This window comes from Pseudoduganella ginsengisoli, assembly GCF_009720865.1.
GTDB lineage: Bacteria > Pseudomonadota > Gammaproteobacteria > Burkholderiales > Burkholderiaceae_D > Rugamonas > Rugamonas ginsengisoli.
In genome coordinates, this window is record NZ_WNLA01000034.1 from 1 (window position 1) to 49,576 (window position 49,576).

The 49,576-nt window shown below is 58.8% G+C and carries 41 protein-coding genes and 1 rRNA gene; 30 read left to right on the plus strand and 12 right to left on the minus strand.

Going from position 1 to position 49,576, the window contains the following annotated elements; genetic code table 11:
- Positions 1 to 7: 7 nt before the first annotated feature.
- Positions 8 to 120 (plus strand): 5S ribosomal RNA (gene rrf, locus GM668_RS28180).
- A gap of 92 nt (positions 121 to 212) precedes the next feature.
- Here rrf and GM668_RS28185 read toward each other — a convergent pair.
- The 4 genes from GM668_RS28185 to GM668_RS28200 form a co-directional block, all read right to left on the minus strand.
- The gene (locus GM668_RS28185; protein ID WP_155442309.1) at positions 213 to 1,001 is read right to left on the minus strand and encodes a substrate-binding periplasmic protein; all 789 of its coding nucleotides are present in this window, start codon (positions 999 to 1,001) and stop codon (positions 213 to 215) included.
- Positions 1,002 to 1,156: 155 nt separating this feature from the next.
- A complete protein-coding gene (locus GM668_RS28190; protein WP_155442310.1) occupies positions 1,157 to 1,372 on the minus strand; it encodes a hypothetical protein in 216 nt (71 codons plus the stop codon).
- Between the two features lie 99 nt (positions 1,373 to 1,471).
- Positions 1,472 to 1,822, minus strand: coding sequence for a DUF1840 domain-containing protein (locus GM668_RS28195; RefSeq protein WP_155442311.1), 351 nt, complete (start codon positions 1,820 to 1,822; stop codon positions 1,472 to 1,474).
- A 74-nt stretch (positions 1,823 to 1,896) separates the two neighbouring features.
- The gene (locus GM668_RS28200; RefSeq protein ID WP_229500033.1) at positions 1,897 to 2,418 is read right to left on the minus strand and encodes a hypothetical protein; all 522 of its coding nucleotides are present in this window, start codon (positions 2,416 to 2,418) and stop codon (positions 1,897 to 1,899) included.
- 203 nt (positions 2,419 to 2,621) lie between these two features.
- Here GM668_RS28200 and GM668_RS28205 point away from each other — a divergent pair, with 203 nt between their 5' ends.
- From GM668_RS28205 to GM668_RS28215, 3 genes are all read left to right on the plus strand, one after another.
- Positions 2,622 to 6,797, plus strand: a complete 4,176-nt coding sequence (locus GM668_RS28205) for an RHS repeat-associated core domain-containing protein (RefSeq protein ID WP_155442312.1) — start codon at positions 2,622 to 2,624, stop codon at positions 6,795 to 6,797.
- Positions 6,794 to 7,117 carry a hypothetical protein gene (locus tag GM668_RS28210; protein WP_155442313.1) on the plus strand — a complete coding sequence of 108 codons (324 nt, stop codon included), beginning with the start codon at positions 6,794 to 6,796 and terminating at the stop codon, positions 7,115 to 7,117. Before GM668_RS28205 ends, GM668_RS28210 begins: the two co-directional genes overlap by 4 nt.
- 157 nt (positions 7,118 to 7,274) lie before the next feature.
- Positions 7,275 to 7,817, plus strand: coding sequence for a DUF2058 domain-containing protein (locus GM668_RS28215; protein WP_155442314.1), 543 nt, complete (start codon positions 7,275 to 7,277; stop codon positions 7,815 to 7,817).
- Here GM668_RS28215 and GM668_RS28220 read toward each other — a convergent pair.
- Positions 7,807 to 9,333 (minus strand): YifB family Mg chelatase-like AAA ATPase, encoded by a 1,527-nt coding sequence (locus GM668_RS28220; RefSeq protein ID WP_155442315.1) that lies wholly within the window; start codon positions 9,331 to 9,333, stop codon positions 7,807 to 7,809. The genes GM668_RS28215 and GM668_RS28220 overlap by 11 nt on opposite strands.
- A gap of 77 nt (positions 9,334 to 9,410) precedes the next feature.
- Entirely contained in the window at positions 9,411 to 10,385 is a 975-nt protein-coding gene (locus GM668_RS28225; RefSeq protein WP_155442316.1) for a CE1 family esterase, read from the minus strand.
- A 234-nt stretch (positions 10,386 to 10,619) separates the two neighbouring features.
- Between GM668_RS28225 and GM668_RS28230 the strand changes: the two genes are divergently transcribed.
- Genes GM668_RS28230 through GM668_RS28265 form a run of 8 tightly spaced genes read left to right on the plus strand, consistent with a single transcriptional unit; the run spans position 10,620 to position 20,104 of the window.
- Complete coding sequence (locus tag GM668_RS28230) at positions 10,620 to 11,813, plus strand: hypothetical protein (RefSeq protein ID WP_155442317.1); 1,194 nt, start codon at positions 10,620 to 10,622, stop codon at positions 11,811 to 11,813.
- A 37-nt stretch (positions 11,814 to 11,850) separates the two neighbouring features.
- Positions 11,851 to 14,172, plus strand: coding sequence for a CHAT domain-containing protein (locus GM668_RS28235; protein WP_155442318.1), 2,322 nt, complete (start codon positions 11,851 to 11,853; stop codon positions 14,170 to 14,172).
- On the plus strand, positions 14,172 to 14,939 hold the full coding sequence (locus tag GM668_RS28240; protein ID WP_155442319.1) for an ABC transporter permease: 768 nt from the start codon (positions 14,172 to 14,174) through the stop codon (positions 14,937 to 14,939). Before GM668_RS28235 ends, GM668_RS28240 begins: the two co-directional genes overlap by 1 nt.
- Complete coding sequence (locus GM668_RS28245; RefSeq protein ID WP_155442320.1) at positions 14,939 to 15,529, plus strand: hypothetical protein; 591 nt, start codon at positions 14,939 to 14,941, stop codon at positions 15,527 to 15,529. The genes GM668_RS28240 and GM668_RS28245 overlap by 1 nt, the downstream gene beginning before the upstream one ends.
- The gene (locus tag GM668_RS28250; protein ID WP_155442321.1) at positions 15,526 to 16,524 is read left to right on the plus strand and encodes an MlaD family protein; all 999 of its coding nucleotides are present in this window, start codon (positions 15,526 to 15,528) and stop codon (positions 16,522 to 16,524) included. Before GM668_RS28245 ends, GM668_RS28250 begins: the two co-directional genes overlap by 4 nt.
- Positions 16,521 to 17,357 carry a tetratricopeptide repeat protein gene (locus tag GM668_RS28255; RefSeq protein ID WP_155442322.1) on the plus strand — a complete coding sequence of 279 codons (837 nt, stop codon included), beginning with the start codon at positions 16,521 to 16,523 and terminating at the stop codon, positions 17,355 to 17,357. The genes GM668_RS28250 and GM668_RS28255 overlap by 4 nt, the downstream gene beginning before the upstream one ends.
- 16 nt (positions 17,358 to 17,373) lie before the next feature.
- Positions 17,374 to 18,246 carry a hypothetical protein gene (locus GM668_RS28260; RefSeq protein ID WP_155442323.1) on the plus strand — a complete coding sequence of 291 codons (873 nt, stop codon included), beginning with the start codon at positions 17,374 to 17,376 and terminating at the stop codon, positions 18,244 to 18,246.
- Between the two features lie 16 nt (positions 18,247 to 18,262).
- Positions 18,263 to 20,104, plus strand: coding sequence for an adenylate/guanylate cyclase domain-containing protein (locus GM668_RS28265; RefSeq protein WP_155442324.1), 1,842 nt, complete (start codon positions 18,263 to 18,265; stop codon positions 20,102 to 20,104).
- A gap of 4 nt (positions 20,105 to 20,108) precedes the next feature.
- Here the strand turns inward: GM668_RS28265 and GM668_RS28270 are convergent, their stop codons facing one another.
- Positions 20,109 to 20,357: an accessory factor UbiK family protein gene (locus GM668_RS28270; RefSeq protein ID WP_155442325.1), complete on the minus strand. Its 249-nt coding sequence runs from the start codon at positions 20,355 to 20,357 to the stop codon at positions 20,109 to 20,111.
- A 256-nt stretch (positions 20,358 to 20,613) separates the two neighbouring features.
- On the opposite strand from GM668_RS28270, the gene GM668_RS28275 reads away from it, so the two are divergent.
- From GM668_RS28275 to GM668_RS28335, 13 genes are all read left to right on the plus strand, one after another.
- The gene (locus tag GM668_RS28275; RefSeq protein WP_155442326.1) at positions 20,614 to 21,360 is read left to right on the plus strand and encodes a TorF family putative porin; all 747 of its coding nucleotides are present in this window, start codon (positions 20,614 to 20,616) and stop codon (positions 21,358 to 21,360) included.
- A gap of 14 nt (positions 21,361 to 21,374) precedes the next feature.
- Positions 21,375 to 21,713: a P-II family nitrogen regulator gene (locus GM668_RS28280; RefSeq protein ID WP_155442327.1), complete on the plus strand. Its 339-nt coding sequence runs from the start codon at positions 21,375 to 21,377 to the stop codon at positions 21,711 to 21,713.
- Between the two features lie 25 nt (positions 21,714 to 21,738).
- Positions 21,739 to 23,310, plus strand: a complete 1,572-nt coding sequence (locus tag GM668_RS28285) for an ammonium transporter (protein ID WP_155442328.1) — start codon at positions 21,739 to 21,741, stop codon at positions 23,308 to 23,310.
- A gap of 160 nt (positions 23,311 to 23,470) precedes the next feature.
- Positions 23,471 to 24,772, plus strand: a complete 1,302-nt coding sequence (gshA, locus tag GM668_RS28290; protein WP_155442329.1) for a glutamate--cysteine ligase — start codon at positions 23,471 to 23,473, stop codon at positions 24,770 to 24,772.
- 124 nt (positions 24,773 to 24,896) lie between these two features.
- On the plus strand, positions 24,897 to 25,850 hold the full coding sequence (gene gshB / locus GM668_RS28295; RefSeq protein ID WP_155442330.1) for a glutathione synthase: 954 nt from the start codon (positions 24,897 to 24,899) through the stop codon (positions 25,848 to 25,850).
- A gap of 2 nt (positions 25,851 to 25,852) precedes the next feature.
- A complete protein-coding gene (locus GM668_RS28300) occupies positions 25,853 to 26,254 on the plus strand; it encodes a PTS sugar transporter subunit IIA (RefSeq protein WP_155442331.1) in 402 nt (133 codons plus the stop codon).
- 59 nt (positions 26,255 to 26,313) lie between these two features.
- Positions 26,314 to 26,583, plus strand: a complete 270-nt coding sequence (locus tag GM668_RS28305; RefSeq protein WP_155442332.1) for an HPr family phosphocarrier protein — start codon at positions 26,314 to 26,316, stop codon at positions 26,581 to 26,583.
- A gap of 38 nt (positions 26,584 to 26,621) precedes the next feature.
- The gene (gene ptsP, locus GM668_RS28310) at positions 26,622 to 28,367 is read left to right on the plus strand and encodes a phosphoenolpyruvate--protein phosphotransferase (RefSeq protein ID WP_155442333.1); all 1,746 of its coding nucleotides are present in this window, start codon (positions 26,622 to 26,624) and stop codon (positions 28,365 to 28,367) included.
- 72 nt (positions 28,368 to 28,439) lie between these two features.
- On the plus strand, positions 28,440 to 29,582 hold the full coding sequence (gene metX / locus GM668_RS28315) for a homoserine O-succinyltransferase MetX (protein WP_155442334.1): 1,143 nt from the start codon (positions 28,440 to 28,442) through the stop codon (positions 29,580 to 29,582).
- A gap of 6 nt (positions 29,583 to 29,588) precedes the next feature.
- The gene (metW, locus tag GM668_RS28320) at positions 29,589 to 30,200 is read left to right on the plus strand and encodes a methionine biosynthesis protein MetW (protein WP_155442346.1); all 612 of its coding nucleotides are present in this window, start codon (positions 29,589 to 29,591) and stop codon (positions 30,198 to 30,200) included.
- Positions 30,200 to 31,432 carry an AmpG family muropeptide MFS transporter gene (locus GM668_RS28325; protein ID WP_155442335.1) on the plus strand — a complete coding sequence of 411 codons (1,233 nt, stop codon included), beginning with the start codon at positions 30,200 to 30,202 and terminating at the stop codon, positions 31,430 to 31,432. Before metW ends, GM668_RS28325 begins: the two co-directional genes overlap by 1 nt.
- Complete coding sequence (locus tag GM668_RS28330) at positions 31,429 to 32,322, plus strand: M48 family metallopeptidase (protein ID WP_155442336.1); 894 nt, start codon at positions 31,429 to 31,431, stop codon at positions 32,320 to 32,322. Before GM668_RS28325 ends, GM668_RS28330 begins: the two co-directional genes overlap by 4 nt.
- Position 32,323: 1 nt before the next feature.
- Complete coding sequence (locus GM668_RS28335; RefSeq protein WP_155442337.1) at positions 32,324 to 33,235, plus strand: pseudouridine synthase; 912 nt, start codon at positions 32,324 to 32,326, stop codon at positions 33,233 to 33,235.
- Here the strand turns inward: GM668_RS28335 and GM668_RS28340 are convergent, their stop codons facing one another.
- The gene (locus GM668_RS28340; protein WP_155442338.1) at positions 33,236 to 40,582 is read right to left on the minus strand and encodes an Ig-like domain-containing protein; all 7,347 of its coding nucleotides are present in this window, start codon (positions 40,580 to 40,582) and stop codon (positions 33,236 to 33,238) included.
- Positions 40,583 to 40,722: 140 nt separating this feature from the next.
- Positions 40,723 to 41,505, minus strand: coding sequence for an exodeoxyribonuclease III (locus GM668_RS28345; RefSeq protein ID WP_155442339.1), 783 nt, complete (start codon positions 41,503 to 41,505; stop codon positions 40,723 to 40,725).
- A gap of 78 nt (positions 41,506 to 41,583) precedes the next feature.
- Between GM668_RS28345 and pyrE the strand changes: the two genes are divergently transcribed.
- The 3 genes from pyrE to GM668_RS28360 all read left to right on the plus strand — a co-directional run bounded on the left by pyrE (position 41,584) and on the right by GM668_RS28360 (position 43,590).
- The gene (pyrE, locus tag GM668_RS28350) at positions 41,584 to 42,249 is read left to right on the plus strand and encodes an orotate phosphoribosyltransferase (protein ID WP_170305893.1); all 666 of its coding nucleotides are present in this window, start codon (positions 41,584 to 41,586) and stop codon (positions 42,247 to 42,249) included.
- A 100-nt stretch (positions 42,250 to 42,349) separates the two neighbouring features.
- The gene (locus GM668_RS28355) at positions 42,350 to 42,724 is read left to right on the plus strand and encodes a hypothetical protein (protein WP_155442340.1); all 375 of its coding nucleotides are present in this window, start codon (positions 42,350 to 42,352) and stop codon (positions 42,722 to 42,724) included.
- On the plus strand, positions 42,721 to 43,590 hold the full coding sequence (locus GM668_RS28360) for an alpha/beta fold hydrolase (protein ID WP_229500035.1): 870 nt from the start codon (positions 42,721 to 42,723) through the stop codon (positions 43,588 to 43,590). Before GM668_RS28355 ends, GM668_RS28360 begins: the two co-directional genes overlap by 4 nt.
- Positions 43,591 to 43,812: 222 nt before the next feature.
- Here the strand turns inward: GM668_RS28360 and gatB are convergent, their stop codons facing one another.
- From gatB to gatC, 3 genes are read right to left on the minus strand one after another with little or no spacing between them, the layout of a single operon-like run.
- Positions 43,813 to 45,276 (minus strand): Asp-tRNA(Asn)/Glu-tRNA(Gln) amidotransferase subunit GatB, encoded by a 1,464-nt coding sequence (gene gatB / locus GM668_RS28365; RefSeq protein WP_155442341.1) that lies wholly within the window; start codon positions 45,274 to 45,276, stop codon positions 43,813 to 43,815.
- 24 nt (positions 45,277 to 45,300) lie between these two features.
- Complete coding sequence (gene gatA, locus GM668_RS28370) at positions 45,301 to 46,770, minus strand: Asp-tRNA(Asn)/Glu-tRNA(Gln) amidotransferase subunit GatA (RefSeq protein WP_155442342.1); 1,470 nt, start codon at positions 46,768 to 46,770, stop codon at positions 45,301 to 45,303.
- Positions 46,771 to 46,813: 43 nt separating this feature from the next.
- Positions 46,814 to 47,113, minus strand: coding sequence for an Asp-tRNA(Asn)/Glu-tRNA(Gln) amidotransferase subunit GatC (gene gatC / locus GM668_RS28375; RefSeq protein WP_155442343.1), 300 nt, complete (start codon positions 47,111 to 47,113; stop codon positions 46,814 to 46,816).
- A 267-nt stretch (positions 47,114 to 47,380) separates the two neighbouring features.
- On the opposite strand from gatC, the gene GM668_RS28380 reads away from it, so the two are divergent.
- Both GM668_RS28380 and mreC read left to right on the plus strand, forming a co-directional pair.
- Complete coding sequence (locus GM668_RS28380; RefSeq protein ID WP_050409489.1) at positions 47,381 to 48,424, plus strand: rod shape-determining protein; 1,044 nt, start codon at positions 47,381 to 47,383, stop codon at positions 48,422 to 48,424.
- Positions 48,425 to 48,575: 151 nt separating this feature from the next.
- On the plus strand, positions 48,576 to 49,576 hold a 1,001-nt coding region (mreC, locus tag GM668_RS28385), incomplete at its 3' end, for a rod shape-determining protein MreC (RefSeq protein WP_155442344.1).

Consider the following 49,576-nt stretch of genomic DNA (forward strand, 5'->3'; position numbering starts at 1 on the left):
GTCAAAGCCTGATGACCATAGCAAGTCGGTCCCACCCCTTCCCATCCCGAACAGGACCGTGAAACGACTCTGCGCCGATGATAGTGCTGCAACCAGTGTGAAAGTAGGTTATCGTCAGGCTAGTTATTGAGAAAAGCCCGCCAAGTTAGCTCTTGGCGGGCTTTTTGTATTGTGCGCGGCGTTGTCAATGCTAGCCTGTTATGGCTGGCTCTTCACCTCGCATACTTGCGCCAGATCTCGGCCAATCGGCCATTCTCCTCCATCCGCAGCAATTCATCGTCGACTAGCGTGCGCAGCTCATGCGCGTATTCATAGTTGCGCGAGATACCAATGTAAAACGCGGTCGGCCGCATCCCTGGGACGCGTTCGCCAGCCAGGTCGCCATCAGCCAGATAGTCTTTACCGATAGCGCTGAACCCGGTCATCACCTCATGCTTCTCCAGGAATAGTGCACAACGCCCGGCGTGCAGTTTGGCGATCAAAGAAGCGAAGTCGCGCGCACCCTGATCGACTTCGCCCGCTGTCAGGCCGTAGTTCAGGTAGTTGTAGCCGTGGATGCCACATACGCGGTAATGATGTATGTCCGTCAGGGAGTTGAGCTTCAAACCGGTGGGATAATGCCGCCGCGAATAGTAGTAATAGGTGTTGGTTGAATAGTAGGCGCGGGTCAACAGAAAGTTCCGCTGGCGTTCAGGGTTATAAGTGAGGTTGAGCGCCATCTGGTACTGTTTCCCAAGCTTGGCGACAGCTTGGCAGCGCGGCCACGGCAGCAGTTCCAGTGTTGAGCGGATGCCGTTACGGGTAAAGATCTCATTGACCACGTCGACAGCATAGCCGGTCAGCCTGCCCGGTGTTCCATCGCCGGCGCGCTGGCGATAGACATAGGGTGGCCATTCGTTCTCGTCTTCGCAAATGGCGACATGGCTTATGCTGGCGGGTTGAGCGCCCGCGATGGCGACGGAGCCTGCAAGTTGAATGCTTGCCAACCACGCGTATCTCATAGCGACCTTTCCTGGCGCTTCAGCCAATGCTGCTGACAATCTCGCGCGGTACACAGGTGGTCAGTGGGGAGGCGACAGCTGGATCGATGGCGATAAACCAGCCGAGACGCGGCCGGCGTTGAACCACGGTGCCGAGCCCGCTGCCGTTCCACTTTTTAGCTGCGAGCGGACGGCGCCAGCATACCGCCTTCGCTGTTTTCATCGTGCAACTGCGTCTGCTGCCGGGAGGCTACCAAGCGCGCCTCCGTAAATGCTTCCACGAAATTATGCACTCTTCCAGGTAACAGTTGTGATGAACGTGCCATTTGTTGTTGAAAGGCGGCAGCGGCGCCAGAAAAAAGAAAATCCCCCATCAGCCTGAACGCGCTCAAGATCGCGCTCAGTGCGGATGGTGGTTTTGCATTGGATATCAGGGCGCAAGAAACCAGGCCGCAGCATGTGCGGCCAGTGTTTGACGGGGCGAATCCGGCTTATACACCCCAGAGGATGTCGTGGCCTTCCGTCGAGGCCGCGCGCAACATTTGCAGCAGTGGATATACCCGCTGACCAAAACCGACATGCTGTTTTTCCGGCAAATCCGACCCGTCGCCATCGAGCGCATCCACGTTGTGCGTGGTGTCTTTATGGTGTTCGATATCCAGGTCTTCGATATGCTGTTTGCTAAGCTGGACTTCTTTTTCCAGCATCGCCAGCACCTTGGGCGCTTCAGCTGCGGTGATCACGCCACGCTCCGGACTCTTGTTCAACACTTCAAGAATGCGCTCCGCGTGCTCCTGGTACATCATGACTGCCGGAGAGGATTTGGATTTGAACGTGATCATGGCGTTGTCCTGTCCTGTTGTTGTCCGTGAATGAAAGATAGCACGACTTCAGAACTTGCACACTAACAGTCTGTTCATTCCGTTTTAAACGAGGTCAGGAACGTATCGACTGCTTCTTTATTCACGTGTTTTTCCCGTCCAGCCACAATGGCCTGGTAAACCCATTTATCTTTTGCAACAAAACGGCCATACAGCACCATGGGTTCACCATTGCGCGAGCCCTTCGCTTCAATGGACGTGACCGTGCGCCGGCCGTCGGCAGCCGCTGCTTCCGCTGTCACGGTGCCATTTATATTCTTCACCATCGTGTTTTTCATGGTGGCGATCGCCATTTGCGCGCGCGTGGCATCCGGCAGTTCCGCGCTGCCAACTGCAAACGTCACGCCATCAATTTCCGCCGCGGCCATATGCATGCTGACCTTGTCGTCCCCGAGATTGATGTTGCGGCTTTGCGTCGCCGGCTTCGCAGGAAACAGCACCGTATAAGGAATGCCCAGGTTGCGGTAATCGCGCCAGTCGAATTTGGGACTGCAGCCGCCCACCAGGACGGCAACGCAGGCGGCAACAATGAAACGTTGAGGGGATGTGGTATGCATACGCTAATGTTAGCAAATGCCATCCTCTCGTGCCATGGTTTGTTTTCTATTTCATTAACACAATGGCCGGCAAGTCAATAGTTATTTTCACGGCTGCGCATGTCCCGGAGTGATCGTAGTTGTCATTGTGATTTTTCTTGACAGAATAATTATAAATAATTAATGTTTTATATTTTTTAATATTCGTCCCGGAAAATCTCAGCATGAAGATGGCCATAAAGAATTACAATTTTATTGGGATGGCAGCCCTTAATTTCATCTGCTATCCAGCATTTGCTCAAAGCGATACGCCGGTTGTGGTCGTTACGGGACAGCGACCACAACAGGACCCCAATCCTACGCTGGTAAATCTATCCTGGTATCCTACCCATGGGCGGATAGTATCGGTGGCTCCCAGGGCTAAACCGCCGGCTGATAGGAATTCGGATACGACTGATAAGTGCACCTCGCCTACGACGAACAAGCCGGTTGTTATCGCCACTGGCGAGAAATTCCTTCCGCAAAAGGATTTTGAGCATAATTCCTTGCAAAGCTTATCATTGTCTCGTACATATCGCGCCCAACAGAATACTGCACGGCTGTTTGGACCTAATTGGTATTCGTCACTCGATTACCCTAAATTGGAATATGCGCCGACATGCCAAACTTATCGGCTCTACATGGGCTGCATGCCAGATTGGATTAAAGTACGTTTCCCTGATGGTGGAGCTTATAGCTTCCAAGTTGCTTCGTCAGCTACCTACCTTCCCGCAGGCGTAACTGACGGTAATTCCGCTATGGGCGTCATTATTCAAACGGCCAATCCTTTGGTATTGCAGCTCGATGGCAAAGAATACCGGTATGACCGCTGGAACAAAAATTTACTGTCCATCAGTGAGGGCGGACAGGTCTTACAAACGTTCAATTACAATACCGCCGACCGATTAGAGTCGATAACCACGCGTTCTGGCGGCACTGTTTCTTTTACCTGGTCAAATATCGCGTACAACAATTATGCGGTCACGGCCGTGACTGCGCCAGACGGGCAGGTTTGGTCATACGGCTATGATGGCGAGATGAATTTAACTAGCGTCACTCCACCGTCGTCATCGACCGGCATCCGAACCTACCACTATGACCACGATGTCAATCAAATGCCGATTTTAAGTGGCTATAGCATCGACGGCGTAAGGATGACGCGTTATTCGTATGATGCCAGTCGTCGCGCCATCAAGAGCGGTTATGAAAACAATGAAGAGTACGAGACTTTCCAATACGGGCCGGACTATACGATTGTCAGCAACGAAAAAGGAAATCAGACGCGCTATGACTTCCTGGTTTCTGGTGCATCAAAAAAATTGCTGAAAGCCAGTAATTCGGCCACAGCTTCCTGCCCATTGGCAACGGCATCGAGTAATGTCTATGCCGCCAACGGTTTTATGGATTATTCCCTTGATCAAAAGGGTGTCAAAACCGACTTTGATTACAATAGTAGCGGCTTGCTGATGAGCAAAGTTACGGCAGCTGGTACGACCAGCGCGCTCACTGAAGTCAATACGTGGTCGGGGCCGCAATTGGTGCAGACGATAGTCAAAGATGCGTCGGGTCAGGACTTCCTGCGCAGGAATTACGATTACGTTAGTGGTGGTTTGGCTGACAAGTGGTTGAAGAGCGAGACGATTACGGATTTGGCTACCAACGTACAACGTATCACGTCTTATGCATATACATTCCATGCGAATAATTCATTGGCCACCAAGACCATTACACGCGCACTGCCCAACGGTGCAAGTGCCTCGACGGTCATTGCCTATGATCCGAACGGATACAAGATATCGATGACTAATCCGCTGGGGCATGTCACCACGTGGTCTGGCCACGACGGTATGGGACGGCCCGGCCGGATGACGGACCCTAACGGTGTCGCCACCGATTACCAATATGATGCCCGCGGTAACGTCCTCGCTGAAATTGTGCGCCTGGCTGGCGGCGATCGGGCCACATACTATACGTATAACGGTAATAACCAGGTTACCAATATCGATTATCCGGACGGAACCAACAACCGCTATGAATACAATTCCGCAGGCCGGGTGATTAACAGTGGTAATGCCCAGTTTGAGATGGCAAGCCATACGCTGGACGTGGCCAACCGGATATCGATGACGCAGTCCGATCGTATGACGCCTTATGCCAGCGGTAGCACACTGGCGGCAAACTTCGACGGGAAATTTGCTACCACGCTGCAAAAAGACAGCCTGGGCCGGCCGTGGGTCGAAACAGGGAACAATGGCCAGCGGGTGCAATATGCGTACGATGCCAATGGCAATGTCCAGACCAAGACCGATGCAGCCGGCCGGGTGACCCGCTTCGATTACGATGCACAGAACCGCATTACCAAGGTCACCAGTGCAGATAACGGAACGGTTCAATATGGTTACGATACCAGAGGGAATCTGCAGTTCATCGAAGACCAGCGCGGGCTGCGTACTACGTACACCTACGACGGATTCGGGAATAAACTGACCCAGAGCAGCCCGGATACGGGTTTGACCACCTATACCTATGACAGTGCAGGCCGGATGGCCACCGAGACCGGTGCGGACGGCAAAGTGTTCCGTTACAGCTGGGATGCGCTGGACCGCATGGTGAGCAAGCTGACCAGCAGTGAGCCGAATCTGTACACGTATGATGAAGGCAGCTATGGCAAAGGAAAACTGACCAAGTTTGCCGATTGGACTGGCGAAACCCAATACACCTATAACGATGCCGGACAGCTGCTTACCCAGGTAAATAATATTTTCGGCAAGTTGTTTACCACCAGCTGGGCATATGATTCCAGCGGCCGCTTGCAGCGCCTGACCTATCCGACTGGTTTGGTGGTCGATTACAGCTACGACAGCTATGGGCGCGTTTCTGCGGTGACGAGTAATCTGGGCGCCCCATGGTCCACGCTCGCCAACTCCATGCTGTACCAGCCGTATTCGAATCTGCGTTTCGGGTGGAAATTCGGCAATGGCTTGCCACGTATGGTGACGCTCGATACCGATGGCCGGGTGTCCAATTTGTCCACGCCGGGCAAACACGGCCTGACACTGGGTTATAACAACGTCGAGATGATGACCAGCCTGACGGACAGCATTTACCCAGGATTAAGCGCAACGTTGGCCTACGACACAATTGACCGGCTGGGGTCAGTGACAAGGACCGGTGATGCACAAAGCTTTGCGCTGGATAAGACGGGAAATCGTACTTCTCACGTGCGCCAAGGCGCCACTTATACCTACACCACGTCAACAGGCAACCGTCTTAACACCTGGAGTGGCGGCGGCCAACTCCGCAGTTTTGGTTACGACGCAGTTGGTAACGTAACGAGTGAAGCATTGAACGGGGGCGGCTCGCGCAGCTATACCTACGATGCCTTCAATCGGATGAACGGCGTATTTGTCAATGGCGCCCGTGTCGGCGATTATCGCGTGAATGCACTGAACCAGCGTGCGGTGAAACTGGCTTCTGGTATGGGCGTGTATTACATCTACGGACCTCAGGGTGAAATGCTGGCGGAATTCATCGATGGCACGACGACCAATACAGCTTACGTCTGGTTTGGCGGCGAATTGCTGGGCATGGCGCGTGGCTCGAAATTCTACGCCAGCCACAACGATGCATTGGGCCGGCCGGAGTTATTGACCGACAGCTCGGGCGCCGTTGCATGGCGTGCCGAGAACGCCGCTTTTGACCGCCGGACGGTGGTTACGGATAACGTGGGCGGCCTGAACGTTGGTTTCCCGGGCCAGTATTATGATGCCGAAAGCGGCTTGTGGTACAACTGGAACCGCTATTACGATGCGTCGCTGGGCCGCTATCTGCAAAGCGACCCGATTGGTTTATCCGGAGGGCTGAATACCTATGCGTATGTTTCCGGAAATCCGCTCTCTTCAATCGATCCTAACGGTCTCGATGGCATGTTCGTGACGTTTGTGGGCTATATGGCAGACACGGGGGCGGGCTTTAGTTTGCCGGTCGGTCACTCTGGCGTTATCGCGATTGATAATAATACCGGCGCGACCCAATATTTTGACCTCGGCCGCTATGGCGGAAAGTACGGTGACGTGCGCGGACCAATCGATGTCGGTACCATGAAATTCGATAGTGACGGCATGCCGACGCAGGAGTCGATGAATGAGATCCAGCAACGGGTAAGCGAGTTTGCCGGAAAAGGCGTTAAACCAACAACGATTTACAACAAGAAGGCTGATGCGAATAAAATCACGAAGTTCGCGTTGGATCGGCAGAAAAATATTGCGAAAATGCCTTATACGTTAAATCCTTTGGGGAAAAACAAGTTTAACGTTTGCCATACGTTCGCTTGGGAAGCTTTCCAGGCAGGATCGCAATGAAAACCGGCTTCTTGTCGATTGCCCTGCTAGCGTTGACGTGCCTGTCGGCTTTTTTGTTCTTCCGGCAATTGGATAGTGCTTTGGAAGTCGACAGCCTGAAAGAGCAAGTCAGGATGCAGCGAAGGGAAGCCAGCATATTGGAAAATGTGTTGAACGAAAACTTCGCTCCCTGTGCCATCAAGGTTGCAGGCTTTGAACAGGCAATGCAAAAACACGGCCGTACCGTGCTTTGGCAAGGCGATGTGGCACAGGTGGGAATCTACAAGGTGGTCAAGAAAGAAGGGTGCATCGTAGCCGTCAATACCGTTGACGGGGCATAAGAGCATCCGGTTCCTTGTGGTTGCGGAGTGAAGCCTGCGGCCGGCCCGGTTCAAGACCGGGCCGGCACGGGCTGATCGTAAGGGAGGCTCCTCTGCTATGCTAACGGCTTTCACCGTCCAGCAACGGAAGCTGGAAGTATAGATCGATGGAGCTAGCATGGTTTCGCTGCAAGAACAATTAATGAAGGCCGGTTTGGTCGATAAAAAGAAGGTACAAAAGGTCAACCAGGACAAGACCAAGCAAAAGAAAGAAGAACGCCGCACGGGCCAGCAAAGCGTTGACGAAGCGAAGCTCGCCGCAGCGGAACTGCAGCGCAAGAATGCCGAACGCGCCCGTGAATTCAATGCGCAGCGCGATGCTGCCGCCAATGAAAAAGCCGTGCAGGCGCAAATTGCGCAATTGGTGCAAAAGAACCGCCAACCCAAGGCCGCTAAAGGCGCCGGCGAAATCGCCTACAACTTCACGTATGGCGCCAAAATCGAACGGATTTACGTGTCTGCCGCTGTGCAGGAACACCTGGTGGCAGGGCGCCTGGCCATCGTCGGCATGGGCGACCAGTTTGAACTGGTGCCGCGCGTGATTGCCGATAAAATCGCCGAACGCGACGAAGCGCGTGTAGTACGGGCCAAGGCGGCGGCCACGCCGATGGAAGACGATCCGTACGCGGACTTCAAAATCCCCGACGACTTCACTTGGTGACGTCCAGCCCCCGCCGGTATTGAATGGCTTCCTTCAAGTGTTTTTCTTCGATGGACCTGGACCCATCAAGGTCGGCAATGGTGCGCGCCACCCGCTGTACGCGGTGGTAGGCGCGCGCTGACCAGTTAAATTGTTTCATCGATTCCCGCAGCATGGCCTTGCTGGCCGGATCAAGCTTGCACAGCCGCTCCACTTCCCGGGTGCCCAATTGCTGGTTGCTCTTGCCCTGGCGTTCCAGCTGGCGGGTAAAGGCGCGCGCCACCCGGCGCGCAATCTCCGGCGAGGCATCGGTCGTGGCTTCGCGTTCCAGTTCATCGGTGGTCAAGGGGTTCACGTGTATGAGCAAATCCATGCGGTCGAGCAAGGGGCCGGAAATCCGGCTCTGGTAGCGGTGGATAGTTTCTGACGTGCATTTGCATTTGCCGCTGTCGTGCCCATGGTAGCCGCATGGGCAGGGATTCATGGCGGCGATCAATTGGAAGCGGGCAGGAAAGTCCGCATGATGTGAAGCGCGCGATACTGTCACCATGCCGGTTTCCATCGGCTGGCGCAGCACTTCCAGCACGCGGCGGTCGAATTCCGCCAGTTCATCGAGGAACAGTACGCCGCCATGGGCCAGCGAAATTTCGCCCGGCCTCGGCGTTCCGCCGCCACCGACCAGCGCCGGGCCAGACGCCGTATGATGGGGCGCGCGAAATGGCCGCCGCATCCAGCGCGCCGCATCGAAGCACCCTGCCAGCGATTGCACGGCAGCCGCTTCCAGCGCTTCGTCATCCGTCATCGGCGGCAATAAGCCCGCCAGCCGCAGCGCCAGCATGCTTTTCCCGGCACCCGGCGGCCCGACAAACAGTAGATTATGGCGGCCTGCCGCCGCGATTTCCAGGCCGCGCTTGGCGATAGTCTGCCCTTTCACGTCGGACAAATCCGGGTAGCCGCCAGCCTCTGGTTCCGGCGCTGTCTGGTGCCGGGGCAGCGCCGCACTGCCATCCGTGGACAGAAAATGGCCGCATACCTGCACCAGCGAGGCGGCAGGATAAATCGCCACCCCGGACACCAGCGCCGCTTCCGCCGCATTGGCCAGCGGCAGGATAAACGCGCGCTGTTTGCTGCCCCGGTTCGCATGGCGCCGCATGGCAAATGCCATCGCCAGTGCGCCGGGAATGGGCCGCAACTCTCCCGTCAGCGACAGTTCGCCGGCGAATTCATAGTCATCGAGCGGTGTCGTGGGAATCTGGCCAGAAGCGGCCAGGATGCCCAGCGCAATCGGCAAGTCAAGGCGGCCGGACTCCTTGGGCAAATCCGCAGGCGCCAGGTTGACGGTAATGCGCTGGTTCGGCATGTCAAAGCCGCACGAAATGATGGCGGCTTGGACGCGGTGCCGCGCTTCCTTGACTTCCGTATCGGGCAAACCCACGATGGCGAACGCGGGTAATCCGTTGGCAAGATGCACTTCCACACTGACTTCCGGGGCTTCCATGCCCGCCAGTGCGCGGCTTTTCAGGACGGCCAGGCTCATAGCAATTCCTTGCAGTGACAGATCCGCCATTGTCACGCCGGAAAGCAATGCGCCTGTTGCGCAGGCACAGCCGGATACTACGCCTGCTGTAAATCCTGCGCGGCAGGACGGGCCGCACGCTTATGGCGGAAAAAGTCCCATGCAATTTCCGCGATTTCAAAGTCGCCGTTTTGCGCCCCCACCATCTTGTTGATCAAGCCGGGATAGCGTCGGCTGATACTGGGTTCCGCGTGGCCGCCGCCATCGATGCGGATCAGGCCCACTTGCAGCTGTCCCGGATCACGCCCCCACAGCGTGAACGCCGCGCAGGTCTTATCAAGCGGATGGCGGCGCGGAATGCCGGTACGGTCCGGCGTATCGGGCAATCCAGCCAGTTCGCGCCACACGCGGGCGCTGTCTTCGATACTGTTGACGGGCTCCATGAAACCCAGCGCATACCAATGCTTGCCGCCGTGATAGGGAATCAGCCGGTCGCCCGTTCCGCCCACGATCAACGCCGATAGCGGCACGCGCGGCTGCATGGGATGGCTGCGCGGCGGCATGCCCGCCAGGACAGCGGAAAACGCGGCCAGCCGTTGCGGAATTTCCATCGCGATGCGGTAGGCCATCCAGCCGCCGCGCGACACGCCGATCACATACACCCGTTCTTCATCCGCGTTATGAACGGCAACGGCGTGGCTGATGATGGCGTCGATAAAAGCCACATCGTCTTTTTTCGCTACTTGCGCAGCGCCGGCAAAGCATTCGCTCCAGCCCCCTTTGCCGGCATCCGGTGCGGCAACAATGACGTGTTCACGTTCGGCGATTTCCAGCCAGACCGACAACGGCGATGGCGGGAACGCCATGCCCAATACCTGTTCAGCCGAGGCGCCCGCGCCATGCAACACAATCACCAACGGCCGCTTGCCGGCCGCAGCGGCAGTCGGAATCCCCAGCAGGCAATGGCGTGGACCTTCGGGACGGTCCAGTACCAGCGGCGTTACCGGTGCGCACGGCGCGGTGACCGTGGCACTGCCAAGAAATACTGTTTTGATACCGTGCAGGAAGCCCATTGCATCGCTTTTAAATGTTAAAAAATAAATATTAACACGGCGCAATCAATATGAAATTCAGCATCACTTGTCCAGCCCCGAGCTTGAATACAACAGGCATGGGAAATTGATTGCAAGTAAATGTTGTACGGCATACGCTCTCTGCTGGACTTTCCCTCTGCGCTCGCACAAGAAAGAAAGGGTTTTGGCATGAGATTTAGCAAGGTTTTTGCGTTGGCAGTCGCCGGCGGTTGCATGGCCCCAGCGATGGCACAGTTTTCCACGGTTAACGGTTGCGACCGTTCGTATTCGTTCCGTGCCGACGTTGGCACCAAAATCGGCCAGCAGTTGTGCGCGTCGAAGTCGGATGTGTTCATCGACGCCGTGCGCAATTTCACGCTGAGTAACCTGGGCTATACGCAGACGTCGCCCGCCAATGTGCAGGGCCGCTTTAATGACGTGGGCGTGTTCCTCAGCTACGCGAACAATTCGCGCACGCTGACGTATAACTTCCCCGAACTGCAAATTTCCGGCCAGTTCACGGGCGCTACCCGCGACGACAGCGAAGAGCAGTTTGTCGACTTCGTCAAGAAATCCGACTTGATCGGCAAGATCATGAATTACCAGGCCAAGCATTCCGCCACCAGCGCCATCACCGGCATGGGCGGCGCGATTCCCATGGCAGGCCAGGCCGACTTTGCCGCCAGCTTCGATCCCATGAGCCAGATCGTGACCGGCCCGGGAGGCACGGATACCGGCAGCAATAACCTGATTGGCGTGGGCCTTGGCTATTCCAGCTTTAATATCGATGGCAGCGCGGACCGCGTGCGCTCCACCTCGTTGCCGCTGTCGTACACCATCCGCAATGACATCGATCCGCGCCGCCAGCTGGTGTTTGCGCTGCCGCTGGCGCTGGTCAAAGTCGGCGAAGCGGACACGTACCACGGCGGGTTCGGCATTTCGTACCGCTATCCAATGAGCGACCGCTGGACGTTGACGCCGGGCGGCAAGTATTCCATCGTCGCGTCGAAAGACCGCGCCACCGTATCGACCATTGCATCGGCCAGTCTGATGAGCACCTATGTGTTTGCACTGGGTGGCAACCAGGCTATCGCAGTGGGCAACATGCTTGGTTATTACAAGACCGGCAAATTCTCCAGCCGCGATTTCTCGTTTGACCCGGACGTTGCACTGACCATGGCGCGCAACGGCGTCATGTATTCCATGCCGACCTCCATGATGGGCGGCAAAATGGCGGCGGAATTTTCGCTGATCGATACCCGCTACCTGGGCGACAAGCCATTCGTCGACAATACCCAGGAAATCGGCGTCACGATCGGCACCAACCGCAATGCCGCCAATGCCCGCAGTTTCCTGCGCGGCGGCCTGTCGTATGTGCATGGCAAGGCCACCAAGGGTGTGACCATCAATATCGGTTACTGGTTCTGATCGACACGACGGGCCGGGGAGGCCGGCCCGCAAATTCATGGCCTTCACAGTAAAGAAAATCGCAGTCGCAGTGGGCGCACTGGCGCTGGTGTCCTGTGCACCGGCATGGGCAGACCGTACCACCGACCAGGTGGCGATGGCGGCCAGTGGCCGCTTCGACCAGCTGGAAAAAGTCCTGGAAGAGCAGGCAGCGCAAGGGCCGCTCGACACGCGCGACCGCCACGCGCTGTGCTACGCCTATTCCAAAACCAAACGCTATACGCAATTGATGGCTTGCCTCGACCAGCTGGCCATCTTGCTGCAAAAAGGCGGCGACAAGAGTACGCGCCTGTTTGCACTGGAAGACGCCACGCCGGCGCTGGGGCAGATGCGCGCGGAAGCGCTGCTGGACCTGGGCCAGTATGACGCGGCCATCAAGATCGGGCGCGCCAATGTCGCGTGGCTGGAAGAAGACCAGAGCGATGATCTCGACATGGTCTACAACAGCATGGCGGCCGTCGCCATCGGCTATGCGCTGAACGGTGAAAAAGCCAAGGGCCATGAAATTGTCGAGCGCATGGTCAAGGGCAAGGGCAGCATGTTTTCGGCCTACAGCAGCGCCAAGGCGCTGGCCATCGCGCGCGCCTGCATGGCGCTGGGCGACTGGCAAGGCGTGCTCGATGCACTCAACAGCGACAAGCTGTTTGCCGTGAATATCTTCCTCGACAAGCTGTTTTCCGGCAGCTTCCTGACGGGCGTGAACAACTGGGTGTGGGTGGAATTGCCGCGCGCTTTCATGTTGAACAAGGCGCTGCTGGAGACCGGGCGGCTGGACCAGGCGAAAGCCGGTTTTGACCGCGTGCTGGCGCTGCCGCAAGTGAAGGAAAACGGTGAAATTTACTGGATGCTGTTGTCCGAGCGGGCCCGCATTGCCGAGCAGGCGGGCGACAAGGCGGCCGCGCTGGCGTGGCTGAAACAAGCCATCGATGAAGTGGAAGAACAGCGCGCCAGCATCAATACGGAAACCAGCAAGATCGGCTTCGTGGGCGACAAGCAGGCGCTGTATGCGCGCGCCATCGCCCTGGCGCTGGCGCTGAAACAGGCCGACACCGCGTATGAATTGATGGAGCGGGGCAAATCCCGCGCGCTGGTTGACTTGCTGGCGGCGCGCAGCGGCGGCGCCACGCTGACCGGCCGTAGCGCCGACAGTGCGCGCCTGCTGAAGTCTTACCAGCTGGCGGCGGAGCGGGCGGCGGCGCAGCTGCCGGTGGACATGGCGCGCGCCGGCAATGGCGAATCGCGCAGCGCCGCGCGCCAGCAAGTGTTGCAATTGAAGGCGTCCGATCCAGCGCTGGCGTCGCTGGTCAGCGTTGGTGCGCTGTCGCTGGCCGACGTGCGGCGCTACCTGCGGCCCAATGAAGTGCTGGTCGAGTATTACCAGCATGGCGGCCAGTTGAATGTCGTGGCGGTCAGCGCCGGCGAGGTGCAGTCAGCTGTCATCGATGGCGCCAACCTGGACCGCGACGTACGCGCGTTCCGTAGCCAGATCGAAGCACAGCAAGCAGGTGCGCTGGCGGCGGGGCAGGCGCTATACAGCAAGCTGCTGGCGCCAGTGGGCTCGTTGATTGCCGGCCGCCACCTGGTGATCGTGCCGCATGGTGCGCTGCATTATTTACCGTTTGCCGCGCTCCATGACGGCAAGGAGTATTTGCCGGCTGCGCACCAGCTGCGCTTCCTGCCCAGCGCCAGCGTGCAGCAATACCTGCGCCCGCCGCGCCCTGCAAAGATGGACAGCATGCTGGTATTCGGTAATCCTGACCTGGGCAACCCGCAACTGGATTTGCCTGCCGCGGAAGAAGAAGCGCGCAAGATTTCTTCGATGCTGCCCGGCAGCCGCTTGCTGACGCGCGCCGTCGCATCGGAATCCGCATTCAAGGACGTTGCGCCGCAATTCCGCTTCCTGCATGTGGCGGCGCATGGCCAGTTCCGCGCCGACGTGCCGCTGCAATCGCGGCTGGCGCTGGCTGCCGACAAGAAAAATGACGGTTCGCTGACGGTGGCGGAAATCTATGGTTTGCAGCTCGATGCCGACCTGGTGACATTGTCGGCTTGCGAGACTGGCTTGAACCGCGCCATGCATGGCGATGACTTGATCGGCATGACACGGGGCTTCCTGTATGCGGGCAGCAGCAATATCATTGCCAGCCTGTGGGAAGTGGATGATGAAGCGACGGCGGAATTGATGGTGACGTTCTATGAAAAACTGCGGGCCGGTGAAGGCAAGGCGCAGGCTTTGCAGGAAGCGCAGCAGGCGCTGTGGAAAAAATTCCCGGAACCCCGCTACTGGGCCGCGTTTTATTTGACGGGGCAGGGGGCGTGATGTCGCATCCGGTCCGTCCGCTATGGTCTGACGCCGCCGGTGCGCTGGCCATGGCCGGTTATGCACTGCGCCACATCCACGTGCTGGGCCGCCCGCCGCACCGCAGCCGCTTCTTGCGGCTGCTGCTGGACATGGGGGCGCGGGGATTGGCCAGCACCAGCCTGGCGGCGGCCGTGGCAGGCACGCTGCTGATTGCGCTGCTGGTGCGCACCATTACAGCCAGCCCTGAACTGGCCGTGCGGCTGCTGGCCGTGCTGCTGGTGCGGGAAGCCGGGCCAATGCTGGTGGCGATTCCCGTACTGCTGCGTACGGGCACCATGATGACGGCGCGGCTGGGCAATATGCAGCATGACGGCGAAGCGCGCAGTTTGCGCCTGCTGGGTTTATCGACGCGCGATTATCTCGCCGTGCCGATGGTGCTGGCCTGTATCTGCGCATGCGTGCTGCTGACGGTGTATGTGGAAGCAGCTGCCGTGGCAGGCGGTATCGTGATTGCCGCCGTGCTGCTGGAATTGCCGGCGCGGGAATTGTTCACGCATTTGGCGTTGATCCTGTCGCCGCGTGACGTTGCGTACGTGGCCGTGAAAAGCATGGGCTTTGGCCTTGTCATAGCCAGCGTGGCGGCGTGGCATGGGCTGGGACGCAGCGACCACACTAGCTTGCCCGATACAGTTGGCCGGGCCGTCATGCAAAGCGTGTTTGGGCTGCTGTTGATGAATATCGTGATTGCGCTGCTGGTGTATGGGCCGCTGGCGGCGGAGGCATAATGTATCCGCTGATTGAATTCATTGCCGACGATGGCAGCCAGCATGCGCTGATGCAGGGCAGGGTCAGCGCTATTGCGTGCGCGCGCCGCACGGATTGCGGCGCGTTCGTTGACCAGTTGCTGTTGCCGGAACATGAACACGAAAGCGAGTTCCACGTGGGCCATCACCGCGTGCGGCGCCGGGTGGCGGCGCACCAGATCGGCCTCGTGTCGCGCAAGGCCACGGTGCTGGGGCAGTTGAGTGTGCGCGACAATATCGCTTTGCTGGAGCCTGCAGGCCCGGCCCGCAAGCGGTTCTGGCGCGCCGTGGACCAGGCGCTGGAAGAAACGGGTTTGCTGGCTGGCGTGAATCCCGGCTATATCGTGTCGGGCTTGCCGTGGCATATGCAAGTGGAAATCAACTTCCTGCAAATGTGGCTGCGGCATCCGGAATGCATGCTGTTTGACCGCGTGTATGAACATGATGATGCGGACAGCCTGCTGCACTTGCCGATGCTGTTCCGCCGCCGCTTTCCGCTGCGCGCCGTATGCTATTTGCAGCGAGGTGCGTTACCTGCCGGCCTGGCCGTGACTGACGTGGTGCACTTATGAACAAGGCCGGACCTTTTTCCAATGCGGCGCCGCCGCTGGCGCGCAAGGCTTGGCTGCTGGCGCTGCCCGCGCTGCTGGCGCTGGCCGCGTGGTTCCTGTACACGGCTTCGCAGCAGGGCATGTTGAGCAGCAAAGAGCGCATCCACTTCCTGGCGCCGACCGCATCCGGCATGACGCCGGGCATGCCGGTCAAGCTCAATGGCTTTATCGTGGGCGCGGTCGACCGCATCGCATTGCTGCCGCCCACAGTGCAATCGAATTTGCGGGTGCGGGTGGAGCTGGGCATTTACCGCAATTACATGGGCTATATTCCCCGCACGACGATTGCCAAGCTGACGCAGGAAGGCATGCTGGGACCGAACATCATTGAATTGCACCCGCAGCGCTATGACGCCCGGCCAGTCAGCGCGGGCGATGTGCTGGCATATGAGCGCACGCCGGGGCTGGCGGAAATCGCCACGCACTTCCAGGAAAAATTGGCGCCCGTGATCGAGCATGCGACCACGTTGGGTGCAAACTTGAATGACCCGAAAGGCAAATTCCAGGGGGCGATCACTGCCGCGTCAAATGCGATGGAGCGCTTGCCTGCCACGGCGGAACGGCTGGAAGAAACAGCACGCCGAGCAGGCGACGATATGCACAGGCTGGAAATGCGTACCGAACATAGCCTGGACAAGACCGACCGCGCGCTCGATGCCGTCAACAGCAAGCTGCCAGGATTGCTGGACAAGGCCGACAAGACAGTGGCCGACTTGCAGGCGGCGGGCGCCAGCGTCAAGCGCATCACGGGTGATACGGAACAAGCCGCGCCGGCGCTGCTGCAAGACGCCCAGCAAATCAGTACGGAAGGTTCGCGCCTGATCCAGGGCGCGACGAAAAGCTGGCCCATGCGCTTGTGGCTGCCGCCTCCCCAGGCGCGGGGCGTGGCCATCGACAGCCAGCAGGATTTGCCGCTGCCGCCGGTTTCAGTGCCGCCTGCGAAGGAGCAGAAATGAACGGCCGCTGGCTGACGCTGGTGGTGCTGGCCGTGCTGCTGGCCGGCTGCGGCACGCAGAAAGTCTTGTCGCCCAGCCAGGCGCAAGCCGTCGTGCTGAACCGGCAAGGCATGGACCATTTTGCGGCAGGCGATATCGCCCGCGCCCAGCATGCGTTTGAAGCAGCCTTGCAGCTGGAGCGGACCGTGGAAAATGAAGAAGGCATGGCGCTCAACATGCTGAACCTGGCGCAGTGCTACCAGCGCCTGGGCCAGCCGGCGCGGGCTGCCGCCATGCTGGACCAGCTATGGGACAACGGCACGGTGGCCTTCAGCCCGCAGCGGCGCGCGGAAGCCGCCATGCAGCATGCGCTGCTGGCGCTGCAGCACAATGATGCTGCCGCGGCAGAGCGGTGGCAGCGCGACGGCGCGGCCTTGTGCGGCGATTGCGCACTGGCCGGCAAATTGCGCAGCCTGGCGGCGCGGCTGGCGCTGCAGCGCGGCGACGCCGCGGACGCGTTGAAGGCTGCCGGCGAAGCGCTGGCAAAGAGTGGCGACGATGCCGTGGAAAAAGCCAATGCGTTGCGTTTGCAAGGCGCCGCCCAGCTGGCGCTGGGGCAAAAGCAGGGGGCGGAAGCCGCGCTGCTGCAAGCGCTGGCGCTGGACAAGGAAGGCGGCTTGCCGGACAAGATATTGCAGGACTTGCAGTTGCTGGGCCACGCGGGCGCCAATGCCGATGGCCAGCGGCGCTATTGGCGGCGCGCGCTGGCGGTCGCGCAGGCGGCGGGAAAATCCATGGCGGTCAAAGAAATTGAAGCCGCGCTGGCGGCATTGCCTGAACCAGTGAGTCAATAACAGGGAGGGAATCAAGATGAAAAAATTATGGCAGTGGATCGTGACGGCGTTATTGCTGGCTTGTACCTGGGCTGCACTGCCGGCCCGCGCGGCCGATGCAGACGTGGTGGGCATGGTGCTTGACGTACAGGGCAGCGGCGAAGTGCAGCAAAAAGACCGTGAAAACAAAGACACCACCAGCAAGCTGCAATTGCTGGGCTACGTAAAAAATGGCGCGAAAATCAAGCTCGACGCGGTCAGCAAGGCGTCCGTGTCGCACTATGGCGCCAAGCTGATTTACCAGATGACGGGGCCGGTCGTGGCGGAGGTCAATGCAGATGGCTTGAAGGTCATCAGCGGCAAGCCGCCCGTGACGAAATCGCTGGCGGAAAAAATCGTGCAGGCGGCCGTCAATCCGAACCTGGGCGCCGCCGCCTTCAAGATGCGCGCGCTGGGCCAGGAAATCGCCGTGCTGTCGCCGTCCGCCCGCAGCAAGCAAGTGACGGCCCGTCCGCGCTTCCAGTGGAGCGCGCCGGAACCGGGCACGTTTGACATCACCGTGACGGAATTGCCGGACACCGTGGTACAGCGGGCCACGGTGGATGGCATGGTGTGGGATTTGCCTGCCGGCGTGAAACTGGTGCCGGGCAAAGATTACCGGTGGAGCGTCAACGGCACGGCGCCGGATGGCCAGGCGCGCAGTGCGACGGCCACGTTCTCCATTGCCACGCAGGCTGAAGCGGACAGCGTACTGGGCTTGCGGCCGGCGTCCAGCGCCGCGGTGGAAGAGTGGGTGCTGTACGTGGCGATTTTGCGTGACCGCGGCATGGTCGATGAGGCGCGCGACGTGTGGCGCATCATTGCCAGCCAGCGTCCGGATTTAAGCAGCGCCAATCCGCTGGCGCGCTGAGCGGAGGGCCGGGCGGATGGGTTTTTCGGGCAGTGGCAAGCGCAGCGCCGGCACGTTGCTGGGACTGTTCGCTGCGGCAGTCATTGCGGCGCTGGCCCTGGTGGCCGCGCCGCTGGCCGACACGCGCCTGCTCGATGCGCAGTTTGAGTTCAACCGCCAATACTTTCCGCAACCGGTTGCCAATGACGTCGTGCTGGTCGGTATCGATGAAGCGTTTCTCGACACGGTCGATGAACCGCTGACGCTGAGCCACCGTTATCTGGCGGAATTCCTGGGCGCCGTCAGCGATGCGGGCGCGACGGTGATCGGGCTGGACCTGGTATTGCCGGAAAAGCGGTTCGATACGCTGGTGTCCGCCCGCAATCCCGACCTGGATTTTCACCGCACGCTGCTGGCGGGCCTGATGCAGACGTTGCCGAAGTCGAAACTGGTGCTGGCCAAGGTGTGGGATTTCCAGCGCGGCCACTACCGCGATATCCAGATTGATTACGCTGCCGTGCTGGCGGCGCAGAGCGAGCCGCAGCCGCTGGCGTCTGCGCTGTTTTGCTCGGATGACGATGGCCGCATCCGGCGCTATCCCGATCCTGGCTGGAATTGCCTGCCGGACCGCAGCCCGAATACGCTGTCCAGCGAAGTGGCGGCTGCCATGGGGGTGCGGGGCGAATGGCGGGGGCTGATCAATTATCACATTGGTGCGGAATTCCATTACTTGCCGCTGGGGGAAGTGCTGCAACTGGCGCGCGATGGCAATACGGAACGGTTGAAGGCGATTTTTGACAAGCGCGCCGTGTTGCTGGGCACTGTGCAAGACGATACGGACCTGGTGAATTTGCCGGTGGCGCTGGCGGGCTGGCGTCCCGGCATCAAGCGCTTGCCCGGCGTCCTGGCGCACGCGCAATCCATACGCAGCATGCTGAACCAGGGCATGGTGCAACCCATTTCGCCCGGCTTGCAAGGGGTGATGGCGCTGTTTGGCGCGCTGTTCTGGTTCCACCCGGCCGTCGCGCGCAAACTGTTGCTGGCGGCCGTGGTGACGGCCGGATTGCTGGTGGCCAGTGCCGTGTGGCTGCGCTCGGGATGGTGGTGCATGCCGGGGGCGGGGCTGCTGGCCATGTGGATTGCCGCGCTGTCGCGTTCGGCCTGGCAGGCGTGGCGCAATTTCCGGGAAAAGCAGCGGCTGCGGCGCAGTTTTTCCGGCGCGGTCAGTCCGCACGTGATGCAGCAAATTATGAGCGGCGACCTTGATGCGGGACGGCGTGGCGTGAAAACCGACGTGTGCGTCCTGTTTTCCGATATCCGTAATTTCACCGCCATGAGCGAGCGCATGGAGGCGGAACAGGTGGTGTCGCTATTGAACCGCTATTTTTCCCGCATCACCGCAATGGTGCACCGGCACGGTGGAACCGTCGATAAATTCATAGGCGACGGCATGATGGCCTTTTTTGGTGCACCGAATCCCTTGCCCAGTCCGGAAAAGGCGGGACTGGAAGCGGCGCGCGACATGCTGGCGGAATTGGCGGAATTGAACCGCGAACTGGAAGAAGAGGGCTGGCCGCCGCTGGCCATGGGCATTGGTTTACATAGCGGGCCGGCCGTGATTGGCTATATCGGTTCCAGCGACCGCCACGAATATACGGCGATTGGCGATACCGTCAACGTGGCGTCGCGGCTGGAAGGGATGTGCAAGCAGTTTGGCTATCCCGTGATGTGCTCAGGAGAAGTGGCGCAGCGGGTGGGGATGCCGGAATTCCTGCAGCCGCAAGGAGACCATGCGCTGAAGGGGCACAGCGCCGTGGCTATTTATGGATGGGATCCCCTGCAAACCGGGCAAGCCGTTCCCACATCCCATCCCGGGTGACGATTTAATCTTTATCCGCTGCGAACTTCGCTTCCAGCTCAGCCAGGCGCGTTTCCAGCGCTTCCAGTTTGGCGCGGGTTTTTGCCAGCACTTGCGCCTGAACATCAAATTCTTCCCGCGTGACCAGGTCCAGCTTGGCAAAGCCTTGCGTCATCATGGCCTTGACATTCTTTTCGATGTCCTTGGCAGGCGAATTTTCAATCGCCTGATTGATCTTGCTTTGCATGTCATTGAAAAAACTGTTCATGTCCATGAGTGGTTCCTTGATCTTTTCGAAATGTCTCTAAAAACGCACCAACCTGGTGCGATGTAACCTTACTATGCAACGGCATGGTGCAACGCCGTGGTGCAGGTACGGCAATCATATGTGTCTGACACTAGTGACTATACGGTAGCCGCTTAATAACGGTGCGCTGGCACGCATTCTGCTAAAGGATAGTGGAACGTTTAGGCCCAGCCTGGATTTTAAACCGCAATAGCTCATCAAGTTCAAACTAAAGGATATCGCTATGAAATACATGACCAAGCCCTCGTCTGTAGCAGCCGCAGTTACCTTGGCGGTTGCCGCAATGGGAGCGGGACTGGCGCATGCAGAAGAAGCCAAGCCGGATCACGAGGTGTCCTTCAATGCAGCAGTCACCTCCGACTACCGCTATCGCGGCATTTCGCAAACGCGCCTGAAGCCTGCTCTGCAGGCAGGCGCCGACTATACGAACAATCCTACTGGCTTGTATGTGGGGACGTGGGCGTCGTCGATCAAGTGGATCAAGGACGCCGGCGGCGACGATAACGTGGAATGGGATATCTACGGCGGCAAGCGCGGCGAAATCGCCCCTGGCGTCAGCTATGACGTGGGCGGCCTGTACTACCTCTACCCATCCAATGGCCTGAAGCCAAGCGCCAACACGTTTGAGCTGTATGGCCAGGTTGGCTACGGTCCGGCCACGCTGAAGTATTCGTCGTCGACCACCAACCTGTTCGGCTTCGCCAACAGTAAGCATTCCGGTTACCTGGATGCCCAGATTAACCAGGATATCGCCGAGGGTCTGACGCTGAACCTGCACGTCGGCCATCAGACCGTCAAACACAACAACGGTTCCAGCTACACCGATTTTAAGCTTGGCCTGACCAAGGACTTCGGTGTCGTCAGCGTGTCGCTGGCTGGCATCAAGGCTAATTCCAATGCATACGTTGGTGCAAACGGCAAGGATCTGGCAAAAACCGGCGCCGTGCTGACTGTTTCCAAAGTCTTCTGATATCGAGGCATGCCATGAAACTCATTACTGCAATTATTAAGCCGTTCAAACTGGACGAAGTCCGTGAAGCCTTGTCGGCCATTAACGTGCAAGGTATTACTGTCACGGAAGTGAAAGGCTTTGGCCGTCAGAAGGGCCATACCGAGCTGTATCGTGGCGCGGAATATGTGGTGGACTTCCTGCCCAAAACCAAAATCGAAGCAGCCGTCGATGACGCTGTGGTCGAGCAAGCCATTGAAGCGATTGAAAAAGCCGCCCGCACCGGCAAGATCGGCGACGGCAAGATCTTCGTCTATAACCTGGAACAGGTGGTCCGTATCCGTACCGGTGAGACCGGCAACGACGCACTCTGATGCATTCAAATTGGGGATGATAGCCATGAAAACAACGATAACGAAATTGCTGGCCGGGGCGGCAATGCTGTTTGCCTTCGGCGCCGCACTGCCAGTGCATGCACAGGATGCCAAGCCTGCCGAAGCTGCCGTAGCCTCTGCTGCTGCCTCGGCGCCTGCCGCTGCACCGGCTCCTGAAGCAGCTGCACCAGCGGCCGCCGCACCTGCCGCGGCTGCACCTGCCGCAGCAGCCGCCACGCCGGCAGATCCCGCCGCCGCACCGGCGCCAGTCGCCAATAAGGGCGATACCGCGTGGATGTTTGTCGCCACGCTGCTGGTGATCTTGATGACGATCCCTGGCCTGGCCCTGTTCTACGGCGGCCTGGTACGCTCGAAGAACATGCTGTCCGTGCTGCTGCAAGTGTTCTTCATCTTTGCGCTGATCATTACGCTGTGGTGCCTGTACGGCTACTCGCTGGCGTTCACGGAAGGCGGCGCGTTCTACGGCAAGTTTGACCGACTGTTCCTGAACGGTATCTGGGATCCAGTCAAGGCATCGTTCTCGACCGCAGCCACCTTCAGCAAAGGCGTCGTGATTCCTGAGTTCATTTACGTCGCATTCCAGGGCACGTTTGCCGCCATTACCTGCGGCCTGATCGTCGGCGCGTTCGCCGAGCGTGCGAAGTTCTCCGCTGTAGTCGCGTTCGTGGTCCTGTGGTTCACGTTCTCGTACCTGCCGATCGCCCACATGGTCTGGTTCTGGACCGGCCCTGACGCGATCAAGGATGCCGCTACGCTGGCTGCTGAAACCGCAAAAGCAGGCTACATCTTCCAAAAAGGCGCGCTGGACTTCGCTGGCGGCACCGTGGTGCACATCAACGCCGCCGTGGCCGGCCTGGTTGGCGCCATCATCATCGGCAAGCGCGTTGGCTATGGCCGCGAATCGATGGCTCCACACTCGCTGACGATGACCATGGTTGGCGCATCGCTGCTGTGGGTGGGCTGGTTTGGCTTCAACGCCGGTTCCGCACTGGAAGCAGGCGACGTGGCAGCACTGGCCTTCATCAACACGCTGCTGGCAACCGCTGCCGCTACCGTGTCGTGGGTGGTTGGCGAATGGATGATGAAAGGTAAGCCTTCGATGCTGGGCGGTGCTTCCGGCGCCGTGGCTGGCCTGGTGGCGATCACCCCGGCTTGCGGTTTCGTTGGCCCGATGGGTGCACTGGCAATCGGCCTGCTGGCTGGCGTAGTCTGCCTGTGGGGTGTGAATGGCCTGAAGCGCATGATCGGCGCGGACGACTCGCTGGACGTATTCGGCGTGCACGGCGTCGGCGGTATCCTGGGTGCATTGCTGACCGGCGTGTTTGCTTCGCCATCGCTGGGCGGCCAGGGCATCTTCGACTACGTGACCAATAAAATGTCGGCCGACGCCTACTCGATCGGCGCACAGGTTACGACGCAGGCAACGGCTGTCGGCATCACCATCGTTTGGTCCGCAGTGGTGTCCGTGATCGCCTATAAACTGGTGGATATCGTGATCGGCCTGCGCGTTCCGGAAGAAGAAGAGCGCGAAGGTCTGGACATCACCAGCCACGGTGAACAGGCTTACCACGCCTAATCGCTTGCTGGTTTGATAAGAGGGCGCCCGCGAGGGCGCCTTTTTTTATGGGGACCGACTTTTTTATAGCGTTCGCCTTTAAATTGCCACTTTTGCCCCGATTTGGTGAGTTTGCACGGTAATATAAGACTGTTTTTCTACAGTTGTTAAGGAAGCAACCATGGTCCCCCACCTCGTCACGGCCCTGACCGGACCGCTGCTCGACCTCGAAGAAAAGATCATCGCCGCCACGCCGGCCATCGAGCGCTGGTTCCGCCTGGAATGGCAGGAACATACGCCGCCGTTCTATTGTTCCGTCGATTTGCGCAATGCAGGCTACAAGCTGGCCCCTGTCGATACCAACCTGTTCCCGGCTGGTTTTAATTACCTGGCAACGGAAATGCTGCCGCTGTCGGTGCAGGCCGCGATGGCTGCGATCGACAAATATTGCCCGGATGCGCGCAACCTGCTGCTGATCCCCGAGGTGAAGGACCGCCATCCGCGCTACCTGGAAAACATCGCCCGCCTGATGCAAATTTTCCGCCAGACGGGCTTGCACGTGCGTCTGGGCTCGCTGTCGCCGGAAATTACGCAGCCGACGCCGCTGGCGCTGCAAGACGGGAATATGCTGGTGATCGAGCCGCTGGTGCGCTCGCCCAATGGCCGCCGCCTGGGGCTGAAAGACTTCGATCCGTGCACGATCTTGATCAACAACGATCTGTCGGCGGGGATTCCAGACATCCTGCAAAACATCCACGAACAAAGTTTATTGCCGCCGCTGCATGCTGGCTGGGCGCTGCGCCGCAAGAGCAACCACTTGACGGCGTATGACGAAGTGGCGAAGAAATTCGGCAAGCTGATTGGCGTCGACCCGTGGATGCTCAATCCCTTCCACGCCAAGTGCGATGAAGTGGATGTGCACAGCGGCGATGGCCTCGATTGCCTGGCCACGAACGTCGATGCGCTGCTGGCGAAAATCCGCAAGAAGTACAAGGAATACGGCATCAAGGACCAGAAGCCGTTTGTCATCATCAAGCCGGATGCGGGCACGTATGGAAAAGGCATCATTTCCGTGCGCGATGCGGCGGAATTGAAGGATTTGACGGCGGCGCAGCGCGAGCGCATGTCCATCATCAAGGATGGCAAAGTCGTGTCCGACCTGAATGTGCAGGAAGGCGTGCCGACCTTTGAGAGCATCAAGGATTCCGTTGCGGAGCCTGTCGTGTACATGATCGACCGCTATGTGGTGGGCGGCTTTTACCGCGTGCATGCGGAGCGGGGCGTCGAGCAAAACCTCAATGCGCCCGGTTCGCAATACATGCCGCTGGCGTTCGCGCAGCAGCATGCGGTTCCGGACGTGAAAGCCAAGCCGGGCACGGCGGCGCCGAACCGCTTCTACGTGTATGGCGTGGTGGCGCGTCTGGCCTTGCTGGCGGCATCGCTGGAAATGGAGCGGACGGACCCGAATCCGGAAGTATATTAAAAATTTGGGTGCAGGGCCTTTAGGCCGGGCACCCGCATTTTATACAGTCCGTTAGCCCAGGCTCGCCCGGTGCATTCAAGCGAAACCGGCTAAAATCGATACATTCCGTCTATAGAGCACCGCCATGAAAATAGCTTTCCTTGCCGATCCGCTGGCCAGTTTTAAAACCTACAAGGATTCGACGTACGCCATGATGGCCGAGGCATCGCGCCGCGGCCATGAAGTCTATGCGTTTGAACAGCATGACATGGCGCTGCTTGAAGGCGTGGTGACGGCCCGCGTGGCCCGCATTACGCTGACGGGCGATGGCGACGACTGGTTCCGCGCCACCGACGTGCATGAATCGCGGCTCGATGCATTCGACGCCGTCATCCAGCGCAAGGATCCGCCATTCGACATGGAATACGTGTACGGCACGTACTTGCTGCAATTGGCGGAACAGCAGGGCGCGCGCGTGTTCAACAAGCCATCGGCGATCCGCGATCACAATGAAAAATTGTCGATTGCGCAATTCTCGCAATTTACCGCACCGACCCTGGTCAGTTCGTCGGAACAGCGCCTGCGTGAATTCCACCGCGTGCACAAGGACGTGATTTTCAAGCCGCTCGACGGCATGGGCGGTTCCGGCATTTTCCGCGTCAAGGACGATGGCTTGAACCTGGGCTCCATCATTGAAACGCTGACGGCCCTGGGCAGCCGCACCATCATGGCGCAGCGCTATATCCCGGACATCGTCAAAGGCGACAAGCGCATCTTGCTGATCGATGGCAAACCCGTGCCGTTTGCACTGGCGCGCATCCCGCAAGCGGGCGAAGTGCGGGGCAACCTGGCAGCGGGCGGTACCGGCGTGGCGCAGCCACTGTCGCCCCGTGACCTCGAAATCGCGGAAACCCTGGGCCCTGTACTGGCGGCCCGTGGTTTGTTGCTGGTAGGATTGGATGTTATTGGTGAAAACTTAACGGAAGTAAACGTCACGAGCCCGACCTGCTTCCAGGAAATCACACAGCAGACGGGCTTCCAGGTGGCAGCCATGTTTATCGATGCAGTGGAAGCGCGTGCATCGGAAGCCAGGGTGTAAGCATGGTTGGCATTTTGCTCATGACGCACGCGCCGTTGGGCCAGGCTTTTATTGCAGCGTGCAACCACGTATTCCGTGGCGAAACGGAAATGCTGGAAGCCATCGACGTGGTGGCGGATCAGGATTTGAATGAAGTACAGGCGCTGGCGCAGGCTGCCATCAAGCGCCTCGACAGCGGCGACGGTGTGCTGGTCATCACCGATATCAAGGGCGGCACCCCCGCCAATTGCTGCAACAAGCTGGCCGATGCCGGCCGCGTGGAAGTGATTGCAGGTATCAGCCTGCCGATGCTGTTGCGCGCGATCACCTACCGCCGCGACACGCTGGATGTGGTGGTTGAAATGGCCTTGGCTGGCGCGCAAAACGGTGCGGTGCGGGTCGATAACCGTATCCGCGTGGTGTAACCGTCTGATATGTGGATGCCCGGCCTGAAGGCCCTGCACCCAGTAATTTGAGAACCTTTATGATCCAGCAAGAACTCGAAATCATTAACAAGCTGGGCCTGCATGCACGGGCCTCCGCCAAGTTCACGCAGTTGGCGGCCAAGTACAAGAGCGATGTCTTCCTGACCCGCAATGCCCGCCGCATCAATGCGAAGTCCATCATGGGCGTGATGATGCTGGCGGCCGGCAAAGGCGCCAAAGTCATGCTGGAAGCGGATGGGCCCGACGAACAGGATTGCATTACCGCGCTGGCGGCGCTGGTCAATGACAAGTTCGGTGAAGGCGAGTAATGCCGGATGACCGCCGCCCACACACAATACTGAAAAATATGGCGTCGTTCTCCCTCCACGGTATCCCGGTTTCACGCGGCATCGCGATCGGCCGCGCCCATTTGCTGGCGCCGGCCGCGCTCGACGTCAAACATTACCTGGTGCAGGAAGAGCACCTGGAAGCGGAAGTCACGCGCCTGCGCGAAGCGCTGGCCACCGTGCACCGTGAATTGCAGACTTTGTGGAATGATTTGCCGAAGGATGCGCCGACTGAATTGGGCGCATTCATCGACGTGCATGCGCTGATCTTGTCGGACCCGATGATTTCCGAAGCACCGCTCGACATCATCCGCACGCGGCACTACAACGCGGAATGGGCGCTGCTGACGCAGATCGATGAATTGTCGGCGCAGTTCGATGAAATCGAAGACCCGTACCTGCGCGAGCGCAAGGCCGACATCCAGCAAGTGGCTGAGCGGGTATTGAAAGTATTGATGGGCACGGAACCGTTGCCGGTGCAGGATGACGACGATCCGGATGGCTTCAAGGCCCAGATGATCGTCGTGGCGCACGACATCTCGCCGGCCGACATGCTGAAGTTCCGCGACCGCTCGTTCATCGGCTTCATTACCGATGTGGGCGGACAAAACTCGCATACGGCGATTGTCGCGCGCAGCCTGGATATCCCCGCGGCAGTCGGCATGTCGCAGGCTTCCACGCTGATTGAACAGGACGACTGGGTCATCATCGATGGCGACACGGGTGTCGTCATTGCCAACCCCAGTGCGCTGGTGCTGGACCAGTACCGCGAGCGCCAGTTGCAACAGCAGCGCGCCCGCAAAAAGCTGCAAAAGCTGAAAAAGACGGCGTCCGTCACGAAAGACGGCACCGCCATCACGTTGCTGGCCAATATCGAATTGCCGGAAGATTGCGAAGCCGCGATGGAAGCGGGCGCCCATGGCGTGGGCCTGTTCCGTTCCGAATTCCTGTTCATGGGCCGCGCCGGATCGATTCCATCGGAAGACGAGCAATTCGAGCAATACCGCAAAGCCGCGGAAATGATGAAGGGGCGGGTAGTCACCATCCGCACCCTGGACCTGGGCGCTGACAAACCGCTGGACCAGGCCGACCACACGGCGCTGAACCCGGCGCTGGGTTTGCGCGCGATCCGCTATTGCCTGGCCGAGCCGCAATTGTTCCTGTCCCAGCTGCGGGCGATTTTGCGTGCGTCCGTGTACGGCAAAGTGCGCATCCTGATTCCGATGCTGGCGCACGCGTTTGAAATTGACCAGGCGCTGGCCATGATCGAGCAGGCCAAGGGGCAGCTGCGGGAAGCGGGCCTGCCGTATGACGCCACGGTGGAAGTGGGCGCCATGATTGAAATCCCGGCGGCGGCCCTGTCGCTGCCCATGTTCGTCAAGCGTATGGACTTCCTGTCGATCGGCACCAACGACTTGATCCAATATACGCTAGCAATCGACCGGGTTGATTATGAGGTGGCGCACCTTTACAATCCCCTGCATCCCGCCGTGCTCCAGCTCATCGCCATGACCATTGCGGCCGGCCATAAAGCCGGCATCGACGTGGCTGTCTGCGGTGAAATGGCGGGCGACGTCAAGCTGACGCGCCTGCTGCTGGGCATGGGACTGCGCGAATTCTCCATGCATCCGGCGCAGCTCCTGGCGGTCAAGCAGGAAATCCTGAACAGCGACCTCGGCCTCATCATGCCGCAGACGCGCAAGATCCTGCGCGCGGTGGAGCCGAATGCCATCGCGGATGCCGTACAGGCATTGCAAGCATTATAAAAATTGCGGCGCCTATCATTAAGGCGCCGCATTGATCCAATGGCCCGTGGGGCCGTGCTTTTCTGAAAACCCATGTCTTCTTCGATAGGAATCGTATCGCCGAAAACCATGCATTTCGCGGAGCCGCTGCAGCTGCAGAGCGGTGCGCAGCTGCGCGACTATATGCTGATGTATGAAACCTATGGCACACTGAACGCGGATAAATCCAATGCCGTGCTGGTGTGCCATGCCTTGAACGCGTCCCACCACGTGGCCGGCGTCTATGCCGACCAGCCCAACAACGTGGGCTGGTGGGACAATATGGTGGGACCGGGCAAACCGCTCGACACCAATAAATTCTTTGTCATCGGTATCAATAATCCCGGTTCGTGCTTCGGCTCGACGGGGCCGATGCACACCAATCCCGCCACTGGCAAGCCTTATGGCGCCGCCTTCCCCGTGGTGACGGTGGAAGACTGGGTCAATGCGCAGGCGCGCCTGGCGGATAACCTCGGGATCACGCAATTTGCCGCTGTCATGGGCGGTTCGCTGGGCGGCATGCAGGCGCTGGCCTGGTCCATCATGTATCCGGACCGCTTGCGCCATTGCCTCGTCATTGCCTCGACGCCGAAACTGTCGACGCAAAATATCGCCTTTAACGACGTCGCGCGCCAGGCGATCCTGACGGATCCCGATTACCACGGCGGCGATTTTTACGAACATGGCGTGGTGCCGAAAAACGGCTTGAAAGTGGCGCGCATGATCGGCCACATCACGTACCTGTCCGATGATTCGATGGGCGAGAAATTCGGCCGCAAGCTGCGCGATGCGGAAGAAAATGGCGGCGCGTATAAATTCGGCTTTGGCGTGGACTTTGAAATTGAATCGTACCTGCGCTACCAGGGCGACAAGTTCTCGTCGTACTTTGACGCCAACACGTATTTGCTGATCACCAAGGCGCTGGATTACTTCGACCCGGCCCGCAACCACGGCGGCGATTTGGCCAAGGCGTTAGCCGGTACCAAGGCGGAATTCTTCCTCGCATCGTTCACGACGGACTGGCGTTTCTCGCCGGAGCGTTCGCGTGAAATCGTTGATGCGCTGATCGCCAACCGGCGCCAGGTGACGTACGCGGAAATCGATGCGCCGCATGGCCATGATGCGTTCCTGCTGGAAGATGCGCGCTACATGAACATGGTGCGCGCGTATTATGACCGCGTTTGGAAGGGGATTTGAATGACGCTGACTTTTGAAGATTTGAGCAGCGCCCGTCCTGACCTGGCGTTCATTGCGCACTGGGTCAAACAGGGTTCGCATGTACTGGACGTGGGCTGCGGCGATGGCGTCATGATGGAATACCTGCAAGCGGGCAAGCAGTGCACCGGCTATGGCATCGAGATCGCCGATGACAAGGTATTGGAAAGCACCAAGCGCGGTGTGCGCGTAATCCAGCAAGACATGGAAAACGGCCTGGGCCTGTTCCGCGATAATTCGTTTGATACGGTGCTGTGCCTGTCGTCGCTGCAAATGATGACGCAGGTGGAAGAACTGTTGCGCGACATCGTACGCGTCGGCAAGGAAATCATCGTGTCGTTCCCTAACTTCGCTTACTGGCCGCACCGCGTGGCTTTATTGAAGGGGCGTATGCCTGTCTCGAAAACGCTGCCGTACCAGTGGTATGACACGCCGAACGTGCGCTGCGCCACCATCAATGATTTCCGCGACCTGGCGGAAGAAGTGGGGCTGGAAGTGGTGGAGTGCGTGGCGCTGGCGGAAGGCAAAATCGTCGGTGTGTTGCCGAACTTGCGCGGCGAACTGGCGGTGTTCCGCCTTCGTAAAAAGGCGTCTCACTGATGGCGGCGGCGGGCTGGCGCGATTATCTCAATGGCCGCATCCTGGCCATTCTGTGTTTCGGCTTCAGCTCCGGCCTGCCGCTGTACACGCTGCTGTCACTGACGCAAGCCTGGCTGTCCAAGTCTGGCATGAATTTGAAGACGCTGGGTTTGTTCTCGGTCGTCATGTTTTCCTACACGTTTAAATTCCTGTGGTCGCCCTTAATGGACCGCTATGCGCTGCCGCTGGGCCGCAGGCGGGGCTGGATGGCGCTGACCCAGTTGCTGCTGTTCTTGCTGATCGGCGCCATGGGCTGGCTTGATCCGATCGGGCAAGTAGGATTGGTGGCGCTTTGCGTGGGAGCCGTGGCATTTGTGTCGGCCAGCCAGGACGTGGTGATCGACGCGTACCGCCGCGAAGTTTTGGAAGATAAGCAGCAGGGCCTGGGCGCCGCGGCCATTGTCAGCGCGTATAAGGCTGCCCAGCTGGTTCCTGGTTCGCTGGGGCTGGTGTTGGCCGACAGTTTGCCGTGGGCCACCGTGTTCTGGATCGTGGCGGCATTCATGTTGCCGGGCTTGATTTGCACGCTGGCCGTCAGCGAACCGAAAGTCTACGGCGACCCGCCGAAAAACCTGCAGCAGGCCATCGTGCTGCCATTCCGCGAATTCATTGAGCGCGACGGCTGGCGCAAGGCGCTGTGGATCGTTGCATTTATCCTGCTGTACAAGATTGGCGACTCGATGGCCACGGCGCTGGCCACGAAATTCTTCCTCGACCTGGGTTTCACCGCCACGCAGATTGGCCTGGCGGCCAACGCCACCGTGCTGTGGGCCAGCCTGGCCGGGGGTGTGGTCGGCGGCGTGTGGATGGTAAAACTCGGCATTAACCGCGCGTTGTGGGTGTTCGGCGTGCTGCAAGCCGTTGCGATCCTCGGCTTTGCGTGGCTGGCCAAAGCCGGTCCCGATACCACGCTGCTGGCCGGTGTCTATGGCTTTGAATCCTTCACCAGCACGGGCCTTGGCACTGCCGCACTGGTGGCGTTCATATCGCGCTGCACCGACCCGCGTTACACTGCCACCCAATACGCGCTGTTTTCCAGCCTGGCTGCCGTGCCGCGCACGTTCATCAATGCGTCGGTCGGCTTCATCGTGGCGGAAACCGGCTGGTTTAATTTCTTTATTATCTGCTTCATCCTGGCGGCTCCCGCCATGATGATGTTGCCCAAAATAGCACCATGGAACGAACCCAAATGAAATCGCTGAAACTGACCTTGGCCACACTGGCGCTGGCTGTCAGCGCTGCTACTGCCTACGCACAGCCTCAAAAGGGCGAGCCGGACGGCATTCCTGTCGACAACCTGTCTGCTTTGCGCGGCTTCGGTGGTGACGCTGCTGCATTCGATGCGCAATCGAAACAGCAGTATTTGCAATTGATGAGCCAAGCGCAGCAAAAGGGCGCTCTGATGCCGGACAGCGATCCGCAAGTGCAGCGGCTGCGCAATATCGCACGCCGCATCGTGCCGTTCGCGCCGCGCTGGAATCCGGAGGCGACCAAATGGAACTGGCAAGTCAACTTGTTGAATTCCCCGACGGTCAACGCGTTTTGCATGCCGGGTGGGCGCATTGCGTTTTACACCGGCATTTTGACGAAGCTGAATTTGAGCGACGATGAAGTGGCCATGGTGATGGGCCATGAAATTGCCCATGCATTGCGCGAACACGCGCGTGAACAGGCTGGCAAGACTGCCCTGACCGGACTGGCAGCCCGCGTGATTGGCGCTGGCGTTGCCGCATATGCGGGTGTGGACCCGCGCCTTGGTGAAATGGGCGGAAATGTGGCCACCAAACTAGCTTCGCTGCGCTATTCGCGTGACGATGAGCGTGACGCTGACCTGGTGGGAATGGATATTGCCGCCCGCGCTGGTTATGACCCCCGTGCAGGCCGCATCCTGTGGGAAAAAATGGCCACGCAAAGCAAAGGCGCGCCGCCAGCATTCCTGTCGACCCACCCGGCCGGTAAAGAGCGCATCGAGCGCATGGAAAAAGCGTTGCCGCTGGTGCTGCCTGTCTTTGCCCGCACCAAAGGTGTGGAGACGGACCAGTTGCCGCCATACCGCACCTTGCCGCTGCCGGGCGCCAGGTAAGATGCCTCGCCCGCGCGTGCGGGAAGAAACGCCGCTGCCCATCCGCGATGGCGTTGCTCCCAGCTATCTGTGGCTGCCGGAAGGGCAGTGGCCGAACATGCTGGCGTTCCTTGTTGAACGCTATCCCGCCGTATCGGAAGCATCGTGGCGCGAGCGCATGGCGAAAGGCGAAGTGGTCGACAATGACGGCAAGCCTTTGACGCCGGAGTCGCGCTACCGGCGCGGCATGCGCATCTTTTATTACCGCGAGCTGGAACAGGCTGAAACGCCGATTCCCTTTGAAGAGGAAATCCTGTTCCAGGATGATCACCTGGTGGTGGTCGACAAGCCTCATTTCCTGCCCATGATTCCATCGGGCCGTTTCCTGCATGAGACCTTGCTGGTGCGGTTGCGCAAAAAACTGGGCATCGAAGACTTGACGCCGATCCACCGGCTTGACCGGGAAACTGCCGGCGTCGTGATTTTTTCGTCGAACATCGCCAGCCGCGGGCGCTACCAGTCGATGTTCCAGAAGCGTGTCGTGCAAAAGGAATATGAAGCGCTGGCGCCACGGCTGGAAGGTGTCGAGTTTCCCTTTACTTACCGCAGCCGCATGGTGGATGGCGACAAATTCTTTGTCATGAAAGAAGAGCCGGGCGAACCGAATTCGGAAACCGTCATCGACGTGATCGAACACCGGCCGGATGGCAATACGTTATATCGCCTGTGGCCGCACACGGGCCGCCAGCACCAGTTGCGCCTGCATCTGGCGTCGCTGGGCATCCCCATTATCAATGACGCGTTTTATCCGGTGGCGCTGCCGTGCAAGCAGGATGATGTGTCGTCCCCCCTCAAGCTTTTGGCGCGCGCCATCAGTTTTGCCGACCCGCTGACGGATGAAATACGGCGCTTTGAAAGCCGCCGCACGCTTTGATCAACTGGTCAGGCCGTACAGGTGGATATCGCTGTCGATAATGAACGTGATGGTGGTATCGGACTTCAACTGGTATTTGTTGTAGCCCAGGATTTGAATCCACGTCGCGGATTCCCACAGCGAGCTGTCGTAGTAGATCGTATCCGTGCTGTCGCCTTCGAAGCGGATCGAGTCCGTATCCGACATGGTCTGGATCGCCGCACCTGAAATCGTCAGCGTATTGCTGGTGCCAAGCGAGATCTTTTCAATGTGCGCGATGTTGGACGTTAAGGTGCTGAGAGACAAGGTCTGGCTGGACACGCCGATGTTCAGCACGTCCGTGCCATCGGTGCCGCCATCGATCAACCCGCTCAGCGTTCCCGCCAGGCTGGCCGTCACGGTAAACGTATCGCTGCCATCTCCGCCATAGATGTTGCTGCCCAGCGCGGCCACCGTGAACTGGTCGGCGCCTGCTTCGCCATAAATCGTATTGCCGCTGGTGGCAACGGTAATGGTATCGGCGCTGTCGCCGCCGTAGACGGTGTTGCCCGTGCTGCTGACGGAAATGGTGTCCGTGTCGCTGCCGCCCGTGACGGTATTGTCCGCACCCGTAACGGTAATGCTGTTGGCGCCGGGGCCTGCATCTACCGTGTTGGATGAGCCGGAGACCGTAATGGTGTCCGCACCGGTATCGCCGGTCTCGGAATTATCGCCGTATACCGTGTTGTAGGTCCCCGAGATGGACAGCGTATCGTCGCCGTCATTGCCATACACGTAGTTGTACGAGCCTGTCACCGTGATGGTGTCTGCATCCGCTCCGCCTTCGATCTGGCTGTTATGGCTGCCGTTGACGTTGATGGTATCGCTGCCGCCATCGCCGTAGACGTGGTTGGTGGTGGAGGCGCTGTTGATGTTGATGGCGTCATTGCCGCTTCCGGCATGCACGGCATTACTCGCGCCGGTGATATCGATGGTGTCGTTGCCCGCTTGCGTGTACAGATACTTGCTGCCGGTGGCCGTGTGGTTGCCGGCGCTGTCGTCGCCGACATAGACCGTGTAGTTGCTGGTCTCGCCGTAGTATCCGATATTGCCCGCCTTGTCCGAGGCACGGAAGCCGATTTCGCCGCCTGCTGCGACCTTGACGTCGGCAATGGTCCAGATGAACGCCGTCATGGCGGATGCCTTAGTCCAGGTCGAGCCGCTATCGGTCGTGTATTCAATGAATTCGTCGTCGAGGTTGAATTCGCCGCTCACCGAGCCCGTGATGGTGCTGATGGCGGTATTGATGCCCAGGCCAGTGAAGGAAGGCAAGCCCGATGTCGATGTCGAGATGCGGCCGGACGGCGAGCTGGTATCGACAGTCCAGCTGTCGCTCAGCGTGGCGGCCGTGCTTTCATAACCCGCCGTATCGTATTGCTCGACCTGGATCACGCCGGCCGCATACGTGTCATCGCTCAGCGGGATCGAATACGTGGACCCGCTGGTCTGTACCGTGGTCCATCCGGCGTTTGACGTCAGCTTGTAGCGCAAGTATGCCGCGGTGATGCCGGAGACGCACAGCGTCGCGTTGTTGGTGATATGGTCGTTGTCCGTGCCGGTATGGCTGGCGTACGTCGATTCCGTCATCGCCAGGGTGACCGCGGATGGCGTTGGCACCGATTCGGTCGAGAACGACAGCAGTGCCGTATCGATCGCCACGCTGTTGCCTGCCGTATCGGACAGCGCAGCGTTATAGACGTACACCGTGTAAGTGCTGGCGTATTGCAGGGAACCCGACAGCGACAGCGTAGCGGTATGCGTGGAACTGTCGTAGCTGAGCGTATTGCCGCTCAGCGCTTCGCCGGTGATTTCGCGGGCGTCGTTGGCGCCGTCGGTGACCTTGAAGCCGGTACGGGAATTCACGTCGGCCAGCGCTTCGCTGAACACCAGCGTCACGGAACTGGTGCTGACACTGTTGCTGGTCGAACTCGATGACGGCGTGCTTGAAGACAGCGACGGCGCAATCGTATCGATGGTGATGCTGGTGGCGCTGCTGGCCGTGCCAGTGTTGCCGGCCCTGTCGTAGACGCGCAATGCCAGCGCATGAGTGCCGTCCGTCAGCGTGCTGAGCGTGATGTTAATGTCGGCGCCGGACGAGCTGAAATCCGTTGACGTCAGCGTATAGGTGCCGACCACCGCATCGCCGTTGCTGCTGTCGATGATCTGCAATTTGTCGCCGGCAACCAGGCCACTGGTATTGGCGACATTGACGGTGACAGTCGGCGCACTGTTGTTGGTAATGTTGTCCGTGCTGCTGGTGCCGCTATCGCTGCTTGCCGCCAGATCCACGGTCTTGCCGGCCATCGATATCGCGCTGGTGTCGATCGTCAGCGCCAGGGCCTGGCTTTGCGTGCCCGTGTTGCCGGCAGCGTCGCGTGAACGCAAGACCAGCGAATGCGAACCCGCACTTAATTCACTGACGGTGGCCGATACGGTGCCGCCATAAGACGTCAGCTCGCTGCTGGTGATGGTATGCGTGTGCAGGATGGTGCTGGTGGTCGTGTCGTAGACGTCAACATAATCGCCTGCCGTCAGGCCGGAGTTATACAGGCTGTACGTGATGACGGGCGTGGTATTGGACGTGATGTCGTCACTGGTGCCGCCGCTGACGCCGTTGCTGGTATCGGAGCTGGAGGCCAGGTCCGGGATTTTGCTGGACATGGAGCCCGGGCTGGTCGTGTCGATCGTGTACGTGTGGCTGACCGGCGTGCCCGCAACGCCGGTGCCGTCGGTCAGGCGCACCTGGATGGTATCGCTGCCGGACAGCGTTTTGCTGATCGACCACGCTTGCCCGCTGACGGTGGCCTCGCTCCACGTGCTGCCATTGTCGGTCGACACTTCGATCTTGTCGCCCATGGTCGAATAAATGGTGCCGCCGCTGTACGTGCCAGAAATGGTTTGTGTGCCCGTGTTGGTGATCAAGTCGCTGCCGGATTCGCCGCTGTCCGTCGAGAACGCGATCGAGGACGACAGGGTCAGGGCTTGCGTGTCGTAATAGAACGGCAGCGATGCGGCGGATGACGGCCCCGTATTGCCGGATTGGTCGCTGATGGCATTGGCGGACAGCGAGATGGTGCCCGCGCCGTACGCGCTGTCCGTCGGCGTCAGTGTGGCAGTCCAGGTCAAGCCGCTATCTGTGCTGGTGAACGTGCCCAGCGATCCACCCGACACCGTGAAGTCGGAAGCGGTTGGCGTATCCGTCACGGCCTCGCTGAGAGTGACGGTCAACGTGGCCGTGCCGCCTTTGCCCAGCGTATTGTCGTTCAGGGTCAGCGTGGCGGTGGGGCCGGTGGTGTCGGCCGTGAACGTGAAGCTCTTGCTGGATGAAGCCGACGTGGGGCCAACGTTGCCTGCCGTGTCGTACACAGACGAGGCGGCCAGTGCGAGGCTGCCCGTTGCGGTGGGCGTCAAGGTGGCCGTCCACGTCAGGTTGTCCGACGTGCTGAACGTGCCCAAGGTGCCGCCGCTGATGGTGAAATCGCTGGCGGTCAAGCCATACACGGCTTCATCGAATACGACTGTCACGGTCGCAGTCTGGTTCGTGTACAGCGCATCTTTGCTGAGTGTGATGGTCGGCGCCGTGGGCGCGGCCTGGTCCAGCGTATAGCTATGGCTGTACGTCGTGCTGGTCGACGAGCCGTTGGTGGCCCGTACTTTCAGCGTGCTGCTGTGGCTGATGGTCTGGCCGGACAAGCTCCAGCCAGTGCCGATCGTGGTGGCCGTGGTCCAGGATTCACCATTGTCCAGCGACACTTGCACGTATTGGCCGCGCCCCAGCGCAGCCGACAGGGTACCGGAAATTTCTTGCGACGTGGAGCTGGTGATGAAATCGCCACTGGTACCCGTATCCGTGATGCTGGCCGTGGCAATGGTGGCGGTGGGCGCCGCGTTGTACGTAAAACTGGCGTACGCTTCTGACGATGGCCCGCTATTGCCGGCGCTGTCCGTTACCGACGAAGTATTGAGCCGGACCTCTCCGCTGCTGCTTTCCGTCGATGGCGTCAGCGTGGCGACCCACGTGGTGCCACCGTCCGTGCTGACGGGCGCTGTCATGGTGCCGCTGTACTTGAAGTCTGCCAGCGTCAGGCCGGTTACCGCTTCGTTAAACGTGATGGTGACGGTGGAGGTTTCGCCGGTGAGCAGTTCGGGCTGGCTCAGTGCGATGGTGGCGGTAGGCGCTTTGGTGTCGACCGTATAGTTGGACGAACTGGTAGTGCCGCTGCCGGTATTGCCATCGCTGTCGGTAACGCCGGTATTGTCCAGCGTGATGACGTTGGTGGTGTCTTCGATGCTGGACGTTGGCGTCAGGGTGGCCGTCCACGTGATGTTGTCGGTCGTGGTTGGCGTCGACAGCGTGCCATTGGCAACAGTGAAATCGGCAGCAGTCAGTCCCGTTACCGCTTCCGAGAACGTGATGGTCACCGTGGCAGTGTCGCCGGTTTTCAATGCCGTGTCGGAGACGGCAATGGTGGCGGTGGGGCGCACCGTGGCCACGGTGTAATTGGCCGACGTGGTGGTGCCGCTGCCGGCGTTGCCGGATGCATCCGTGATGCCGGTATTGTCCAGCGTGATGACATTGGTTGTGTCGTCCGTGGACGCCGATGGCGTCAGCGTGGCGGTCCAGTTCATGCCATCGGACGATTGCAGCGATGTCAGCGTGCCATTGGCAACCGTCAAATCGGCTGTGGTCAGGCCCGTCACCACTTCGCTGAAGGTAATGGAGACTGTCGTTGTTTCGCCAGCAGTCAATGCGCTGTCCGCCAGGCTGATGGTAGCGGTCGGGCGCAGCGTATCGACGGTGTAATTGGCTGACGTGGTAGTGCCGCTGCCGGTATTGCCTGCCGCATCCGATACGCCGGAATTATTGAGCGTGATGACATTGGTGGAGTCTTCCTGCGAAGCGGTCGGTGTCAGCGTGCCGGTCCACGTGATGTTGTCGGAACTCGTCAGCGACGAAATCGTACCGTTGGCGACGCTCAGGCTGGAGGCGCTGAATCCCGTCACGGCTTCGCTGAATTTGACTGTCACGGTCGTGGTTTCACCAACCGTCAGCGCGGTATCGGCCAGGCTGATGGTGGCGGTCGGGCGGGCCGTATCGACCGTGTAATTTCCCGATGTGGTGGTGCCGGTGCCGCTATTGCCCGCCGAATTATGGAAGCCGGTATTGGCCAGCGTGATGACGTTGGTGGTGTCTTCCGTCGAGGCAGATGGCGTCAAGGTCGCGGTCCACGTGATGTTATCAGTCGTGGTTGGCGTTGAAATCGTGCCGTTGGCAACCGTGACATCGGACGCATCGAAACCCGTCACGGCAGAACTGAACGTAAACGTGACGGTGGTGGTTTCGCCCGCCGTCAACGCCGTATCGGCAATGTTGATGGTAGCGGTGGGACGCACCGTCGATACCGAATAGTTGGCCGACGACGTGCTGCCGATACCGGTATTACCTGCCAGATCGGACACAGCGGTATTGTCGAGGGTGATGACATTCGTCGTTGCCGTGGTGGACGCCGTTGGCGTCAGCGTGGCGGTCCACGTGGTGCCGCCGTCCGTCGAAGTGACAGTGGACAGGGTGCCGTTGCCCACCGTGAGGTCGGCGTTCGTGAATTCCGTTACCGCTTCGCTGAAGGTAATGGTCACCAGCGTGGTTTCACCGGCAGTCAGCGCGCTGTCTGCCAACGAAATCGTGGCAGTGGGCCTGGTGAGGTCGGACGAGTAAGTGGCGGCAACATCGGCAGCCGGACCACTATTACCCGCCAAATCCGTGACGCTGGATGCGTACAACGTCACCGAACCATTGCCGTTGTTGGTCGGGGTTAAGGTGGCCGTCCACGTGACACCGCCATCGGTACTGACCGGTGTGCCGACGGTATCGTTGGACTTGATGTCGGCGCTGGTCAATCCCGTGACCGCTTCACTGAACGTGATGGTAATGGTCGCGGTTTCGCCCTTCTTCAGATGGGCCTTGTCCAGCGTCACCGTTGCGGTGGGCGCGGTCTGGTCCAGCGTGTAGGCTTGCGCCATTGGATTGCTGTACGTGTAGTCATTGAATACACGGGCTTTCAGCGTGTTGCTGGCGCTGATGGTGGCGCCAGCGACTTCCCAGTTGCTGCCGCTCACCGTGGCCTTAGTCCACGTGCTGCCGTTATCGAGCGAGACCTGGATATATTCATCGGCAGCCAGCGTGCCGCTATACGTGCCTTTAATGGTTTGCGACGTGGAGTTCGTAATGAAATCGGTGGCGCTGCTGCCCGTGTCCGTCATGCTGATCGACGTGACCGTGGCAGTCGGCGCATCCGGTACCGTGCTGTAATTGAACGGTTTGCTGGAACTGTTGGCTGGGCCACTGTTGCCTGCCAGGTCGGCGACACTACCCGCGTTCAGTGTCACAGTGCCCGTGGTCGTGCTGACGCCTTTGGTTGGGGTCAGCGTGGCAGTCCAGGTTTTGCCGTTATCAGCCGTCGCCAGCGACGACAAGGCGCCACCCTCGACAGTGAAGTCCGACACGTCCAGTCCCGTCACGGCTTCATTGAAGGTCACGGTAACCGTAGCGGTTTCACCGGCCACCAGGTCGGTATCGTTGATTGCAATGGAGCCCACAGTGGGCGCATCCGTATCGAACGTGTATGCGTGGCGCGCCGCGGCAGACGCATTGCCTTCCGCATTGACGACGCGGGCAATGATCGTGCTGCTGCCCGTCACCGTACCGCCGATGCTCCAGGTGCTGTCCGCAGCATTGACCGTGGCGGCAGCCCAGGTGCCGCCATTATCCAGCGATACCATGACAGCTTCGCCGGCCAGCAGGGCGCCATTGACTTTACCGGCAATGGTTTGCACGGCGCTGCTGGTAATGAAATCCGATGCGCTGCTGCCCGTATCCGTTATCGTGAACGTACTGTCAACCACGGCGGTAGGGAGGGTAGCGGCCGACGTCGTAAATTTCAGCTTGGTCGTGTCCGACAAGCCTGCATACGCATTGCCTGCTTCGTCCAACAGCACGCCTTTGCCCATTTGCACGCTATAGCTTTTGCCCGCCTTCAAATCCGACGCCAGATTGATCGTCACCGTGTCGCCGGACACCGTCACTTGCGACGTATCGCTGATATCGACCGTGCGGGTATCCGTGGCGCCCACGAGGCGGGTGCGCAACGTCCCATCCTTGCCCATATAAGTTTGCGTGGCGCCGTCACTGATGGTGATAAGGCCCGTACCGCTTGTCATCGCTTCGGAAAAAGTCAGGACAATGTCTGCGCTGGTATTGACGGCGCTGGCATTGGCGGTACTGTTGGTGAACGTGACGGATTTCAGGGACGGCGCAGTCAAATCAGACATGGTCTACTCGGCAGGGACAAAAGCGGTACCATATAGTATCAAAGAAGGGTGAATGTTTGCGCGGTGGAAACCAATATTTCCCCTTTTTTAACTAAACAGAAACAAAAACGCCCCAGGCCGGGGCGTTGGATGTGCGTTGATTACGCGGCAATGAGCGGGTGATAATCGATGATCAATGGCGCATGATCGGAGAAGCGTTCTTCTTTATAAATGGCCACCTGATGCGCCTTGCCGGCGATACCCGGGGTGGCGACGTGGTAATCGATACGCCAGCCCACGTTCTTGGCCCAGGCTTGGCCGCGGTTGCTCCACCACGTATATTGCTCTTCGCGCTGATCAAGGCCGCGGTGCACGTCGACAAAGCCCACCTCATCAAACACGCGGGTCAGCCATTCGCGCTCTTCCGGCAAGAAACCGGAATTTTTCTTATTGCCTTTCCAATTCTTCAAGTCGATTTCTTTGTGGGCGATGTTCCAGTCGCCGCAAATGACGACTTCGCGGCCTTCCGCATGCAACTGCTGCAAATGCACGATAAACGCATCCATAAAGCGGAACTTGGCTTCCTGGCGTTCCGGTCCGGACGAACCGGACGGGCAATACACGGAAATCACGGTCAGCGGACCGAAGTCGCAGCGCACGTAGCGGCCTTCCGCATCGAATTCTTCGTTGCCAAAGCCGATCAACACGGCATCCGGTGCGATTTTGCTGTAGACACCCGTGCCCGAGTAACCCTTCTTTTCCGCGTAATGGAAGTGGCCGTGGTAGCCGTGCGGATTCAGGAATTCTTCCGTCATGTCGTCGGCTTGCGCCTTGAGTTCCTGTACACAGACGAAGTCGGCATCTTGCGCCGCCATCCACGTGAAAAAGCCTTTTTTGGACGCAGAACGGATCCCGTTCAAGTTCGCGGAAATAATTTTTGGCATGGTGAAGATTAGGGAAGGGGGTGTGTCGGCCGTGCCCGCGGATTAAAATACAGGCACTTACTATATTAAGAGGCAACTGTGAAAAATTTACGGCAAGAGTTTATCGCGTTTTCTGTGGCGACGGGAGTGTTGCGTTTTGGTGAATTCACCACCAAAGCGGGCCGTCCATCCCCTTACTTCTTCAACGCGGGCCTGTTCCATGACGGCGCTACCCTGGCGCAGTTGGCGCAATTCTATGCGCAAACGCTGCTGGACTCCGGCATCGAGTTCGACATGCTGTTTGGCCCAGCCTACAAAGGCATCACGCTGGCATCCGCCACGGCGGTGGCGCTGGCTGGCAAAGGCCGCAACACGTCGTTTGCTTTCAACCGCAAGGAAGCCAAAGACCATGGCGAAGGCGGCACCATTGTGGGCGCTAAGCTGCAAGGCAAGGTTGTCATTATCGATGACGTGATTTCCGCCGGCACGTCCGTGCGTGAATCCGTGCAAATGATCCGCGCTGCCGGTGCGGAACCTTGCGCCGTGCTGATCGCACTGGACCGCATGGAGCGCGGCGCCAAGGATGGCGTCATGTCGGAATTGTCGGCCGTGCAGGAAGTCACGAAGAATTACGGCATTCCGGTCATTTCCATCGGCAACCTGGATGATTTGTTTACGTACCTGTCCGGTGCGGCAGCTGATCCTTCTTTGCAGGAATATAAAGAAAAAGTCGCGGCTTACCGTAGTAAGTATGGCGTAGCGTAAATCCCACGGTGCGCTGCCGGGTCACCTCGGTGGCGCACTGTTGGCGGTTGGCTAGTGTAGACTTGGTTTGCTTTACTGAAACATTGGAAATGGAGCAAGAATGAACATTGCAACGTTAAAGGTGTACGGTGACGACGATGCGCTGGCCGATGTGCGGGATGGCTTGCCAGTCGAGCCGGACAGCGATTGGAAAAAAGGCGACGTGCGGCCTGATGGCCGTGTGCGCATTGATTCCGGCTTTTATGTCAATTTGGCTGCGGAAACCGATCCCGCCATGTTGATTAAACAAGTGCATGGTTTTTTAACGGAATGCCAGGCGCGCGGCATTGATTTTAACGCTGCCCCGATTGCCGCTGAATTACGCATTGCCTATACCGCTGGTGCAGCTGCTGCCGGCGTTCCTTCCCTTGATTTTTCTTTGGCTGAATTGACTCTGCTGATTGAAATGGGAATTACCCTCAGCATCACGTCATGAACAGTATGCGATTTTCTGAAGACAGGCTGGCCCGCTTTAAAGGGCGCGACGGTGCGGAACGCACCATTCATATCTGGGAACCATCACAACCCCGCGCCGTTATCATGGCGTTTCATGGCGCGCTAGCCCATGCGGGCGACTATGTTATGGCAGGTTTATATTTCCGCAGCCATGATATTGCTGTTGTTGGATATGACCAGTGTGGCCACGATGGTAAACGGCGCGCCGACATTCCTGATTTTGATATTTTCCTCGACGATGCGGAATTGTTCCTGCAGTGGGTGAAAAAGAATTACCCGGGATTGCCTATTTTTATCATGGGGCATTCGATGGGTGGATTGATTGCCACGAAGTTCGGTCTGGAACGTTTGAAGCGCAGTGAAGATGATGTCAAAGGCTTTATTTTGTCGTCGCCTTATTATGTGAATGCCGTCAAGATTTCTCCGATATTGCAGAAAATGTCCGGCGTGCTGGCTAAACTGTTCCCGAAAATGAAAGTGCCGGTGGAATCGTTTACCGATGTGCTGACGCATGATGCAGCGATTACTGCACGCCATCATGTGGATGAGCAAGATGCGATTCGCGCGTCGGAATTGACGGTACGCTTCGGCCATGCGCTGAGCGAAGCGCAAAAAGGTTTGGCGTCGGCCATTCCGACGTGGCGCATGCCTTTATATGCCGTGGTGGCAGGCGATGATAAACTGGCCGATAGCGCCGCTGCTGAAACCATGCTGAAAACCATCGGCGGCGATTTGCTGCGCTATCGCTATGAGCCGCAGAATTACCACGAAAACTTCAATGAAACCAATCGTACGGATATCTTTGCCGATATTCTAGGCTGGATGCAGCCCCGTATCGCCGCTTAATTTCCCTGTATTCCAATGCGTAGGGCGGGTTTATAAATCCGCCTTTTTTTACGTCGTCGAAACGCATACACGGCGGGTTCGGCTCGGCGTCCCCGTAGAACCCGCGCTACGATTTTCGCGGGTTTTATGCTAGTAATTGGCTTGATCGCGCTAGTTTCTGACGCTAAACCCGAAAAAAACGGCGCCCGAAGGCGCCGTGCATTTTTTCACCGTTGTGAAGAATCAGCCTTCAGCCAATTTCTTCTTCAACAATTCCGTCAACTGGGCCGGATTTGCTTTACCCTTCGACGCTTTCATTGCCTGGCCAATCAGCGCATTAATTGCCGCTTCTTTGCCAGCGCGGTATTGTTCAACCGATTTGGCATTGTTCGCCAACACTTCCACCACGATGGCTTCCAGTGCGCCGGTATCGGAAATCTGCTTCAAACCTTTCTTGTCGATAATCACATCGACCAGGTTTTCATCATCCGAATTTTCCGCCCACATATCGGCAAAGATCTCTTTTGCGATCTTGTTGGAAATCGTGCCATCAACAATACGTTTCAGCATATTTGCCAATTGCGCAGGCTTCACTGGCGACGCGCTGATTTCCGCATTTTCACGGTTCAGCGTCGACGATACATCGCCCATCAGCCAGTTAGCGGCAGCTTTGGCATTTTCCTTGCCAGCTTTTGCCACCACGGCTTCGAAATACAAAGCCATGCCTTTTGATGCTGTCAAAATCAGCGAATCATATTCAGGCAAGCCGTATTCATTGACGAAGCGCTCACGCATTACGGCAGGCAATTCCGGCATGTCGGCTTTGACGTCCGCAATCCATTGTTCGGAAATCATCAGCGGTGGCAAATCCGGATCCGGGAAATAGCGGTAATCCTGCGCATCTTCTTTCGAGCGCATTTGGCGCGTTTCTTTTTTGTCGGGGTCATACAAGCGCGTTGCCTGCACCACCTGGCCGCCATCTTCAATCAATTCAATCTGACGGCGCACTTCAATATTGACGGCTTCTTCAATAAAGCGGAACGAGTTCAGGTTTTTGATTTCGCACCGGGTGCCGAATTCTTTTTGACCCTTCGGACGCACGGAAACGTTAATATCGCAGCGGAATGAACCTTCTTGCATATTGCCATCGCAAATACCCAGCCACATAACGAGACCGTGCAATGCTTTGCAATAAGCAACCGCTTCAGCCGCGCTGCTCATTTCAGGCTCGGAAACGATTTCCAGCAATGGCGTACCGGCGCGGTTCAAATCAATGCCGGACATGCCGTGATAATCCTCGTGCAACGATTTGCCCGCATCTTCTTCCAAATGCGCACGGGTCAGATTCACTGTCTTGGTGACGAATTTGCCATCTTTTTCGTAGCCAAACGTCAGCGAACCGCCTTGCACTACCGGGTCTTCAAACTGGCTGATTTGGTAGCCCTTGGGCAAATCCGGATAAAAGTAATTCTTGCGCGCGAAGATCGATTGCGGCGCGATTTTTGCGCCTACAGCCAGGCCGAAGCGGATCGCACGGTCGACGGCTTTCTTGTTCATGACCGGCAGCACGCCCGGCAGCGCCAGGTCAACGGGGCTTGCCTGCGTATTGGCTTCGGCGCCGAAAGCGGTTGGCGAACCGCTGAAAATTTTGGATTCGGTAGTGAGCTGAACGTGGTTCTCAATACCGATGACGACTTCCCATTCCATATTGTTGTTTCTCGCTATTAAGGTTTACACGCCGCTAGGGACTTGCTTGTGCCATTCGGTGGCCAGTTGGTACTGGTGGGCAACGTTCAGCAGTTTCGCTTCGGCAAAGTAATTGCCGATGATTTGCAGGCCGACTGGGCGGTTGTTCGCGCCGAAGCCGCAAGGAATCGACATGCCAGGCAGACCTGCCAGGCTGGTCGACAGCGTATAGATGTCCGCCAGGTAGTTGGCAACCGGATCGGATTTGGAACCCAGATCCCATGCCACGGTTGGCGCCACCGGGCCCATGATGACGTCGCAAACAGCGTTCGGGCCGTTCAGCACGGTTTCGAAATCTTGCTGGATCAGGCGGCGGATGCGCTGCGCCTTCAAGTAATACGCGTCATAGTAGCCATGGCACAACACATACGTGCCCACCATGATGCGGCGCTGCACTTCCGGACCGAAACCTTCGGCGCGGGTCTTTTTATACATGTCTTGCAAGTCTTTGTAGCCTTCGGCGCGGTGGCCGTAGCGTACGCCGTCGAAGCGCGACAGGTTGGACGACGCTTCCGCCGGGGCAATCATGTAGTACGCCGGGATCGACAGTTTGGTATTGGGCAGCGAGATATCGACCAAGGTGGCGCCCAGTTTCACGTACTGGTCCAGCGCCGCTTTGACGGCGCCGGCCACGTCGGCAGCCAAGCCTTCACCAAAATATTCTTTTGGTACGCCGATACGCAGGCCGGTCAGCGGCTTGTCCAGGTCGCGGCTGAAATCTTCTTCCACGCCGCCTTGTTCCGGCGTCAGGCTGGTGGAGTCACGCTCATCGAAGCCCGCCATGGCGGACAGCAGCAGTGCACAATCTTCCGCCGTCTGCGCCATTGGGCCGCCTTGGTCCAGCGACGAGGCAAATGCGATCATGCCGAAGCGGGATACGCGGCCATACGTCGGCTTGATGCCGGTAATGCCGCAGAATGACGCTGGCTGGCGGATCGAGCCGCCGGTATCGGTACCCGTGACGCCGGGCGCCAGGCGGGCAGCCACGGCTGCGGCGGAGCCGCCGGACGAACCGCCAGGAACGGCCTTGTGGTCCCACGGGTTTTTCACGGGGCCAAATGCCGAGTTTTCATTGGCGGAACCCATGGCGAACTCGTCGCAATTGAGTTTGCCCAGCGAAACCATGCCCGCTGCCTTGAATTTCGCTACGACAGTGGCGTCGAACGGGCTCACATAATTCGCCAACATCTTCGAACCTGCAGTAGAGCGCCAGCCTTTGGTCACGAAAATATCTTTGTGGGCAATCGGCACGCCGGTCAGCGGAGTTGCCGTGCCGGCTGCAATGCGTGCATCCGCGTCGGCTGCTTCCGCCAGGGTCAACGCGCGGTCAACGTGCAGGAAGGCATTCAGATCGCTTTTTTCGATACGGTCCAGGAAATGCGTCGCCAATTGTACGGCGCTCACTTCTTTCTTCTGCAGGAGCTGGGACAGCTCTTTAATGGTTTTGTTGTGCATGGGATGTAATCAGATATTCAGTACGGAAGCCGTATGCGGTGGCTTAATCGATGACCTTCGGCACCAAATAGAGGCCGTCCTCGGTTTTTGGCGCAACTTGCTGGTAGTTGTCGCGCAAATTCGGCTCCGTTGCTGCGTCTTCACGCAAGCGCAACGCCACGCTCATGTGCGCGGCCAGCGGGTGGCTCAGGGGATCAACGCCACTGGTGTCCACAGCCTGCATCTGCTCGGCCAGCGCGAAGATGCCGTTCAGCTCTTCCAGGGCGGTGGCAGCGTGGTTTTCGCTCATTTCCAGTTGCGCCAGGTTGGCAATACGTTTTACGTCGGATAGTGTCAGGGACATATGCGGGATTGCGCGTTGGGGCGCGCTGTTGTGATATTGATAAAGAACTTACAATTCCTGCTATCTCGCAGGGAAAATCCAGTAATTGTTGTGCAATTCACCGTTGGGCTAAGCGCACATTAGAATGGATTTTTGGTAAATAACATCCAAATTATAAGGTAGAATGGCGGGTTGATGCGTGGCTGGCGCCGACCACCGGCGGCCGCCGCATCCACGGATACTCCCTATAACTGTTTATACGCGCGTGCGCCGCGCCACAGGATACTCATGTTTGGTTTTTTACGCAGGTATATTTCCTCCGATCTGGCAATTGACTTGGGCACTGCCAACACGCTGATTTATGTACGCGGTTCTGGCATTGTGCTGGACGAGCCATCTGTCGTTGCGATCCGCCAGGAAGGCGGTCCGAACGGCAAGAAAACCATCCAGGCCGTTGGTAAAGAAGCGAAACAAATGCTGGGTAAAGTACCTGGCAACATCGAGGCGATCCGCCCGATGAAAGACGGCGTGATCGCCGACTTTACCGTCACCGAGCAAATGCTGAAGCAATTCATCCGCATGGTGCACGACTCGAAATTCTTCCGTCCATCCCCGCGCATCATCATTTGCGTCCCTTGCGGTTCGACCCAGGTGGAGCGCCGTGCGATCCGTGAATCCGCACTGGGCGCGGGCGCGTCGCAGGTGTACCTGATCGAAGAGCCGATGGCGGCAGCCATCGGCGCCGGCCTGCCCGTGTCGGATGCAACGGGTTCGATGGTGGTTGACATCGGCGGCGGTACCACTGAGGTGGGCATCATTTCGCTGGGCGGCATGGTCTACAAAGGTTCCGTGCGCGTGGGCGGCGACAAGTTCGATGAAGCCATCGTCAACTACATCCGCCGCAACTACGGCATGCTGATCGGCGAACAGACTGCTGAAGCCATCAAGAAAGCCATCGGCTCCGCGTTCCCTGGCTCCGAAGTCAAGGAAATGGAAGTCAAAGGCCGCAACCTGTCGGAAGGTATTCCACGCTCGTTCACGATTTCGTCCAATGAAATCCTGGAAGCGCTGACTGATCCGCTGAACAACATTGTGTCCGCCGTCAAGAACGCGCTGGAACAAACCCCGCCGGAACTGGGCGCGGACATTGCTGAAAAAGGCATGATGCTGACCGGCGGCGGCGCGCTGCTGCGCGACCTGGACCGCCTGCTGATGGAAGAGACCGGCCTGCCTGTGCTGGTGGCGGAAGATCCGCTGACTTGCGTGGTGCGTGGTTCCGGCATGGCGCTGGAACGTATGGACCAGCTGGGCTCCATCTTCTCGTACGAGTGATTGCACTGACGATAGATGTGTTTTGCGGGGACTGCCGTGGCGCGTTCCCCGCAGTGGCATGCGTACAGGCTGACGCTGCGATCAGTCAGGCTTATACTGGCTGAGTGCGCGGGCCTATCGGTGGCGCGCAAGCGCCGGAATATCGGAAGCCATGGAATACAGTCCTCCGCCACTCTTCAAACAAGGCGCGCCTGCCCGCGTCAAAATGACGCTTTTTGCGTGCATTTCCATTGCATTGCTGCTGGCCGACGCGCGCATGAACGCGCTGAAAACAGTCCGGCAAGTCGTTGGCACGGTGTTATATCCGCTGCAAATGGTGGCGTTGCTGCCGCGCGACGCTATCTATGGCGTGGGCGATTATTTTTCGTCGCTGTCGTCGCTGGAAAAGCAGGTGCGCGACTTGAAGCAACAGCAAATCGCGTCCGCCCAGGCATTGCAGCAAGCGCAGCTCTATAACGCGGAAAATGCGCAACTGCGCAAACTGCTGGATGCCCGCGAACGGGTGCCTGGCAAATCGCTGCTGGCAGAAATCCTGTATGACGCGCGTGACAGTTCCAGCCGCAAGATCGTGCTGGACCGCGGTATTCAGCAGGGGGTGCAGCTGGGCTTGCCCGTCATCGACAACCAGGGCGTGGTGGGCCAGGTGACGCGCGTGTTCCCGTTCACGTCGGAAGTTACGCTGTTGACGGACAAGGAACAGGCGATTCCCGTGCAAGTGCTGCGTAATGGTTTGCGCAGTGTGGCATATGGCCGTGGCCAGTCGGGCCAGCTGGAATTGCGCTTTGTCGCGGCCCAGCAGACGGACAATGTGCAGGTCAATGATATTTTGATCACGTCCGGCCTCGATGGCGTGTACCCGGCCGGCCTGGCTGTGGCGCGCGTGACACAGGTGGAAAATTCCAATGGCGTATTTGGCCGCGTCGTATGCCAGCCGCTGGCCGGCATCCAGAGCCACAGCCAGTTGCTGATCCTGATGACGCCGCCGGACATGCCGGCCCGTCCGCCGGAAGAAGAACCGTTCAAACCGAACAAGAAGAGCAAAGCCAAAGAAATGGCGAAGGAAGTGCAGGGGACTGCGGCGCCGGCAACGGCTGCCGGTGCACAGCCCGCCGTGCCAGGCGCAGCGCCCGCTGCGGCGCCTGCCACTGCGCC

Bases quoted from the DNA above. Each gene is read 5' to 3' on its own strand.
- GM668_RS28185 (WP_155442309.1), bottom strand. From the start codon at position 1,001: ATGAGATACGCGTGGTTGGCAAGCATTCAACTTGCAGGCTCCGTCGCC.
- GM668_RS28195 (WP_155442311.1), bottom strand. From the start codon at position 1,822: ATGATCACGTTCAAATCCAAATCCTCTCCGGCAGTCATGATGTACCAG.
- GM668_RS28200 (WP_229500033.1), bottom strand. From the start codon at position 2,418: ATGCATACCACATCCCCTCAACGTTTCATTGTTGCCGCCTGCGTTGCC.
- GM668_RS28205 (WP_155442312.1), top strand. From the start codon at position 2,622: ATGAAGATGGCCATAAAGAATTACAATTTTATTGGGATGGCAGCCCTT.
- GM668_RS28210 (WP_155442313.1), top strand. From the start codon at position 6,794: ATGAAAACCGGCTTCTTGTCGATTGCCCTGCTAGCGTTGACGTGCCTG.
- GM668_RS28215 (WP_155442314.1), top strand. From the start codon at position 7,275: ATGGTTTCGCTGCAAGAACAATTAATGAAGGCCGGTTTGGTCGATAAA.
- GM668_RS28220 (WP_155442315.1), bottom strand. From the start codon at position 9,333: ATGAGCCTGGCCGTCCTGAAAAGCCGCGCACTGGCGGGCATGGAAGCC.
- GM668_RS28225 (WP_155442316.1), bottom strand. From the start codon at position 10,385: ATGGGCTTCCTGCACGGTATCAAAACAGTATTTCTTGGCAGTGCCACG.
- GM668_RS28230 (WP_155442317.1), top strand. From the start codon at position 10,620: ATGGCCCCAGCGATGGCACAGTTTTCCACGGTTAACGGTTGCGACCGT.
- GM668_RS28235 (WP_155442318.1), top strand. From the start codon at position 11,851: ATGGCCTTCACAGTAAAGAAAATCGCAGTCGCAGTGGGCGCACTGGCG.
- GM668_RS28240 (WP_155442319.1), top strand. From the start codon at position 14,172: ATGTCGCATCCGGTCCGTCCGCTATGGTCTGACGCCGCCGGTGCGCTG.
- GM668_RS28245 (WP_155442320.1), top strand. From the start codon at position 14,939: ATGTATCCGCTGATTGAATTCATTGCCGACGATGGCAGCCAGCATGCG.
- GM668_RS28250 (WP_155442321.1), top strand. From the start codon at position 15,526: ATGAACAAGGCCGGACCTTTTTCCAATGCGGCGCCGCCGCTGGCGCGC.
- GM668_RS28255 (WP_155442322.1), top strand. From the start codon at position 16,521: ATGAACGGCCGCTGGCTGACGCTGGTGGTGCTGGCCGTGCTGCTGGCC.
- GM668_RS28260 (WP_155442323.1), top strand. From the start codon at position 17,374: ATGAAAAAATTATGGCAGTGGATCGTGACGGCGTTATTGCTGGCTTGT.
- GM668_RS28265 (WP_155442324.1), top strand. From the start codon at position 18,263: ATGGGTTTTTCGGGCAGTGGCAAGCGCAGCGCCGGCACGTTGCTGGGA.
- GM668_RS28270 (WP_155442325.1), bottom strand. From the start codon at position 20,357: ATGGACATGAACAGTTTTTTCAATGACATGCAAAGCAAGATCAATCAG.
- GM668_RS28275 (WP_155442326.1), top strand. From the start codon at position 20,614: ATGAAATACATGACCAAGCCCTCGTCTGTAGCAGCCGCAGTTACCTTG.
- GM668_RS28280 (WP_155442327.1), top strand. From the start codon at position 21,375: ATGAAACTCATTACTGCAATTATTAAGCCGTTCAAACTGGACGAAGTC.
- GM668_RS28285 (WP_155442328.1), top strand. From the start codon at position 21,739: ATGAAAACAACGATAACGAAATTGCTGGCCGGGGCGGCAATGCTGTTT.
- gshA (WP_155442329.1), top strand. From the start codon at position 23,471: ATGGTCCCCCACCTCGTCACGGCCCTGACCGGACCGCTGCTCGACCTC.
- gshB (WP_155442330.1), top strand. From the start codon at position 24,897: ATGAAAATAGCTTTCCTTGCCGATCCGCTGGCCAGTTTTAAAACCTAC.
- GM668_RS28300 (WP_155442331.1), top strand. From the start codon at position 25,853: ATGGTTGGCATTTTGCTCATGACGCACGCGCCGTTGGGCCAGGCTTTT.
- GM668_RS28305 (WP_155442332.1), top strand. From the start codon at position 26,314: ATGATCCAGCAAGAACTCGAAATCATTAACAAGCTGGGCCTGCATGCA.
- ptsP (WP_155442333.1), top strand. From the start codon at position 26,622: ATGGCGTCGTTCTCCCTCCACGGTATCCCGGTTTCACGCGGCATCGCG.
- metX (WP_155442334.1), top strand. From the start codon at position 28,440: ATGTCTTCTTCGATAGGAATCGTATCGCCGAAAACCATGCATTTCGCG.
- GM668_RS28325 (WP_155442335.1), top strand. From the start codon at position 30,200: ATGGCGGCGGCGGGCTGGCGCGATTATCTCAATGGCCGCATCCTGGCC.
- GM668_RS28330 (WP_155442336.1), top strand. From the start codon at position 31,429: ATGAAATCGCTGAAACTGACCTTGGCCACACTGGCGCTGGCTGTCAGC.
- GM668_RS28335 (WP_155442337.1), top strand. From the start codon at position 32,324: ATGCCTCGCCCGCGCGTGCGGGAAGAAACGCCGCTGCCCATCCGCGAT.
- GM668_RS28340 (WP_155442338.1), bottom strand. From the start codon at position 40,582: ATGTCTGATTTGACTGCGCCGTCCCTGAAATCCGTCACGTTCACCAAC.
- GM668_RS28345 (WP_155442339.1), bottom strand. From the start codon at position 41,505: ATGCCAAAAATTATTTCCGCGAACTTGAACGGGATCCGTTCTGCGTCC.
- GM668_RS28355 (WP_155442340.1), top strand. From the start codon at position 42,350: ATGAACATTGCAACGTTAAAGGTGTACGGTGACGACGATGCGCTGGCC.
- GM668_RS28360 (WP_229500035.1), top strand. From the start codon at position 42,721: ATGAACAGTATGCGATTTTCTGAAGACAGGCTGGCCCGCTTTAAAGGG.
- gatB (WP_155442341.1), bottom strand. From the start codon at position 45,276: ATGGAATGGGAAGTCGTCATCGGTATTGAGAACCACGTTCAGCTCACT.
- gatA (WP_155442342.1), bottom strand. From the start codon at position 46,770: ATGCACAACAAAACCATTAAAGAGCTGTCCCAGCTCCTGCAGAAGAAA.
- gatC (WP_155442343.1), bottom strand. From the start codon at position 47,113: ATGTCCCTGACACTATCCGACGTAAAACGTATTGCCAACCTGGCGCAA.
- GM668_RS28380 (WP_050409489.1), top strand. From the start codon at position 47,381: ATGTTTGGTTTTTTACGCAGGTATATTTCCTCCGATCTGGCAATTGAC.